The organism is Idiomarina sp. UBA3162 (genome assembly GCF_002364475.1).
Taxonomy (GTDB): Bacteria; Pseudomonadota; Gammaproteobacteria; order Enterobacterales; family Alteromonadaceae; genus Idiomarina.
On sequence record NZ_DEYI01000011.1, the window covers coordinates 1 to 57,671 of the forward strand.

At 47.9% G+C, this 57,671-nt stretch carries 56 protein-coding genes and 1 pseudogene; 29 read left to right on the top strand and 28 right to left on the bottom strand.

The window, feature by feature from the left end:
* The 6 genes and pseudogenes from glnA to B2X00_RS01475 form a co-directional block, all read left to right on the top strand.
* Nucleotides 1-341: pseudogene (glnA, locus tag B2X00_RS01450) on the top strand (glutamine synthetase); the annotation flags it as partial.
* 92 nt (nt 342-433) lie between these two features.
* A complete protein-coding gene (gene glnL / locus B2X00_RS01455) occupies nt 434-1,498 on the top strand; it encodes a nitrogen regulation protein NR(II) (RefSeq protein WP_290485815.1) in 1,065 nt (354 codons plus the stop codon).
* Nucleotides 1,495-2,889 carry a nitrogen regulation protein NR(I) gene (ntrC, locus tag B2X00_RS01460; protein ID WP_290485816.1) on the top strand — a complete coding sequence of 465 codons (1,395 nt, stop codon included), beginning with the start codon at nt 1,495-1,497 and terminating at the stop codon, nt 2,887-2,889. Before glnL ends, ntrC begins: the two co-directional genes overlap by 4 nt.
* A 78-nt stretch (nt 2,890-2,967) precedes the next feature.
* On the top strand, nt 2,968-3,645 hold the full coding sequence (locus tag B2X00_RS01465) for a response regulator transcription factor (protein ID WP_071462123.1): 678 nt from the start codon (nt 2,968-2,970) through the stop codon (nt 3,643-3,645).
* Entirely contained in the window at nt 3,645-5,000 is a 1,356-nt protein-coding gene (locus tag B2X00_RS01470; protein WP_290485817.1) for a sensor histidine kinase, read from the top strand. Before B2X00_RS01465 ends, B2X00_RS01470 begins: the two co-directional genes overlap by 1 nt.
* A 31-nt stretch (nt 5,001-5,031) precedes the next feature.
* The gene (locus B2X00_RS01475; RefSeq protein ID WP_290485818.1) at nt 5,032-6,018 is read left to right on the top strand and encodes an alpha/beta fold hydrolase; all 987 of its coding nucleotides are present in this window, start codon (nt 5,032-5,034) and stop codon (nt 6,016-6,018) included.
* On the opposite strand, the gene B2X00_RS01480 is transcribed toward B2X00_RS01475, so the two are convergent.
* A complete protein-coding gene (locus B2X00_RS01480) occupies nt 5,996-6,922 on the bottom strand; it encodes a cation diffusion facilitator family transporter (protein WP_290485819.1) in 927 nt (308 codons plus the stop codon). The genes B2X00_RS01475 and B2X00_RS01480 overlap by 23 nt on opposite strands.
* A 66-nt stretch (nt 6,923-6,988) precedes the next feature.
* Here B2X00_RS01480 and trmL point away from each other — a divergent pair, with 66 nt between their 5' ends.
* Nucleotides 6,989-7,453, top strand: coding sequence for a tRNA (uridine(34)/cytosine(34)/5-carboxymethylaminomethyluridine(34)-2'-O)-methyltransferase TrmL (trmL, locus tag B2X00_RS01485; protein ID WP_071462119.1), 465 nt, complete (start codon nt 6,989-6,991; stop codon nt 7,451-7,453).
* On the opposite strand, the gene B2X00_RS01490 is transcribed toward trmL, so the two are convergent.
* The gene (locus tag B2X00_RS01490) at nt 7,437-8,819 is read right to left on the bottom strand and encodes an ABC transporter substrate-binding protein (RefSeq protein ID WP_290485820.1); all 1,383 of its coding nucleotides are present in this window, start codon (nt 8,817-8,819) and stop codon (nt 7,437-7,439) included. The genes trmL and B2X00_RS01490 overlap by 17 nt on opposite strands.
* A 229-nt stretch (nt 8,820-9,048) precedes the next feature.
* Here B2X00_RS01490 and B2X00_RS01495 point away from each other — a divergent pair, with 229 nt between their 5' ends.
* Nucleotides 9,049-10,746: a cyanophycinase gene (locus B2X00_RS01495; RefSeq protein ID WP_290485821.1), complete on the top strand. Its 1,698-nt coding sequence runs from the start codon at nt 9,049-9,051 to the stop codon at nt 10,744-10,746.
* Nucleotides 10,747-10,828: 82 nt separating this feature from the next.
* On the opposite strand, the gene pyrE is transcribed toward B2X00_RS01495, so the two are convergent.
* A complete protein-coding gene (gene pyrE, locus B2X00_RS01500) occupies nt 10,829-11,473 on the bottom strand; it encodes an orotate phosphoribosyltransferase (RefSeq protein WP_272977443.1) in 645 nt (214 codons plus the stop codon).
* Between the two features lie 9 nt (nt 11,474-11,482).
* Nucleotides 11,483-12,196, bottom strand: coding sequence for a ribonuclease PH (gene rph / locus B2X00_RS01505; RefSeq protein WP_290485822.1), 714 nt, complete (start codon nt 12,194-12,196; stop codon nt 11,483-11,485).
* 154 nt (nt 12,197-12,350) lie between these two features.
* On the opposite strand from rph, the gene smrA reads away from it, so the two are divergent.
* A complete protein-coding gene (smrA, locus tag B2X00_RS01510; protein ID WP_006954555.1) occupies nt 12,351-12,938 on the top strand; it encodes a DNA endonuclease SmrA in 588 nt (195 codons plus the stop codon).
* 18 nt (nt 12,939-12,956) lie between these two features.
* Here smrA and B2X00_RS01515 read toward each other — a convergent pair whose 3' ends face one another.
* Together B2X00_RS01515 and B2X00_RS01520 are read right to left on the bottom strand one after the other, a co-directional pair.
* Nucleotides 12,957-14,036 (bottom strand): sigma-70 family RNA polymerase sigma factor, encoded by a 1,080-nt coding sequence (locus B2X00_RS01515; RefSeq protein ID WP_290485823.1) that lies wholly within the window; start codon nt 14,034-14,036, stop codon nt 12,957-12,959.
* Nucleotides 14,029-14,928 carry an alpha/beta fold hydrolase gene (locus B2X00_RS01520; RefSeq protein ID WP_290485824.1) on the bottom strand — a complete coding sequence of 300 codons (900 nt, stop codon included), beginning with the start codon at nt 14,926-14,928 and terminating at the stop codon, nt 14,029-14,031. The genes B2X00_RS01515 and B2X00_RS01520 overlap by 8 nt, the downstream gene beginning before the upstream one ends.
* Before the next feature lie 197 nt (nt 14,929-15,125).
* Between B2X00_RS01520 and B2X00_RS01525 the strand changes: the two genes are divergently transcribed.
* The 9 genes from B2X00_RS01525 (at nt 15,126) to B2X00_RS01565 (ending at nt 25,588) form a co-directional block, all read left to right on the top strand.
* Complete coding sequence (locus B2X00_RS01525; protein WP_290485825.1) at nt 15,126-15,989, top strand: YicC/YloC family endoribonuclease; 864 nt, start codon at nt 15,126-15,128, stop codon at nt 15,987-15,989.
* A 282-nt stretch (nt 15,990-16,271) separates the two neighbouring features.
* Nucleotides 16,272-17,339, top strand: coding sequence for a hypothetical protein (locus tag B2X00_RS01530; RefSeq protein WP_290485826.1), 1,068 nt, complete (start codon nt 16,272-16,274; stop codon nt 17,337-17,339).
* A 5-nt stretch (nt 17,340-17,344) separates the two neighbouring features.
* Complete coding sequence (locus tag B2X00_RS01535; protein ID WP_290485827.1) at nt 17,345-18,559, top strand: DUF429 domain-containing protein; 1,215 nt, start codon at nt 17,345-17,347, stop codon at nt 18,557-18,559.
* A gap of 169 nt (nt 18,560-18,728) precedes the next feature.
* Nucleotides 18,729-18,980, top strand: a complete 252-nt coding sequence (locus tag B2X00_RS01540) for a hypothetical protein (protein ID WP_290485828.1) — start codon at nt 18,729-18,731, stop codon at nt 18,978-18,980.
* A gap of 359 nt (nt 18,981-19,339) precedes the next feature.
* Entirely contained in the window at nt 19,340-20,401 is a 1,062-nt protein-coding gene (locus B2X00_RS01545; RefSeq protein ID WP_290485829.1) for a DNA cytosine methyltransferase, read from the top strand.
* Nucleotides 20,391-21,779: a protein NO VEIN domain-containing protein gene (locus B2X00_RS01550; protein WP_290485830.1), complete on the top strand. Its 1,389-nt coding sequence runs from the start codon at nt 20,391-20,393 to the stop codon at nt 21,777-21,779. Before B2X00_RS01545 ends, B2X00_RS01550 begins: the two co-directional genes overlap by 11 nt.
* Entirely contained in the window at nt 21,776-22,858 is a 1,083-nt protein-coding gene (locus B2X00_RS01555) for a DNA cytosine methyltransferase (RefSeq protein ID WP_290485831.1), read from the top strand. The genes B2X00_RS01550 and B2X00_RS01555 overlap by 4 nt, the downstream gene beginning before the upstream one ends.
* A 461-nt stretch (nt 22,859-23,319) precedes the next feature.
* Complete coding sequence (locus B2X00_RS01560; protein ID WP_290485832.1) at nt 23,320-23,616, top strand: hypothetical protein; 297 nt, start codon at nt 23,320-23,322, stop codon at nt 23,614-23,616.
* Between the two features lie 103 nt (nt 23,617-23,719).
* Nucleotides 23,720-25,588 carry a DUF885 domain-containing protein gene (locus B2X00_RS01565; protein WP_290485833.1) on the top strand — a complete coding sequence of 623 codons (1,869 nt, stop codon included), beginning with the start codon at nt 23,720-23,722 and terminating at the stop codon, nt 25,586-25,588.
* 26 nt (nt 25,589-25,614) lie between these two features.
* Here the strand turns inward: B2X00_RS01565 and B2X00_RS01570 are convergent, their stop codons facing one another.
* Nucleotides 25,615-26,511: a diguanylate cyclase domain-containing protein gene (locus B2X00_RS01570; RefSeq protein ID WP_290485834.1), complete on the bottom strand. Its 897-nt coding sequence runs from the start codon at nt 26,509-26,511 to the stop codon at nt 25,615-25,617.
* A gap of 107 nt (nt 26,512-26,618) precedes the next feature.
* On the opposite strand from B2X00_RS01570, the gene B2X00_RS01575 reads away from it, so the two are divergent.
* Nucleotides 26,619-27,068: a YaiI/YqxD family protein gene (locus tag B2X00_RS01575; RefSeq protein WP_290485835.1), complete on the top strand. Its 450-nt coding sequence runs from the start codon at nt 26,619-26,621 to the stop codon at nt 27,066-27,068.
* Between the two features lie 79 nt (nt 27,069-27,147).
* Nucleotides 27,148-28,374: an NnrS family protein gene (locus B2X00_RS01580; RefSeq protein ID WP_290485836.1), complete on the top strand. Its 1,227-nt coding sequence runs from the start codon at nt 27,148-27,150 to the stop codon at nt 28,372-28,374.
* Nucleotides 28,375-28,392: 18 nt separating this feature from the next.
* On the opposite strand, the gene ppiC is transcribed toward B2X00_RS01580, so the two are convergent.
* Genes ppiC through B2X00_RS01600 form a run of 4 tightly spaced genes read right to left on the bottom strand, consistent with a single transcriptional unit; the run spans nt 28,393 to nt 33,897 of the window.
* Nucleotides 28,393-28,671, bottom strand: a complete 279-nt coding sequence (gene ppiC / locus B2X00_RS01585) for a peptidylprolyl isomerase PpiC (RefSeq protein WP_006954514.1) — start codon at nt 28,669-28,671, stop codon at nt 28,393-28,395.
* A gap of 35 nt (nt 28,672-28,706) precedes the next feature.
* Entirely contained in the window at nt 28,707-29,882 is a 1,176-nt protein-coding gene (gene iadA / locus B2X00_RS01590) for a beta-aspartyl-peptidase (RefSeq protein WP_290485837.1), read from the bottom strand.
* 2 nt (nt 29,883-29,884) lie between these two features.
* Nucleotides 29,885-31,300 (bottom strand): putative basic amino acid antiporter YfcC, encoded by a 1,416-nt coding sequence (gene yfcC / locus B2X00_RS01595; protein WP_290485838.1) that lies wholly within the window; start codon nt 31,298-31,300, stop codon nt 29,885-29,887.
* A gap of 11 nt (nt 31,301-31,311) precedes the next feature.
* Entirely contained in the window at nt 31,312-33,897 is a 2,586-nt protein-coding gene (locus tag B2X00_RS01600; protein ID WP_290485839.1) for a TonB-dependent receptor, read from the bottom strand.
* A 399-nt stretch (nt 33,898-34,296) separates the two neighbouring features.
* On the opposite strand from B2X00_RS01600, the gene B2X00_RS01605 reads away from it, so the two are divergent.
* The gene (locus B2X00_RS01605; protein ID WP_290485840.1) at nt 34,297-35,481 is read left to right on the top strand and encodes a cyanophycinase; all 1,185 of its coding nucleotides are present in this window, start codon (nt 34,297-34,299) and stop codon (nt 35,479-35,481) included.
* A gap of 2 nt (nt 35,482-35,483) precedes the next feature.
* Here B2X00_RS01605 and B2X00_RS01610 read toward each other — a convergent pair whose 3' ends face one another.
* The 5 genes from B2X00_RS01610 to B2X00_RS01630 are packed head-to-tail and all read right to left on the bottom strand — an operon-like array spanning nt 35,484 to nt 41,427.
* Nucleotides 35,484-35,831 carry a VOC family protein gene (locus B2X00_RS01610; RefSeq protein ID WP_006954513.1) on the bottom strand — a complete coding sequence of 116 codons (348 nt, stop codon included), beginning with the start codon at nt 35,829-35,831 and terminating at the stop codon, nt 35,484-35,486.
* A gap of 53 nt (nt 35,832-35,884) precedes the next feature.
* Nucleotides 35,885-36,187, bottom strand: a complete 303-nt coding sequence (locus tag B2X00_RS01615) for a DUF3240 family protein (RefSeq protein ID WP_006954512.1) — start codon at nt 36,185-36,187, stop codon at nt 35,885-35,887.
* Nucleotides 36,177-39,245, bottom strand: coding sequence for an efflux RND transporter permease subunit (locus B2X00_RS01620; protein WP_290485841.1), 3,069 nt, complete (start codon nt 39,243-39,245; stop codon nt 36,177-36,179). Before B2X00_RS01620 ends, B2X00_RS01615 begins: the two co-directional genes overlap by 11 nt.
* Nucleotides 39,242-40,258, bottom strand: coding sequence for a membrane fusion-like protein (locus B2X00_RS01625; RefSeq protein ID WP_290485842.1), 1,017 nt, complete (start codon nt 40,256-40,258; stop codon nt 39,242-39,244). Before B2X00_RS01625 ends, B2X00_RS01620 begins: the two co-directional genes overlap by 4 nt.
* A complete protein-coding gene (locus B2X00_RS01630; protein WP_290485843.1) occupies nt 40,255-41,427 on the bottom strand; it encodes a TolC family protein in 1,173 nt (390 codons plus the stop codon). Before B2X00_RS01630 ends, B2X00_RS01625 begins: the two co-directional genes overlap by 4 nt.
* Nucleotides 41,428-41,521: 94 nt before the next feature.
* On the opposite strand from B2X00_RS01630, the gene B2X00_RS01635 reads away from it, so the two are divergent.
* The gene (locus B2X00_RS01635; RefSeq protein ID WP_006954508.1) at nt 41,522-41,995 is read left to right on the top strand and encodes a helix-turn-helix transcriptional regulator; all 474 of its coding nucleotides are present in this window, start codon (nt 41,522-41,524) and stop codon (nt 41,993-41,995) included.
* Nucleotides 41,996-42,042: 47 nt separating this feature from the next.
* Here the strand turns inward: B2X00_RS01635 and upp are convergent, their stop codons facing one another.
* Genes upp through yegQ form a run of 3 tightly spaced genes read right to left on the bottom strand, consistent with a single transcriptional unit; the run spans nt 42,043 to nt 44,194 of the window.
* Nucleotides 42,043-42,672 carry a uracil phosphoribosyltransferase gene (upp, locus tag B2X00_RS01640; protein WP_290485844.1) on the bottom strand — a complete coding sequence of 210 codons (630 nt, stop codon included), beginning with the start codon at nt 42,670-42,672 and terminating at the stop codon, nt 42,043-42,045.
* 57 nt (nt 42,673-42,729) lie between these two features.
* A complete protein-coding gene (locus B2X00_RS01645) occupies nt 42,730-42,918 on the bottom strand; it encodes a 4Fe-4S dicluster domain-containing protein (protein ID WP_006954506.1) in 189 nt (62 codons plus the stop codon).
* Nucleotides 42,905-44,194 (bottom strand): tRNA 5-hydroxyuridine modification protein YegQ, encoded by a 1,290-nt coding sequence (gene yegQ, locus B2X00_RS01650; RefSeq protein ID WP_290485889.1) that lies wholly within the window; start codon nt 44,192-44,194, stop codon nt 42,905-42,907. Before yegQ ends, B2X00_RS01645 begins: the two co-directional genes overlap by 14 nt.
* Nucleotides 44,195-44,368: 174 nt before the next feature.
* Between yegQ and B2X00_RS01655 the strand changes: the two genes are divergently transcribed.
* A complete protein-coding gene (locus tag B2X00_RS01655) occupies nt 44,369-44,983 on the top strand; it encodes a hypothetical protein (RefSeq protein ID WP_290485845.1) in 615 nt (204 codons plus the stop codon).
* Here the strand turns inward: B2X00_RS01655 and B2X00_RS01660 are convergent.
* Nucleotides 44,980-45,693, bottom strand: a complete 714-nt coding sequence (locus B2X00_RS01660; RefSeq protein ID WP_290485846.1) for an SIMPL domain-containing protein — start codon at nt 45,691-45,693, stop codon at nt 44,980-44,982. The genes B2X00_RS01655 and B2X00_RS01660 overlap by 4 nt on opposite strands.
* Entirely contained in the window at nt 45,651-46,745 is a 1,095-nt protein-coding gene (locus B2X00_RS01665; RefSeq protein WP_290485847.1) for a GGDEF domain-containing protein, read from the bottom strand. Before B2X00_RS01665 ends, B2X00_RS01660 begins: the two co-directional genes overlap by 43 nt.
* Before the next feature lie 237 nt (nt 46,746-46,982).
* Here B2X00_RS01665 and B2X00_RS01670 point away from each other — a divergent pair, with 237 nt between their 5' ends.
* Both B2X00_RS01670 and B2X00_RS01675 read left to right on the top strand, forming a co-directional pair.
* The gene (locus B2X00_RS01670) at nt 46,983-47,429 is read left to right on the top strand and encodes a GNAT family N-acetyltransferase (RefSeq protein WP_290485848.1); all 447 of its coding nucleotides are present in this window, start codon (nt 46,983-46,985) and stop codon (nt 47,427-47,429) included.
* Between the two features lie 23 nt (nt 47,430-47,452).
* On the top strand, nt 47,453-47,875 hold the full coding sequence (locus B2X00_RS01675) for a secondary thiamine-phosphate synthase enzyme YjbQ (RefSeq protein ID WP_290485849.1): 423 nt from the start codon (nt 47,453-47,455) through the stop codon (nt 47,873-47,875).
* 15 nt (nt 47,876-47,890) lie between these two features.
* Here B2X00_RS01675 and B2X00_RS01680 read toward each other — a convergent pair whose 3' ends face one another.
* Together B2X00_RS01680 and B2X00_RS01685 are read right to left on the bottom strand one after the other, a co-directional pair.
* Entirely contained in the window at nt 47,891-48,979 is a 1,089-nt protein-coding gene (locus B2X00_RS01680) for an NADH:flavin oxidoreductase/NADH oxidase (RefSeq protein WP_290485850.1), read from the bottom strand.
* A 19-nt stretch (nt 48,980-48,998) separates the two neighbouring features.
* Nucleotides 48,999-49,853 (bottom strand): type 1 glutamine amidotransferase domain-containing protein, encoded by an 855-nt coding sequence (locus tag B2X00_RS01685; protein ID WP_290485851.1) that lies wholly within the window; start codon nt 49,851-49,853, stop codon nt 48,999-49,001.
* Nucleotides 49,854-50,004: 151 nt separating this feature from the next.
* Here B2X00_RS01685 and B2X00_RS01690 point away from each other — a divergent pair, with 151 nt between their 5' ends.
* From B2X00_RS01690 to B2X00_RS01705, 4 genes are read left to right on the top strand one after another with little or no spacing between them, the layout of a single operon-like run.
* Entirely contained in the window at nt 50,005-50,313 is a 309-nt protein-coding gene (locus B2X00_RS01690; protein WP_290485852.1) for a hypothetical protein, read from the top strand.
* Nucleotides 50,314-50,329: 16 nt separating this feature from the next.
* The gene (locus B2X00_RS01695; RefSeq protein WP_290485890.1) at nt 50,330-50,833 is read left to right on the top strand and encodes a DUF1543 domain-containing protein; all 504 of its coding nucleotides are present in this window, start codon (nt 50,330-50,332) and stop codon (nt 50,831-50,833) included.
* A gap of 9 nt (nt 50,834-50,842) precedes the next feature.
* A complete protein-coding gene (locus B2X00_RS01700) occupies nt 50,843-51,733 on the top strand; it encodes a TIGR00730 family Rossman fold protein (protein ID WP_290485853.1) in 891 nt (296 codons plus the stop codon).
* Entirely contained in the window at nt 51,734-52,861 is a 1,128-nt protein-coding gene (locus tag B2X00_RS01705; RefSeq protein WP_290485854.1) for a DSD1 family PLP-dependent enzyme, read from the top strand.
* A 44-nt stretch (nt 52,862-52,905) separates the two neighbouring features.
* On the opposite strand, the gene pgsW is transcribed toward B2X00_RS01705, so the two are convergent.
* The 5 genes from pgsW to B2X00_RS01730 all read right to left on the bottom strand — a co-directional run bounded on the left by pgsW (nt 52,906) and on the right by B2X00_RS01730 (nt 57,615).
* A complete protein-coding gene (gene pgsW / locus B2X00_RS01710; RefSeq protein ID WP_272978145.1) occupies nt 52,906-54,057 on the bottom strand; it encodes a poly-gamma-glutamate system protein in 1,152 nt (383 codons plus the stop codon).
* A gap of 12 nt (nt 54,058-54,069) precedes the next feature.
* Nucleotides 54,070-54,645 (bottom strand): poly-gamma-glutamate biosynthesis protein PgsC, encoded by a 576-nt coding sequence (gene pgsC, locus B2X00_RS01715; protein WP_006954481.1) that lies wholly within the window; start codon nt 54,643-54,645, stop codon nt 54,070-54,072.
* Nucleotides 54,642-55,895 (bottom strand): poly-gamma-glutamate synthase PgsB, encoded by a 1,254-nt coding sequence (gene pgsB, locus B2X00_RS01720; protein WP_272978146.1) that lies wholly within the window; start codon nt 55,893-55,895, stop codon nt 54,642-54,644. Before pgsB ends, pgsC begins: the two co-directional genes overlap by 4 nt.
* 140 nt (nt 55,896-56,035) lie before the next feature.
* Nucleotides 56,036-57,256, bottom strand: a complete 1,221-nt coding sequence (locus B2X00_RS01725; RefSeq protein WP_290485855.1) for an ectonucleotide pyrophosphatase/phosphodiesterase — start codon at nt 57,254-57,256, stop codon at nt 56,036-56,038.
* A gap of 23 nt (nt 57,257-57,279) precedes the next feature.
* Nucleotides 57,280-57,615, bottom strand: coding sequence for a zinc ribbon domain-containing protein YjdM (locus tag B2X00_RS01730; protein ID WP_272978148.1), 336 nt, complete (start codon nt 57,613-57,615; stop codon nt 57,280-57,282).
* Nucleotides 57,616-57,671: the final 56 nt, after the last annotated feature.

Here is a 57,671-nt window from a genome sequence, read left to right on the forward strand (position 1 = left end):
TCGAAGTACGCTTCCCTGATCCAAGCGCTAACCCATACCTGTGCTTTACCGCATTATTAATGGCAGGCTTGGACGGCATCCGTAACAAGATCCACCCAGGCGATGCGATGGATAAAGACTTGTACAACCTGCCACCGGAAGAAGCGAAAGATATCCCAACCGTATGTCATTCACTTGAAATGGCATTGGACGCATTGGATAAAGACCGTGACTTCCTCAAGCAAGGTGGTGTGGTGGATGACGACATGATCGACGCATACATCGACCTTAAGTACAACGAAGTAGAAACATTGAAGAAAACAACTCATCCTGTTGAATTCGATATGTACTACAGCGTTTAAACCAAGACGGTTGCACGAAGGGAGGCCCAGCCTCCCTTTTTAAGCCGTGTATATGCACCAAATTAGTGCAGACTATTGTGGAGTGTATTTGAGTGAACCCTGCGTCTATATTGAATCAGCTATTGACCGGTGTGGTCATTGTCGACGCTCAATGGAACGTGCGTTACGTCAACGCTGCAGCTGAATCGATTTTTGACCATAGCGCTAAGCGTCTTATTGGTGAGCCCTTTGCTGAGGCCTACTACGAGAGCGACTTACCATTAAATACACTGCAGAATTGTTTGTCCGAAGATCAAACCGTGGTGAACTCCGAAGCCAGTTTCTTTCTTCACTCTGGGCAAAAGGTGACGACTGAAGTCAGTATTCAGTCACTGCATGAAAATGGAATTAAGCACTGGCTTATCGAACTCAAACAGGTTGACTTACAACGCCAGATTTCGCGTGAAACACAGCAACAACAGCAGTTATTTGCGACACAGTCATTGTTACGTGGAATGGCGCACGAGATTAAAAATCCATTAGGTGGTCTGCGCGGCGCTGCACAATTGCTGGCACTCGAACTGCCAGATGAAGAGCTGAAAGAGTACACCGATCTCATCGTCACGCAAGCCGATAGGTTACGTACTTTGATTGATCGCATGATGGGCCCGGTGCAAGCCGAGCAAAAACGAGAAACCAACCTGCATGAGCTACTCGAGCGCGTCGCCAAAACCGTGCGTTACGAATACGGCGAACGTCTTAGCATAAAACGTGATTATGATCCTTCGTTGCCAGAGCTGTGGGCAATGACTGAGTCCTGCGAACAAGTTTTTTTAAATATCGCCCAAAATGCGGCCCAAGCATTGAATGGTGAAGGACAAATTACCTTTAAAACGCGCATTGAACATCAACTCACGTTACTGGGCCGTCGTTATCGTCAATGTGCAGTGATCAGCATTACCGATAATGGCCCGGGTATTGATGATGCTATTAAGGCGAGCTTGTTTTTCCCGATGGTGAGCGGTCGAGCCGAAGGCACCGGCCTGGGATTATCCATGGCGCATAGTTTAGTCCATCAACACCAAGGCAAAATCGAGGTCTACTCTGAGCCGGGAAACACGGTGTTCAGGATATACCTCCCGTATCAACAACAAATCACTGAGGAGGCGAATCTATGAGCCAAGCACAACATCTATGGATTCTAGACGATGATCCCTCTATTCGGTGGGTACTTCATAAAGCATTTGAACGCTCGGGTTATCAAGTACACGTATTTGAACGGGCCGATGAATTAACGCGAGCGCTAGATTCGGAAGTGCCCGATACCATCATCAGTGATATTCGTATGCCGGGGACCGATGGCTTGGCTTTGTTAAAGCAAATAAAGCAGCGCGATCCTGATTTACCCATTGTGATTATGACCGCTCATTCGGATCTCGATACCGCGGTGAGCGCTTTCAAAGGCGGTGCCTTTGAGTATTTGGCTAAACCCTTTGATATCGAGGAAGCTCGCAATGTTGTCGCTAAAGCGATGGCGCATCGCAATAAGCCCGAAGTGAGTGTCAGTGCGCAGCAAGCAAATAATGACATTATTGGCGAGTCGGCCCCCATGCAAGATGTGTTTCGTGCCATTGGCCGTTTGTCGGCTTCGAGTGTGAGCGTATTGATTACGGGTGAGACGGGCACAGGTAAAGAGCGCGTTGCGCGTGCCTTGCACAAACACAGTCCACGATCAGATAAGCCGTTTATTGCATTGAACATGGCCGCTATTCCAGCCGACTTGGTTGAATCCGAGCTGTTCGGTCACGAGCGAGGCGCATTTACCGGGGCTGATAAAAAGCGCGATGGACGGTTTTTACAAGCCGATGGTGGGACGCTATTTTTAGATGAAATTGGCGATATGCCACTTTCGGTGCAAACACGGTTATTGCGCGTGTTAGCCGAAGGCCAATTTTATCCAGTCGGAGCACATCAACCTGTGCAGGTTAATGTGCGGGTCATCGCCGCCACCCACCGAGATTTAAAAGAGGCGGTTGCACACAACGAATTCCGCGAGGACTTATACCATCGGCTTAATGTCATCCAACTGCGGTTACCCGCATTGCGTGAACGCAAGCAGGATATACCTTTGCTGGCAAGGTACTTTTTAAAGCAGTCGGCCGTTGAGCTCGAAGTCAGTGAGAAGCAATTATCAGACGCAGCGTTGGCACAGCTTGAGGCATACGGTTGGCCGGGTAATGTGCGACAGTTAGAAAATGTGTGTCGGTGGCTCACCGTGATGGCGCCGGCGCAACAGGTGGGTCCTGATGAATTGCCCCATGAATTGCTGGAACAGGATAAATCGCTTCAAAACGGTCAATCGACCGGAAACTGGCGTGAGTTGTTGGCGCACGAGTTGCGTACACAAGCCCATAACCATGATAATATGACACCTATTATACAGGATGTTGAGCGCATCGCCTTGCGCATTGCACTGGAGAAGTGCGACGGACACAAGCAAAAAGCCGCACACTGGCTTGGCTGGGGGCGCAATACGCTAACGCGCAAGCTCAAGTTATTGAGCAAGTAAATCTTTGTAAAGAGAGTCGCGTTACGCTGTGCTATTTTAGAAGATGGTCTTTACACTTTAAACGGGACTCAATTGACCATGACACATTCTGTTCTACTCATTGATGACGACCATGAAATGTCAGCGATGCTAACCGAGCTCTTCAAACGAGAGGCGGTCGAGCTGACTGTAGTTGATGATGGCGTTAAAGGACTGGATGCCGCTTTAAACGGGGACTTCGAGCTGATCTTGTTAGACGTCATGCTGCCTGGTATTGATGGTATGCAGTTATTACAACGTCTACGTCAGCAACACCGTGATACCGCAGTGCTGATGTTAACAGCGCGCGGAGACGATGATGACCGTGTAATGGGGCTCGAGCTCGGCGCAGACGACTATCTGCCTAAGCCATTTAATCCGCGCGAATTAGTCGCACGAGTACGCGCTTTGTTGCGGCGTACAGCAAACACGATGATGCAAAATGAAGTGTTAACCGTCAGCGGCTTTACACTTGATCCGAGCAAAGCCGAAGTTACTTGCGATAAAGAGCCGTTGGTCATGACACCGACAGAGTTTGATATTCTGCGTTGTTTGATGCAGCAAGCGGGTCAAATGGTAAGTAAGGACCAACTTTCGGTGGCTGCGCTAGGCCGTAAAATGGGACCTTTTGACCGTAGTCTCGACGTACATATCAGCAACATTCGCAAAAAATTACCGGCTAATCCTGAGCGTATTCAAACCGTTCGTGGTCGGGGATATCGTCTCGTCAACGAATAATGAAACCGCACCGTAAACGCCCGATTCGTTGGTACCAATCGCTTACACTGCGGTTGCTCCTGTTGTTTTGGGCGTTATTGTTTTTAACCGCCAGTAGCGGTTACTTGCTTGCGGTGTGGAATAAAGTCACACCCGAAGTTAAACCTATCGCGGAGCCTATTCGGCGTACCTTAGCGCCGTTACTCGAAAATGAGTTGACCTATCTTTCCTTACAGCCTGGACGGTTATTGACGGGTGACTATCGCGTCGCAGCCCGAGTACTCGCGCAAGGTCAGCAAAAGTTGATGATGGATGAGTTCCTATCGCAACGTTATCGGCAAACCATGTTGCGCTTCTTAAACTACGATGAGCCGATGCAAATGCCGCTCGAGGATCGTTTATTGATTGGTCCTTTCGAGTTTAAAGGCAATAAGCTTCTAATCACCCGTCCACTGAAAGCGTCGGAGTGGACTGATCGTGAAGAGGCCGAGCAAGAATTGATGCGGGCGCGCAGTTGGACGTTGGTTGGCGGCAGTTTGGCGATAGCGATTTTGCTGGGTATCTGGTTGATTCGACCGATAAAACGCATGATTAGAGCTACTCGGGAAGTTGCTCAGGGTAGCGCTGAACCTGATTTAGGCCAGTTGCCTCGACGTAAAGATGAAGTCGGCGAGCTGGCGCGTGCCCTAGCGCAGACAGCGCGCGATCTGGCAATTTCTCGTGATGCGCAACGGCGCTTGTTAAGTGATGTGTCACACGAACTACGTTCGCCGATGGCACGTATGCAAGTCGCGCTCGATCTCAGCGAAGATGAGCATCAAGAGGATGCGCATTGGCAACAGCTACGTCGCGATAGTGAACGCTTAAATCAAATTATTGAACGTATTTTGTCGCTTTCGAAACTTGAGAACGGTTTAATTAGCTTAAATACGCATACCGTTGATTTACGAAAGTTGGTGCAACGCCTAGTAGACGACACTTTGTACAGTCATCCTGAGTATACCGATCGTTTAGTTGTTCGCGAGGGCGATTGGCGCGAGCTGGAGAGCGATGATGAACTCGTCCGGTTAGTGTTAGAAAATATTATGCGGAATGCCCTGCACTATACCGACAAAGCGGTCGAGTTCGGCTGCGAAAAGCATGGCAAGTGGTTGCAGCTTTATGTGCGTGACCATGGCCCTGGGGTTGATGAAGAAACGATTGAGAAGCTGTTTGAGCCATTTTATCGCGGTGATCCTTCGCGTAAGCATCAGGCAGGTGTCGGTTTAGGTTTAGCGTTAAGTCAGCGCTCAGCGTTGGTGCTAGGCGGTCAGCTGCGCGCACGCAATCATCCGCAAGGAGGACTAGAAGTTATCTTGGATTTACCGTTAGACTAGGGCTTAACCACAGCGACGGGAATCAAAGCGGATGATCCGACCGGCGGATAATGAGCCCGAGTGGCTCGAATTTTATCACCAACATATCGCCCCTTTCTGGGATGAATCAGTTGAACACATTTACTTAGACGCGGCAGACGGTTTGCGTCTTTTTTATGCCTACCATAAAGTCAGCGAATCAGCGCCACTAATGGTCATTTCAACGGGTCGGATTGAGGCGGCGATAAAATACCAAGAAGTGATTTGGGAACTGGCGCAGCAAGGTATTTCTTGTGCTGTCATCGATCATCGTGGGCAAGGTTTGTCGGGACGTATGACGGAAAATAGCCATCAAGGTCACGTCGCAAATTTCCGTGACTTTATTGATGACTTTAGCGTATTCATGAATGATATTGATACGCGATTTCCTCAGGCACCGCGCTATGCATTGGGCCACTCGATGGGCGGCGCGATTTTATCGTGGGCGTGTTGTGAGCAGGATTTTCAATTCAAGCATTTATTTCTCACCGCCCCCATGATGGGTATTCGTACGGCAGGGATACCGGCTACGATCGCGCGTGCAATTGCTGGCGCGGGGCGCTGGTTAAATGAGACGATTTCACCTGAAAAGCCCTGGTACTTTTTAGGTATGAAGGATTACATTGCGATTCCTTTTGCTGAGAATGTGCTAACCCACAGTGAGCAACGTTACCAAGTGTTTCGCGAGGCGTATGAAAGCGAGCCAAGAGTTAAACTCGGCGGGCCGACGTTTGCTTGGTTACATGAGGCATTGACGACTTGTAAACAGTTGCAAGTTATGGGGAGTCAACTCAAAGTAACAGCGACATTGTTCAATGCGGGCGCCGATGCGGTGGTGAGTAAAAAAGCGCAACAGCGTTTTGCTAACAGCGCAGGCGGCAACGTTGAGTTTCGTTCTATTAAAGGCGCGAAACATGAATTGATGATGGAGAGTGACCATTATCGGCAGCCCATCATGGATTCGATCTATGCCAGGCTCAAGTCGAGCGACGCTCAGTAATTGAACCCTCAACATAGGCAATAATTTCAGGATCCATGTGAACAATAATGTCGGCACTCGGGAACGCCTTCATCAGTGCACTTTCGACCTCATCAGAAATTGCATGGGCTTTGAGAAGAGATAAATGATTATCGAGTTCAATGTGGAGTTGAATAAAGCGTGTTGAACCCGCCTCACGAGTACGCAGGCCGTGGATCCCTAAAACACCGTCAATGGCTAGCGCTGTATCCACCACTTTCTTTTGCAAGTCCTCGGGTAGTTCGCGATCCATCAACGAGTTAAATGCCTCAGTGCCGATGCGAATCGCGCCCCAGATGAGATACAACGCAATTAGAATGGCGAATACGCCATCCGCCCAGTGCATGCCAAACTGGCTCAGTACCAGCGCAACCAAAACTGCGGCATTGAGTAAGATATCAGACTGATAATGAAGATGATCGGCTTTAACCGCTTGCGAGTCGGTGGCGCGAATAGCCATCCGCTGAATCACAAGTAATACCATGGTGATCACAATGGCCGCGATACTGACCCAAATACCACTTTGCACATCGGGTAAGTTGGTATCTTGCATCCACTGCTGCACACTGTGGAAAATCAGTAGCATTCCAGAACCAGCGACAAAAGCGCTTTGCGCTAACGCAGCAAGGGATTCCGCTTTACCATGGCCGAACCGGTGCTCATCATCGGCTGGCTGAAGTGAGTAACGAATGGCGAAAAAGCTAAAAATCGAGGCGCCACTATCGAGCAACGAGTCGGTTAACGAGGCAAGCATACTGGCAGACTCGGTATCAAACCAAGCGTAGAGCTTCATAGCTATCAGCAGTGCGGCCGCCGTGACCGATGAGGCACTGGCAAGCTTTACCCAAAAGGCGTATTGATGCTTGTAACTCGTTGGAGAATTCAATTCGATGCACACCTCGTCTTAAGATAGTGGTATTCTAGCGTTTTTTAAGTAGCTGATAAAATCACTATGTTGCATTTGGTCTTATTTGAACCGGAAATACCACCGAACACAGGTAATGTTATTCGCTTAGCGGCGAATACAGGCATGCAATTACATCTTATTGAGCCACTAGGTTTCGACTTAGATGAGAAGAAAGTACGCCGTGCTGGCTTGGACTACCACGCCCTCACTCAAGTGAAAATCCATAAAAATTGGTCGGACTTTCTAGAAAACGTGGATTATAACCGCATTTTTGCATGCACCACGAAAGGCTCAACACGATATACCGACGTAGCGTACGAGGAAAATGACGTATTGCTGTTTGGCCCAGAAACGCGCGGCTTGCCGATGGAAGTCTTGCAGACCTTTCCGCAGGAAAATTGGTTGCGGTTACCAATGGTGCCGGATAGCCGAAGCCTAAACTTATCAAATTCGGTTGCGATTTTTACTTATGAAGCGTGGCGTCAGTTGGATTTTAAGGGCGCGGTGTAGCGTTTTTAATTTCATTATCTAATAAGCTTCGCAACAGCTGACCTTGCGCGTTGTCTTTGAACGCTAAGTAGAGCGGTACCTCATCACTCAAGGCATATCGCTCGTACGGCGCCTCTGTCCAGTCGGGTAAGTTAGCGGCGTAATCAACAACGCCCTCAACGCGGCCCATGTCCAATAGCGCGAAGCAATCTAGCGATGTATTCGCGTTATAGATACTGGCGTTGGCAGGTAATAAGGTTTGCTGATAATGACCTCCGGCAACGCACAAGCTGACTTGTTGCTGTTGCTTGAAGATCTTGTCTATAGCCGTTTGTGTTTTAGTGAATAAATACACGGGCTCGCTACGAGCGAGTGCATGTTCAGTTTTTATGAAGCGCTGATCGAGTTGCTCTTCACGAATACCCACTAAAACCTGAGCTTTGCCCGAGTCGACTAATTGCTTAGCGCGCGGCCAGTTTGATGCATCCGTTTCTACTTGTTGTGGCCATTCAACCGTTAACTGTTTGAACCGCTGCCATATCGCTCCCTCACCATCTACTTCGGTTTGCCCCGGCACTAATGAGCTGGCACCGATGAGTGGATCGGGAATACGGATGGGTAAAATCGGACGGCTGATCTTTGACTGATAAGTTTCTCTTAATGCGGTAATGCGTCCCGTCGTTTGCATAAGTTCAAGAGCTTGCACTAAATCGGGGATAAGATCTGCATACTTTTTATGTAGATAGTGGTAACCCTGATAGCGTTGAATTTCATAGACGATTAAGTCATCACGATCATGTAAAGCCGAACCCCGGTACTGAAAGTCAGCCATTAACGTGGCTTCTACGCGGCCGGCGTCCATTAATTTAATCACTTGCTCGAGCTTTACCGGCTTAACAATGGGAATATCTAATTGATAGGACTCAACCACTTGGTCGGCCGATCGTAGACCACTGAGATAAGCGAGATTACTCAGTGTGTCGGGCGTGCAGGTACCACATTGTTTAGGATCGCCCACAAGCAGCAAGGAAAACTCATAGATGGGGAACTCTACCCGAACGAGGTTGGTGAGTTGTTCCGATAAGCCGGGAATGCGACCTAACTCGCCTGCGATGATACCCTCTGATGCCAACTGTTCACCGCGCAAACGCGGTAATGGCTCATAGCGCAACTCGACATTAAGCTCGGCATAGGCTTCTTCTAATATCGATTGAACGAGCTCTGGCAATGGACCGTCTTGCGGTGCTCGAAAGATTAACGTTTGGGGTGTTTGCTCATCATCTAACTTTAAGTCAGTCGACAAGTTGCTTGATGATTGCTGCGCATAAGGCTGCCCACTTACAAAACAAAGCGTAGAAAAAACGATAGCGCGAAATAAGTTAATCACCAGAACATGTAACCTTGGTCAATTTGACCTCAGAAGTATATCAATTGCAGGGTATTATGCACAGCATTTACAAAAATCCAACACCCGCAGGGTGATTGAATTTATTCTTCTTATTGAGGTCAGAGCAGAGAGGGTCGATGTTGATAAAACTGAGAGCGATTTTTATCCATTGACCCGTTATACTAGGATTCATTAACCCGCAACTTTGCAGTAATCATAAGGGTGTCTCATGAACAAAGGATGGCTCGCATCGAGTCTTAGCATCGTGCTTGCAGGACTGATGACCAGTGCGGTATCCGCACAAGAACAACCAACCATTAAAGATGATGGTTACCGCCACTTAATGCTTGCCGGCGGCGGTTTAACGCTTTGCACAAGCATGGCGTCCGATACCTGTAACGAAACCGATTGGATTGATAGCAAAACAATGCGCACTAATCGGTATATCGACCTATCGGAGAAGTCAATCAAGACGGCTGTTTCAGATGAATACTGGACCGGCTTTCGCGAAGAGGCTCGAAAGAAGGTCGACGAGGCGTTGAAGCTCATTTATGACCGTATGAACGAGGAAATCATCACAGAACGCGTGTTCATGCGTGAATTTACTCGTCGTGCCACATTAAAAACGTACAACTCATTATCTGAAGCTGAGTGGAACAAGTTGGTCGACTTACTTGAAATGCCCGTTCCTGCTGAGCTTGATGAAAAGATTAATTTAAATGAATCGCAGAACAAGCCTGTGGTCGACATCTATCGCCAGTTCGTTGACATGGCGAAGACCACACGCTTTGATGACAGCAAGAAGCCCGTGGTCTTCTTCACTACCTCTTCATCGCGCGATCCTTACAACGAGGTCGATTACTACATGGACTTGTTCAGTCAGCTAGGTGCCGAGCCTCATTGGTTCCCGGTTGATGCGGCTTTAATTAAAGCGCAACAAGAGGGCCGTTGTGACGAATTGGCTGACGTGCAAGAGGAAGTGCTCGGTGCATATGCGCGAGACCGCGTGTATCGCGATCGTTATCAGCAACAGGTTGAGTTTTGTAAAGCGCCCAAAGAAGCCTTAAAGATGGTGCGCCAAGCCAATGCGATCTTTATCAATGATGGTGATGCCAACCTTACCCGCTCAACCTTCATTAATGAAGATAACCAGCCGTCTGATTTGCTACGCGACATCGTGAGCTTCGTGCAATCCAAGCGTTTAGTGGTAGGTGGTAACGGCGCGGGTGCTGTTGCGCTGACATCTAAACCGATGATTTCTAACGGTACCACCGAATCAGCGATAAAAGATGGCGCCTTTGCTTCTGAGCCACCGCCGTTCGGTTGTGATTTGGATGCAACCTGTCCAACCAATACCAACCCAGACACGCTGACGTTCCACCCATTGGGCGGTTTAGGGCTGTTTCACTTTGGTATTTTGGATAGCGACTTCTCTGATAAAGGTCGTTATGGTCGTTTGATCCGTCTCGCGGGCGATAGTGGTACACCGCTTTCGCTAGGGATTGATGAGAATACCGCCATGAAAGTGAACCTTGAAAAAGGCCTATTTGATATTGTCGGCGAGCGAGGCGTGTTCTTTGTAGAAAACGCACAATCGGTGCCTACGGCGGTCGCGAGTACTTTCCATTATTTAGTCGCTGGCGCGTCCGGTATGATGAATCCGTATGGCTTACAAACCGCGGAATTCTCGGACCAGTCAGGTATTGTAAAAGAGAATCCAACCACCAATTTCCTAACCGACCGCGGTTTAGTTGATTCGATTCGCGTGTTGTGTGGTGAAGAACGCAACGAAGTCACGCTTCTGAATAAAGACTATCGCTTGATCGCGCGTATCAACGACGCAAGCCGTACCGCTGAAGCCGGTGGTGAATGCCAAGTGATTAACGGTAAAATTGGTATTGCTTATCAGCCCGAAGAAAAACTGTAAGCAGCACCTAGTTACTAAAAAGCTCGCCCCGTTTATACGGAGGCGAGCTTTTTTATGCGCTGCTTTTTAGTGGCGCAGTGCGTTATGCTACACCGTATTGAGCGCGATACGCTTCAACCGCAGGCAAGTGCGCTTTAAACTGCTCGTCGTCCTTAAGATATTCAATCACATCGTTCAGTGAGACAATCGCAATCACTTGCGCATTAAAGTCACGTTCAACTTCCTGAATCGCGGATAGCTCGCCTTTGCCTTTTTCTTGACGATCTAAGGCAATCAACACACCCGCCAGCTGAGCACCGTTTTGCTCAACAATATCCATGGATTCACGAATCGCCGTGCCCGCGGTGATCACATCATCGACCAACATCACGCGCCCCTCAAGAGCTGAACCGACTAAGTTGCCTCCTTCGCCGTGGTCCTTTTTCTCTTTGCGATTAAAGCAGTAAGGCGTATCGGTCTGAAAGTGATCAAACAGCGCAACCGCAGTCGCGCTGGCGATAGGAATGCCCTTGTAGGCAGGACCGAACAACACATCAAAGTCAATGCCTGAGTCTTTTAACGCCGCTGCGTAAAAGCGCCCTAACTTAGCTAAGTCAGAACCCTTGTTAAACAAGCCGGCATTAAAAAAGTAAGGACTGGTGCGACCGGATTTCAGCGTAAACTCACCAAATTTTAGTACACCGCGCTCAATCGCAAACTCGATAAACTCTTTTTGATAGGTTTTCATGCTGATCCCTTATGCCAATGCTGCTTTTTGGATATCGATCAATTCTTTAATGCTTACGCGGGCAATGTCGACCAGGCTTTGCATCTCATCATAACTAAACGCCTCACCCTCAGCGGTGCCCTGGATCTCGATGAATTTGCCCGCTTCCGTCATCACGACGTTCATGTCAGTCTCGGCTTGAGAATCTTCAATGTACTCTAAGTCGCTCACTGCATCGCCATCAACAATACCGACAGAAATCGCCGCAACCATCTCTTTTAACGGATTGACCTTAACCATTTTATTAGCGCGCATGTAGTTCAACGCATCAACCAACGCCACGCAAGCACCGGTAATTGAGGCGGTACGTGTACCACCGTCAGCCTGCAATACGTCGCAGTCGAGGGTGATGGTGTTCTCGCCGAGCGCCTTAAGGTCGATGCAAGCACGCAAAGAACGCGCGATTAACCGCTGGATCTCCATCGTGCGGCCACCTTGCTTGCCACGCGCCGCTTCGCGCTGCGAGCGAGTGTGGGTAGAGCGTGGGAGCATGCTGTATTCAGCGGTCACCCAACCTTGTCCCTGACCTTTTAAAAAGCGTGGCACACCGGTTTCAACCGTGGCATTACACAACACCTTAGTATCGCCGAATTCAATCAGAACTGAACCCTCGGCATGTTTGGTGAAGTTACGCGTGATGGTGACCGGGCGAATTTGTTGGGCAGTACGACCACTTGGACGCATGGCATCTCCTTTATTTGATAGTAAACGCGGATAAGTAAAACGAATTAGCCGTTAGTGTAGCAAATTTGACCGTTGAATGGATCGCGAATCGTTCTGTAACGTATTAAACTAACGCAAGCTGAAAATACGCGGTAATCACTGAACGGGAGGCCGTATGTCGCGTTCAAAAGACGAAGAATTTGAATTGTTCCGCCAAGAAATGAACGACGTAACACCCTTGGTGGGTGAGGAAGTTGCAGACATTCGCACTGCTTTTGAGCCGACATTGGCACAAAAGGAGCGGCGCCGTGCGGCTGAAGCCGAAGAGCAAGAAAACGTCAACTTTTTATCGACCGAATATGTTGAGTTGGTGGAGCCTGAGGAGTGCATCGAATTTCGGCGTGATGGTGTGCAAGAAGGCGTGTACAAACGGCTTAAACAAGGCCGTTACACCATGGAAGCGAGTCTCAATTTGCACCAGCATACGCTGCGCGAGGCGCGCACCGCAGTATTTAACTTTATTCAGGATTGCCATAACGCCGGTATACGTACGGCACTGATTATTCACGGACAAGGTAAACATAGCAAGCCGCATCCCGCGCTAATAAAAAGCTATGTGAATAAGTGGCTGCGTGAAATGCCGCCAGTACTCGCGTTTCATAGCGCACAGCGCCACCATGGTGGACGCGGCGCGGTGTATATCATGATGAAGAAGAACGCGGAACAAAAGCAAAAGAATCGCGAAAAACACGCAAAAAAATAACCGTAAAACGAGTGGTCGTTAGAGACGACCACTCAGTACTAATCCCGCAAAAAAGCCAGTTAGGCCGCCACCAAGCCCAAGCGCTAACCCCAAATAGCAGCTGAGTGACCGACCACCGGAGCACACCAAACGCTGCACTCGGCGTTGATAGGTTAGAATACCCAGCAATAGCACTAGATAACTGAGCGTCGGCAGTAACCAACCGGGATCAACCTCGTAACTTAGAATAAACAAGCTACCGACAACGATCATGAATACTGCAGCCTGATTACGCATTCGCACCAACTGTTGGCGGATAGCATCGGTGGCTGCCATCTTCTGCGCGCGGTGAGAGCCGATAAACAAGCCCGCCAAACCACCGAGAATAGTGACCGCCATGGCACCTAATAACGCTAACCACTTCACGCTTGTGGCAACACCAGAGGTCAGCGAAAAGCCCGCTGCAGCGGCAGGTGCACTACCCACCATCGCGCCTGTTGTCAGTAACGTCGAAATACTGATGGATGGTGCCGAAAGCAACGCCGCTTTACCCACACGGCTTAGTAATTGTTGAGCTAATTGCTTGCGAGCGCGAGACAAACGCTGGCGCACCGCCTCGGGTGTGATACCCAGCAAGTCCGCAACATGCTCAGCCGACTGCTGTTCGCGATAATACAGCAGTACGACATCGCGGCTTTGCGCTGGCAACTTATCCAACGCATGATAAATAATCGCCTGCTGCTGTTGCTCACTGAGCGACGCCTCGGGTGATTCATCGCTCAGCACCGCACCCAGCTCCTCATCGAGATTATCCTTATAGTCGGTACGACGCACATGCTCTTTGCTTAACCACTGATAAGCACAATGCCGCGTGATTTGTCGTAGCCAGGGCAAAAAGCTACGCGTCTTGCGCAGCGTATTCATTTTTTGCCAGACGATGAGATAAGCCTCTTGCGCCACCTCTTCTGAGGCTCGGATATCTTTAACAATGGTCAAGGCAATACTCGCCACCAAGTTTTGTGTATGTGTGACCACCTCGGCGAACGCCTGCGAACTCCCTTGGCGCGCTTGCTCAATCGAAGCGTTAAGCGCCGCATACTGTGCAGTTTGATTAGTCATGGCAGCGCTCCTCGATGAAGTGATTAACGGCCGACAAAAAGGCCTCGGGTTGATCCCACATAATAAAATGGCGTGACTCAGCAAACTCTAGCAAGTTGATGGCATTATCACCAGCGATCTGCTGTTGATAGGCATTAAGCGCTGTCTGCTTTTGCTCGGCCGTTGAGAAGCCGCCAGTCGCCGCCATTTGTAATGTCGGCACGTTGAGGTCGGCGACCTCAGCGCGTAAATCCGTGGTCATCAGTTCATACATCGCACGGCCCACCGTGGTAGGATCCGACGTTTTTGCCATCGCGACCACGCGCGCTTGATTCTCCTCAGATGAGGTTTGCCGTGATGCCCCCATTTGCACCTGCATCGCCATTTGTTTGGGGGTGAGCTGTTGATATACCGTCAGCATTTGCTGTGCTTGCGGTTTAACCGCTTGAGCAGTCAACGCCGAGTTACCACTGACCAGCGCCGAGAAAAACGGCACACCGTCAACCGCGATAAGACATTGCAACGCCTGAGGTTGCTGGCTTGCCAGTTGATAGCCTAAGAACGCGCCCAAACTATGCCCAATAACCACCGCATCGCCAGCACTGTTTTCCTGCAAATAACGTTCTAGCGCAGCACCTGCGTTTTCAGTAAATGCCTCACGTAATTGAGGGTTGCTTGGATGTGCCCCAAAGCCAGCAAATGCCAGCGTGTGCACCTCATAATGCTGCGCCAACGCCGCTTCCGTTTGCTGCCAAACACGCTCATCGGACATTAAACCCGGGATAAGCACTACCGGCTGACCCTGACCCGAAACCTGCGCATGTAGCACGGTGTTTTGTGAATGCGAGGGTAGGCTGAAAAGGCCCAACAACACGCCTAATAACAAGATAAAAAATTGGTTTTTCAAAGACATAATACGTTCCTATTGAGTCACTTTTAATAAAGGTTGCTCAATAAGGTCAGACTCGCACAGAAAAGTGTGACATCTTTTTTGTACTATTACTTCATATTGCCTCTTTGCACAGGTAATATTTGGCTTATACGCTTAACGCACACATTGTTTTCGGCAGGTTGAAGGAAAGACCTCCCGACAAAAAAGTAGGATACGCCATGATTCAAAGTATGACCGGTTACGCTCGTTACGAGCACAAAGCAGAATGGGGCAGCGCCGTGTGGGAAATCCGCTCGGTTAACCAACGCTATTTAGAAACCTACTTTCGACTGCCCGAGAGCGTGCGCGCCCTCGAGAGCAACCTACGAGAACTTTTGCGCAAGCAACTCCAGCGCGGCAAAGTCGAATGTCGCTTGCACCTGCACATGGATGAGAGCAAGCAAAGCGAGTTAGTGATTAACGAAGCACTCGCCGAGAGCGTGATCAACCAAGCCAAATGGGTCAACCGCCAAGTTCACAACGCACAAATTAACGCACTCGACGTGTTGAAATGGCCTGGCGTCGTCAGCAGTGACGACCAAGATATCGACGAGCTCCAAAAAGAACTGTTCGACGCCGTAAAACCCGCGCTCAACGAATTTATCGAAAACCGAGCCAGTGAAGGCGAAGCCATTAACACCATGCTTCAGCAACGCTTAGACGGCATCATCGAACACGTCGCCTTTGTACGCGAACGCCTGCCAGAAGTCGTTAAATGGCAACGTGAGCGCTTACTAACCCGCTTTGAAGAAGCCAAAGTCGAACTCGAACCACAACGCCTCGAAGCCGAAATGGTCATGCTGGCGCAAAAAGTCGACGTCGCCGAAGAACTCGACCGCCTCGACGCCCATGTCGCCGAAGCCCGCAAGATCCTGAAAAAGGGCGGCGCCTGCGGCCGACGCCTTGACTTTATGATGCAAGAGTTCAACCGCGAAGCGAACACCCTCGCCTCGAAATCCATCAACGCCGAAATCACCGCCGCCGCAGTCGAGCTAAAAGTGTTGATCGAGCAGATGCGTGAGCAAATTCAGAACATCGAGTAGGTCGCGCCTTTGGCGCGACTGTTTTGAGGTAACAAGCCAACTGTTCTCATTAATTAAGGCTCCAGAGGGGCCTTTTTCATCTCTGTGCTTATAGTTTTCAAGCCTGATTTATGATCGAAGACTTAGTAAGAGCTACTTGTTAGTCGCTTTTTAATGAGTACATTAGGTGAAAATTGAGATGTTTAATCTATAAAGAATCGTCAGTGTTAATCATTTAATGTATTTTTTGATTAGAACATCTAAGTATCATTACTTAACAAAATCGGATCGAGGTACCACAGAATGCCAATTTTTCGCCTCCAAAATGATCAATTAATTGCGCTAGATACAACCCGGTTTGATCAGCACGCCATATATGAGCGAAATCATCTACAGCAAGTACTGAAAAAGCATATAGATGTGTTGCATCCCGACATCTTGATAGTTGCAGAGGAGTTTGGTGATTGGGATGAAAGCCGCCGACGCATAGATTTATTGGCAATAGACAAAGAAGCTCGTTTAGTGGTCATTGAGTTGAAACGTACTGAAGATGGTGGGCATATGGAGCTTCAGGCGATTCGGTATGCAGCCATGGTTTCAACCCTTACGTTCGAGCGTTTGGTAGGCATATTTAGTGATTACATTGAAGCGAACGGTTTGGAGATCGAAGCGAGAGAAAAGTTGCTTGATTTCTTGCAATGGAGTGAGCCAGACGAGGATAGTTTTGCTCAAGATGTCAGGGTCATACTCGCATCTGCTGACTTTTCAAAAGAACTCACAACATCTGTACTGTGGCTGAATGATAATGGCTTGGATATTACCTGCATTCGCATGAAGCCTTATGTTTACGGCAATGAGCTGCTGATTGACATCCAAAGTGTTATTCCTGTGCCTGAAGCCAGTGATTATCAAATTAAAATAAAAGAGAAGCGCCAACGCGAACGAACGGCGCGCACAACCACTAATGACAGAACTCGTTTTGATTTGAGCGTTGATGGAATGGTATTTCCGGAATTGAGTAAGCGTTGGTTGGTCTATCGCGTTGTAAAGGCTTGTATCGATCAAGGTGTGAAGCCTAGCCAGATAAATGAGGTGATCAGTAATTTGCCCAATCACGCAAGGAACGCGTTCCAAGTTTTTAGTGGTGTATTGAATGACGACGACGTGAAGGCTAAGTTCAATGAATTGGACACAGGTGGGCAAATACATCGTAGTCGTCGATTTTTCTCGCAGCCGGGTGAATTTTTTCATGAAAACGAGAAAACATATGTACTTACGAACCAATGGGGCACAGGCGCACTCGAAACCGTTGATACGTTAATCAGTGCCTTTTGTGATGCGCGTATTAGTTACAGCAAAAGTTTGAGCTAGTAGCTATGATTTTAGCTGGCATCGATCTCGCTTGGACGGCTAAGCATCCGACAGGTATCGCATACGGTGAATTGAAGGGTGACGTCTTAACGGTCACGGATATGAGTCATGGAGTACTGTTTCCTGACTCAATTTGTGAAGAAATCGAACGCAGACGTGTCGAGGGGGTGGCGATCGATGCGCCGACGATAATCAATAATCAAACAGGAATGCGAGAATGTGAAAAAGCTATCGGTCGAGCTTTTGGTCAGAAGAAAGCATCCTGCATGCCCAGTAATCTGGAAAAGTACCCAAACCACCCTGCTGTAGAGCTCTCTCAGAAGTTAGAAACCCAAAGATTTCAGCACCTTACTACAGATAAAAAATTTCAGGTGGAATGTTATCCTCATCCGGCAATCATCAACTTGTTTGGGTTACCTGAAAGGCTGAAGTACAAGAAGAAAAAAGGGATGAAGGTTGCTGATCAAGTCCACGGGCAACGTCGACTCGGGTGGCTGCTTCGAAGTCTGGAGAACTCACCTGTGCTCTGTTTGAAAATAGCTAATTATGTACAGGTAGAGCATTTTAAATTCGACCGGGAGCACAATCTCGTTGGCTCGGAAGTAAAGGCTCACGAAGATAAGCTCGATGCGATTGTTTGCTTGTACGTCGCAGCGTTGCATAAGATCGGCCACACGACTACTTTCGGTTCACCAGGTGATGGTTACATTGTCGTGCCCAAGCAGCAGGAGTACATATCCACTAGAAATTTAGCAGAAAGCGATGAATGGGAAATGGCACCATGGGCGGTCGAAACGGCGCATAAATATTATTTAGCTGCGATACAAACTTATCCTATTTGCGGGAATGTGAGTATGACGAATGCAGCGTTAGCCGCCGAGATTATCCTTAAAAGCTACCTACTCAGGCCTTCAAAGAACCTAGGCGCCCTGAATCAACGATACAGTCGACCCAAAGTGTCGGGTGATTCGCACAATCTTTCCAATCTCTTGGATATGCTACCCGCAGAAATACAAGGTAAATTGGTGTCATCTTTCGAGCGTGAAATGCTCTACAAATACCGTAATTACTTTAAAGATGGTCGATACGTTTATGAGACAAACGCACCGTCTGGTTATAGTCAGACACTTCATTTAATTGCACAGAATATGATTCGTAGAACAGTAAAAATATATCTTGAGCTCGGGAGTGAAGATCCTTGGATCGTCAATTTTAACTAGTTCTTGCATGGATTGATGTTAGGTTGGCTCATTGTTGTCTGAGCACTCTGCACCATGCTAATTGCATTTGGAATCGTGAATTGCCCCTCATGGTGCGGCTTGCACGACCGCCTGTCTTGGATTGGGAGCACAATGGAACGAGGCGCATGGAGATGAAGCCTTTCTGATTGTGGCCAACTTTATGGACTTGGTGGCTATTCTGGACGCCCAACTACACATTGACGGTAAAATTGTAGGTCTTGAGCCAGCGGACCTGCTTACTGGTCAAGAAACTAACTCAGGCGTTCGAACTTCGACAAAAGGGTTTCGTACAACACTTGAAAACATTGAAGCAATCACCAACGCCAAGCGCGTATGGTTACGCATCGAAACGCCAACAGGAACGCGAGAAGACCGCATTATTGATGCTATCCGGCGATAGTAAGGCCTATCATGCTATGAAGCGTTTTATAAGCGCTGTGAAAAGTGTTGATTGAGGAGCCCCACCTCTACCACAAACACTGGTTCTGATAAGAAAGCACTCTTCCGTTGGGGAGGGGGCATTTTTAGTAACTAGATACCCTCCCCATCTTTTTGGGTAGTAAAAACTAAGGTTCGAAGAGGTTGGGTTAGGTGGGAGAGCAGTACTATCAAGCTAGTTTTCATATTTCTGTAGGATAAGCATACTCTCATTTTAGGCTAAATTGACATACATGCTTAAGCCAAACTCAAGGGAGGTACGGCTTGTAATTTAGTGTCGATACATGTATTTTTGTACAGTGCTTTTAGGGATTGAATTTAATGTATAAAAAATTAAAAGTTTTAGACCTGTTTTGCGGAGCTGGCGGACTATCGCTTGGGTTTTCGATGGCTGGCTTTGATGTGGTGGCGGGAATTGATAACGATAAAGAAGCCCTTGAAACTTATGGTAAAAATTTCCCAAAAGCTAAGGCGATTTATGAAGATCTGTCTTGTTTGTCTGATTCGACGATAGCATCTATTGATAAAGTTGACGTAATGCTTGGAGGCCCGCCCTGTCAAGGTTTCTCTATTGCAGGAAAAAGGGACGAAAAGGATCCGAGGAATCAGTTAACACAGTCATATTTAAAACTGGTTGCTTTAGTTAACCCAAAAGCTGTCGTAATCGAGAACGTACCGAACATATTGAGTATGGGAAATGGCGCATTCGCGAGCAGAATTGTAGATGGGCTCTCGCGTCTAGGGTATTTAGTCTCTGTAGAAAAATTGAATGCGGCTGATTTTGGCGTGCCTCAGAATAGACGGCGAGTTTTTTTTATTGCGTTTAAAAATCATGATATTAAACTTTTGGACTTTGAGCTATCCAAAGTCAGCCGACCAGTTACGACAAAGGAAGCCATTGACGATTTACCTCTACTAGATGATGAACTGGGCTCTCCAATTATGACTTACTCGGTAGAGGCTACATCTGAGTTTCAGAAGAAAATGAGGAGTGGTAGCCAAGTACTTACAAATCATGAAGCTGTAGCTCATAAACAGAGAACGAAAGAGATTATTGCCTTAGTTCCTGATGGAGGTAACTATAAAGACTTGCCAATTGAGTTACAGGGAACACGCAAGGTAAATATTGCTTGGACAAGAATGAATAGCGAAAGGCCATGTTTTACAATTGATGCAGGACACAATCATCATTTCCATTATAAAGCCAACAGAGTGCCTACAGTTCGAGAATGCGCAAGAATTCAAAGTTTTCCTGATACGTTTAGTTTTGAAGGAAAAAGAACTAGCCAATATCGCCAGGTGGGAAATGCGGTTCCTCCTATGCTAGCAAAAGTAATTGCATGTAAAATTAAGGGAATTATAGAGGTTAAAAATGGCGTATGATCATACTAAACAATATCGTGCCGTTATTGTAAGGGGTAAGGGAATATCTGATTTAGATAATTTTTTACCTACTTACGCAAATATACTTAACGAAATTTGCCCTATACCTCAGGCTGAATTTAAAGAAGCTTTCAACGAGAGAATTTTTAGACTGTTAGATACCGGTGTTGAAAAAACATTAGATAACCACCGTACAGAGATAGCAGGAAAGCTTTTTGGAATGTATTACACGGATGAAAGCGATAATGTTTGTATATCTCATAGAGCTTCTAAGTTACTTGAAGATTCGGATCAGCCCGCATTTTTCAAGGATTTATGTGCAAAATATCAATTCCCAAGTGGAATGAATAAAATCGAACAGACAGTAAAGCCTCAACTTGCTCTAGGAGTCTCATGCAGGCAATTTGCATATGTCATTGCTGTGCTGCAGTGCCTTGAAGAAAAAGATATTTTTATCACGAAAAAGCAAGTTGGCTACTACATATTGAACTCACTTGATGTTTTTACCAGAACAGCATCCCCCAGAGAAGTTTCTGAACAGATTATTGACGATATTAATCAAAGCATTGAGAGAGAAATTTACGTGCCTGATAAAGCAACTTCTTATACTTATCAGCATGTTAACGAGCAGCTAAATCTACTCGTTTTGGCAAATGCTATCCGATTCGTCGGTAATTCGGTACGCTTAAACAAGCGAGAGAAGCCTTATCTAGATGCTCTGGCGGCGGCCTGGAGTAAAGAGCCTTTGTTTGACTTTAAGCAGTACGATCTCGATTCGATTGAAGGACGAAAAGCCGCCGAATTCGCGTGGAATAAATATTTTTCCTCGATGTCAGATATCGATGACTCATTACTCTTCACCGATGTTCAAGCCTTAGAGGACGATGAGCATGAACAGGGCGTTTTTTATGCTAAGTTTACTAAGGGGCGGCAGGGTGAGAATATGGTTGCCTTAGGTGATGAAGGAGAACACTATGTTTACGAATATGAAAGAAGTAAGGTAAACGACATCAACCCTAGGCTGGCTAATCGAGTAAAAAAACTTGGCCGAATAAAAGGAATAGGATACGACATTCAGTCAGTTTTAGGCGAGCGAGAGCGTCAAGACTGGGCAAAATATATCGAGGTAAAGGCTACTAAAAGAGTTACGGCACCTGCCGGAAATTTCAATGACTCAATAAACCTCACGAGAAATGAGTGGATAGCGGCACAGCAATTTTCAGATTGTTATTTTATTTATCGTGTTTATTTCACCGAGCATGGAGTGAAGTTATTCATAATCCCAAACCCTTACCAGCAAAATGAGAACGACACCTTAACTTGTATCGCGACAAATTACAGACTGGATTTTACCGAAAATAGTGGGAGCTTTATATGACCATGAATTATAGTCCAACCATAGTTTCATTATTTTGCGGATGTGGTGGTGCTGACTTAGGGGCGCTGGGGGGATTTGAATATCTTGGAAGTGCATACCCAGCAACCGGTGCAAAGGTAATTCATGCGTCAGATATAGATGCTAAAGCAATTCATACATATAACAAAAATTTTGAACATAAAGCTATTGTCGAGGATGTCCGCAATTTGTCATTAAGAGGACTATCTGCGGATGTTGTTATTGGCGGATTTCCTTGTCAGCCATTCTCTACGGTTAATCCTACTAAGCAGCCAGAAAAGAAAGAGTCGCAGTTATTTTGGGAGATGGCGCGAATAATCGATGAGGTTAAACCAAAGGCGTTTATAGCCGAAAATGTCAAAGGGTTTTATCGGCTAAGGCAAGGGTATTACTTTAACTTAGCCTGCGAAAAGTTTCGGTCGCAAGGATACAAGATTTCGCACAAATTAATTAATTCCTCAGATTTTGGAGTTCCACAGAAGCGCGAACGAATATTCATAATAGGTGTAAGAGAAGACTTAAATCATACATTTGAATTTCCTGATGAAACTCATGGGTCAGGAGATGGACTCATACCAAAGTCAATTCTGAGCGATGTAATTGATTCGTTATGGCCACAGGATCCGAAGTATTTTTTTTCGAAACGAGCTGTCGATGGTGTAAAGCGAGCCAAGCCGAATATGAAAAGGGCTCTAGCACAGGACTTGAATTCTCAATGCTTAACGATAACAAGTCATTTAGCTAAAGTTAGCCTCAACTCACGAGATCCCGTTCTTCTAGTTGACCAAGAGAAGGAATTGTATCGACGTTTTTCTCCAAGAGAAGCGGCAAGAATTCAGTCTTTCCCAGATGAGTTTCAGCTCACAGGAAGTCAGGGTGACGCATACAGACAAATTGGAAATGCTATACCGCCCATAGTTATGTGGCATTTGGCCACGGCGTTATTTAACCAGCTTAACAATCCTAGCGATAGGACCTTAAATTACCCCAAAGAGTTTCAGTTTGAACAACAAACGTTATTCGAAAAGTCAGTTAAAGACGATAGATTGGTTAGTCTTTAGAATATAGAGTTTGTATGCATTAAGGATCCAAAAATGGATCCTTAATGCAAAGAACGCCATCCGTAAAATCAGCAAACATTTGTTTTATAAGTAAATAATATCTACATCATCCATTCAGATCCAAAACATCGGGTAGGTAGCGCCTTTGGCGCGACTTAGCTACTTCCAACCACGACAAACCAGTCGACGCCGGCGATACGGCTGGATTGTAGGCAAGGCTCTCCTTTCATCCAATAGTGTCCGATGAATAATGGTTTTTGGTTGTCGTAACCAGACATTGATGAATCCAACTAAGTCCGTATAGTTAAACGTAACTCAAATGTGCTTATCGATCAGCAACTCATGACTAACTACAACAAAAAAATCATTATCACGGCCGCGAAATCTTCTTTTAGCAAACTATGTGAGTTGAACGACATTGCGGCACGCTTTTTCATAAACCATCTCAAGGCCTTTAAACCATGCCCCCAAAACACAAACAAACCGAACGTGACATTATTCGTGCGCTGACCGAGGTCTGCGAGGATGCCAAAGTTGAGCATGAGGGTTTCGTATGGCTCACACACGAGGTGAACTATCAGCGCTTTCCACAGAGCTTAGTGGTGACCTTGGTGTTTGATGAGTATGTCAGTGAGCCGGCGATGTTGTCGGCTTTGGCCGCGTTAGTGCCCGAGGTGCAGCGTGCGTTGAAGCCGATCGTGGGTGGTGAGTTGCCTGCACGTCAGATAGAGGCGCGCTACGAACACACAATGCATTAAAAGCGACTATACTCATCCCGGTTGGTGCCGCCTCCAGCGCAGTTGCGTTGACACCCTTCACTGTAAAGGTTATTAAGTTGTACAAACTTAAAGGAGAAAAACGATGTTCGAATATAAAAAAATCGCCTTAGCGGTGTCGGTGGTATTGATGACCACTGCGTGTTCTGACAACGCAAATACCAGCGCTCAGTCGGCTTCGGCTGAGCAGAAAACAGCGTCGGCTGAATCGACTCAACAAGAAACACAACAAACCGAGTCTGAAAAGGCGAATCAGCTGTTTGAAGATATCTTTATGGCGAATGTCATGCGCAGCCCAATGTATCAGTCTTACTTGGGTATTAAAGATGACCAAGATAAGTGGGACGACATCTCAGAGGAGCAGGCGCAAGAGGACTTGGCGCTCAACAAAAAGCATTTAGAACAAGTCAAAGCGATTGATGAGTCGAAGCTCGATGAACAGACTAAAATCAGCTGGATGCTCATGAAGCAGCAGCTTGAAAATGATATTGCTGATTTTAAATGGCGCCATCATAACTATCCGGTTAACCAGATGTTTGGTTTGCACTCGAGCGTAGCTTCGTTGCTGATCAACCAGCATGGTATTAGCTCAGTGGACGACGCTGAGGATTACATCGCGCGGCTAAATGGTCTGCCGGCGCTGTTTGAACAGTTGGCTGAGAACCTCCAATTACGTGCAGACAAAGGCATCATTGCGCCTAAGTTTGTGTACCCTTATGTGATCAGCGACAGCAAAAATATCATTACAGGTGCGCCGTTTGATGACGGTGAGGCGAGTGCGCTTTGGGCTGACTTTAATAAGAAGGTTGAAGGCTTAGAGATTTCGGATGAAGAACGCGACCAGTTAATTGCTTCGGCGAAAACAGCGTTTTTAGAATCGGTAAAACCGGCTTACGAAAACCTCATTGTTAAGCTCAAGGATATTGAAGCGCAAGCGACCACGAAGGCGGGCGCATGGAAGTTTCCTGATGGTGAGGCGTTCTTTAATAACGCGCTACAGCGTACTACCACGACCGATCTCACTGCTGACGAAATTCATGAGATTGGTTTGAGCGAAGTTGAGCGTATTCATGACGAGATGCGCGGTATTATGGAAGAGGTCGGCTTTGACGGTACCTTGCAAGAGTTTTTCGTTTACATGCGGAACAATGACGACTTCATCTACCCCGATACGGAAGAAGGTCGTCAACGTTACTTAAGCGAAGCGAAAGCCATTATCGATGATATGCGCGGTCGCTTAGATGAGCTCTTTATTACTAAGCCAAAAGCCGATCTCATTGTTAAAGCGGTTGAACCTTTCCGCGAGAAATCGGCGGGTAAAGCGTTTTATCAGCAGCCTTCGATGGACGGCTCGCGTCCGGGTACTTACTACGCGAACTTGTACGACATGGGCTCAATGCCAACGTACCAAATGGAGGCTTTGGCGTATCACGAGGGCATCCCAGGACACCACATGCAAATCGCGATTCAGCAAGAGCTTCAGGGGATTCCTAAGTTCCGTCGTTTTGGTCGCTATACCTCGTACAGCGAGGGCTGGGGCTTATACACTGAGAAACTACCGAAGGAAATCGGCCTGTATAAAGACCCATACTCTGACTTTGGTCGTTTAGCGATGGAGTTATGGCGTGCAGTGCGTTTGGTCGTAGATACAGGTATTCATGCGAAGCAATGGACGCGTGAAGAGGGTATCGATTTTTACGTAAATAACACGCCAAACGCGAAAGCGGATGCGGTGAAGATGGTCGAGCGTCATATTGTGATGCCAGGTCAGGCGACAGCGTACAAAATTGGTATGAACAAAATCTTAGAGCTGCGTGAAAAAGCGAAGGCTGAACTGGGTGACAAGTTCGATATTCGCGAGTTTCACGATCGCGTACTTGGCAATGGTCCGGTGCCATTGAACGTGCTTGAGCAGTTCATCAATGATTATATTGAAGAGAAGAAAAACGCTTAATTAAGCTCAATCAGCAGCGTTGCTGGCTATACAGCAACGCTGTTTCCTCCCCGCCGTTTGGCGTTATACATGGCTTGATCGGCGTGATGTAGCAGTTGCTCAATGCTGTGACCGTGCTCGGGCCACATGGCAACACCAATGCTGGCAGTAATGGCTAACGACCCATGTTTCATGATGTGGGGTGGCTTTAACGCAGCCTGGATCTTATTCACCACCTTATCAATCGCACTATCGAGTCGCCGGGTATGTGAAGCATCCACCAACACCACAAACTCGTCTCCACCCAAGCGTGCTGCGGTATCGGTATTACGGATCGCGGATTGAATCCGAGTGGCGACTGCTTTTAATAATTCATCGCCCGTGGCGTGACCGTAATGGTCGTTAACCTCTTTGAACTTATCGAGATCGAGATAGAGTATCGCGAGCCCACCGGCATCGCGCTCTGCCCGCGCTTGTGCGGTACGCACGCGATCATAAAACAACGCCCGGTTAGGGAGTTGAGTCAGGGAGTCGGTGAGTGCCATGTGCTCTAACCGTTCGATCAGTGCTTCGCGTTCTTGTTCCAACGCTCGCTGTGCAGTGATATCGCGTGCCACACCAATACGCATTTGGTCTTTTTCGGACCAGCGTGCTGTCCAGTGCAAATAAATTACAGAGCCATCTTTGTGTATGTAGCGATTTTCAAAATGTAGCACGTCCCGTCCATTATTGACCTGCTCGGCACGCAACAGCGTCTCGGCATGATGATCCGGGTGCATAAAGTCAAACATTGAACGGCCAATCATTTCTTCGGGTTCATAACCAAATACGCGTTGGGCACCTGGGCTGAGGTAACTAAAGCGGTGTTCTGGATCCACAACACAAATGGCATCAAGGAGCAGATCCATATATTCGGCAAGGGCTGCAAATGCAGGTTTATTCATAAGCCGCCTTAGATTTTGTTAGTATGATTGTTCTAAAACCTTATGTTTGCTTAGATTAGCCCGTCTGTCTATGCTTTCCATCTTTTATTAGTGAGTGATGAACGGATATGAATATTTGGGTGGACGCCGATGCGTGTCCTACGGCCATAAAAGAGATTTTGTATCGCGCCGCTGAGCGCAAGCAGGTGCCGCTTATTTTGGTTGCTAACCAAACGTTGCGCGTGCCGCCTTCTAAGTTCATTCGCTCAGTGCGCGTGGAGTCGGGGTTTGATGTGGCGGATAACGAAATTGCTGAACGCTGCGAGGCCGGCGATTTAGTGATCACCGCAGACATCCCGTTGGCGGCGGATGTGATCAAAAAAGGTGGGCAAGCGCTGAGCCCAAGAGGCGAGCTGTACACCAAAGAAAATATCGGTGGGCGCCTTAATATGCGTGATTTTATGGATACCATGCGTAGCAGTGGCGAGCATACCGGAGGTCCTCCTCCTTTGCATGCTCGCGATAAAATGGCATTTGCCAATCAACTCGACCGAATATTGACGCAGCTCACTCGATAATTGAGTTTCGCTGGTATTAAAGTGCATTTTAAATGTATGATTAATTCGTAAGGCATAATGAGCCCATACGGAGTTATTCATGCAAGTGACACAAATGGAACAGGAAATGCGCCTGACGCCGCTACTGCGCCAGGCATTTCGACCTTTCTTTTTATTCGGTGCTAGCTTTAGCATTATTGCGGTTGGTCTATGGATAGCGACGCTTGGCGGCTGGGTGTCACTACCTGTCTACGGCAACATACTGTTTTGGCACGCTCACGAAATGCTATTTGGATTTGTTACTGCAATTATTCTCGGTTTTTTGCTAACCGCAGTACAAAACTGGACGGGGCAGCGCGCTACTCATGGTAAGACATTGTTTGTCCTCGTCATGCTTTGGAGCTTAGCTAGGTTGGCGTTACTGTTTGGTGCCTATCTGCCTGCGCTCGCGGTCATCCTTATTGATTTAAGTGTATTGCCAGTAGCCGCACTGTTGTTTGCGCGTCTGCTGCTTAATGTGAATCAAACCCGTAACTTATTCTTTGTGCCTATTTTACTGTTACTCACCGCGACAAATGCGATGATGCACGCGGGGCTTTGGTTTGATCAGTATGCGTGGCAGGTGCAGGGCGCTTATGCTGCGGTCTTTTTAATTACCCTGTTGATGAGTGTGATCGGTGGGCGTGTCATACCCATGTTTACTGCAAATGGCACCGGTACTGCTCGGGTAAGCGCTTGGCCTTGGTTAGAACGTGCTGCTTTGGGTTGCTCGTGGCTTATCGCGGTGGTGTTTTTGTTCAGTCTAGATGGAGTGTTAACGGGCGCTGTGCTTGCCTTATTGTTTGCAGTCGCCGGTGCATTGCACGCTATTCGTTGGTTGCGCTGGCGCCCATGGATAACTTGGCACGTGCCGTTAGTATGGTCTCTACACGGGGCTTATGCGTTTATTCCGATTGGATTGGGCTTGCTTGCTATCTACTACGCGCAAAGTGCAGGTTTGCTGGCGACTCATATTCAGCTTGCCAAAAGTACAGCACTGCATGCGTTAACCGTCGGTGCAATGGGTAGCCTAATTTTGGCGATGATGGCACGTATCTCACTTGGTCATAGCGGACGCCCTTTAAAATCTAAACCCGTGATGACTGTTGCGTTCTTAGCGATCTTACTCGCTGCATTAGTGCGTGTTGTGGGGATTGTGGTGATGCCAGAGGCTACGTTCAGTTGGTTACTGGTTGCGGCAATGGGGTGGATGTTGAGCTATGGTCTTTTTGTCGGTGTGTACCAGAGTATCTTGCGAAGCCCCAGAGCGGATGGCCGCCCTGGGTAATCACTCATATAATGCAGTTTAGCCGCGCGAGAGTGTTTTAATCAGGTGGTAACCAAATGCGGTTTTAACGGGACCATGTACTTCCAGCGTCGGTTGACCGAATACCACCTTGTCAAAGGCAGGTACCATTTCACCGCGGCGGAATTCGCCTAAGTCGCCACCCTGTTTACCCGATGGACATAGTGAGTGTTTACGGGCTAAGTCGGCAAATTTTGCGCCGTTGGCGAGCTGCTTTTTTAGCTCTTCGGCTTCGGGTTTGGTTTTAACCAAAATGTGTAATGCATGCGCACGTGCCATGAGATTTCTCCTTTACTGATACGTTGATCAGTTTATCACAACTCATCAAAGTAGCCGCGGATCTTCACCTGACCCTCTTGCATGGCCAATTGTCCCTGATACCAAACATGGCTTAAGGCGAGGCTATCGGGACACATCAAGTTTAAATCGGCATCCTTGCCCACCGCGATGGCCCCTTTAGTACCAAGTTTTAGACGCTGCGCCGCGTTTTGGCTAGCAGCCATCAATACCTGCTCGACGTCAACACCGTCACGAATCGCCTCTTGCACTGACTCAAGTAAACTGACCGCTCTGCCCACCTTTAGGCCGCGTAGTTTTCCGTGGCTATCAAAATCAGGCAAACTGGCATTGGCGTCGGTGCTGAGACTAATTTGTGTGGCTTGTACACCTTCACTCAGTAATTGAGCTAAGCATTTAGCTGCGGGAATCTCGCCCTCGGCAACCAATTCGGGGGTTGTCGAGCAGGTGAGATCGAGCATTAAACCATGGTTGGCGAGTTCAGCACCTTGTTCCATTAGTGATTGATGTCGGTTCATGTGGGTAGGGTAAAACTGGTTGAGGTCGACATCGTGATCATGGCAGCATTGCTCGATGATATTGAGTTGGCTTGCTTCATCACCCACGTGTAAAAAGGTGATGCCCGCTTTGCCGCTAATCAGTCCACCCACTTTGGCCTCACTTGCGACACGAGCGAGTTCTGCGGCATTGAGCTGTGAGCCTCGCTTATCAGCAATCGCGAGCTCTCCGATGCCGATAAATTTATCGATCAGAATAAGGTCATCTCGCACGGTGCCCGTAACGGTACGCACCGGGTATTCGTAGGAGCCTGTGTAGCAATAGGTACTAAGACCGAGGTTAGCTAAGCCTCGGGCATTGGCAAGCATATCGCTGAGAGAACGCGTAGAGGCGTCTGTCCCAAGTCCGGACACCATGGTAGAGATACCTGCTTGAATGGCATCGGTTATCGGCATCACCGGTGTGCGGGTGTGAAAGCCGCCTTCTCCGCCACCACCATTGAAATGCGCGAGTGGGTCGACAAAGCCAGGTACCAACCAGCGTCCTTGAGCATCTATTTGGGTGACAGATAGCGAACCGAATGAACACTCTATTTGAGGTTCAATAGCAGCGATGCGTTTATCTGCAATTAGCACATCACAAATGCCTAATTCCGTTGGACTCCAAACATGAGCGTTCTTTATCAGCGTGAGCATGGTTAGTTAAATCCTATTGATACAGCGGTAATAACGGTGATGAGCGCCATCGCCATAATAACGAGTTGAAAGCGCCAAATGATTTTAATCCACTCACTCCAGTCGAGTTTGACGGCACCTAAACAACCGATTAATGAGGCAGACGTGGGAATAATGATGTTAGTTAATCCATCGCCCAACTGAAAGGCGAGTACGGCGACCTGCCGGCTTACCTCGACTAAATCCGATAGTGGCGCCATCAGTGGCATGGTGAGTGCTGCTTGCCCCGATCCAGACGCGATGAAGAAATTGAATACCGACTGAAACACCAGCATCAAGCTGGCACTGGTCGCGGAAGAGGCATCGCCAATCAGTTCACTGGCGTGGTATAGCAAGGTATTGAGTGTAGATGCTTGGCTTGGATCGTCACCACCCAACAAGAGTACTAATCCCTTAGCAAACCCCACGATAAGCGCCGCGGGCAATAGATCTTGGGCACCTTGATTAAAGGCACGCGCCACATCATTAGCACTGAGGCGACGCGCGATAATCGCGATGATACCCACGCTAACACCCATAACGAAAAATTGTGCAGCGATTTCGGGGATATAGTAAGCACGAGTGGTTACGCCCCAAATGACCCAAACTAAACCGATAAAAAAGACTGTCAAAATGGCACTATCGGTTTTACCAAACTGGGACTCGATTAGACCCGCCTCGGCGCGTGCTTGATTATCTTTCGTGCGCTCAGCGTAACGCAGAGTAAATAGGAGTCCTACCAGTGTGAAGGCGAGCCATGTCACCATCCGAAACCCGGCACCGGACATTAATGGTACTTCGGCGATGCCCTGTGCGATGGCAACACTGAATGGATTCATCCATGACGTGGCAAAGCCAATTTGTGTGGCGACATAGGTGATCAACACGGTTGTCGCGGCGTTATACCCGAGTGAGCGCATCACCGGATAGAGCACGAGGCAAAACGCGATGGCTTCTTCGCCCATACCAAAGATAGCCCCCGCGAGGGAAAACATTAGAAACATCGTCACTAAAAACACGCGGTCAAAGCGCTGAGTTTTTTGTATAAGGTTCAGCACGCCATGTTCTATGGCTGATGTCTTTAACACGATGCCAAATGACCCGCCGACGATGAGAATAAAAGCTATGACGCCAATGGCGGAGCCCCATTTGGTGCCCGAAACGAGCCCCTCAAAAGCTACGTTTGCGAGACCGATTTTGCCCTGTTCAGCAAACAACGGAAGGTCTGTTTTCTCGCTTGTTTCATAACTAAAACTGCCCGGTTCGATCGCTTGATTTTCGGGGTTTACCTGAAAGGCACCGGCAGGCACTAACCATGCGGCTAGTGCTGCCAGTAAAGCGACGAAAAATAAGATGACCAAGGCATCGGGCATGGCCATCTTGTTACGACGTTTAGACATAATTTCGCCTACTAAAAGCTAACGGTATAGCGTAGGCCAATTTCGCGTCCCATCCAGTCATGGATGGACGAAGCATAGCCGTTGGTGGGTGATGAAGCATAGGGTGGCTCTTCATCCAACAGATTACTGACCGTTAATAATAGCTTATGATTCTCCATGATTTGGTAACCAAAACTGGCGTTCCATGTGAGCCATGAATCGACGGTATCGTTGCCGCCCCATTGAAAATCTCCGTCACCCATGCTGCTGACGTAGTGACCAATGAGACTGGCATCGATAGCACCTTGATACCACTGCAAGCCAAAGTCAGCGACAAAGTCAGGACGTGCAATTTCAGCGGCACCGCTTAATCGGCCCAAAAGATCTTCAGGTTCAGAGTCGGCGGTTGCTTTACGCTCATAGCTGAAGGTCTTGGTGGCGCTGGCAAATAATTTGTATTGGCCCCAGCGCTCTGTTTTCAGGTCATAATCGGTACTAATATCAACGCCATCGGTGGTTTGTTCACCAACGTTGAAGTAACCGGTTCGCATGTAGAAGATGTCGCCATCCGCATCAACAACACAGCCAAATGCACCATTCAGCGCTTCGATGCTATTGACGACTGGCGCACTGCCATTCACACAGGCGTCGAGCGTTGTATTCGCGTCGATATCAACAATATCCTCGTGGTCATAGCGCCAATAGTCGGCCGTAAACTGCCAGTTGTCCGTGATATTCCACGATACGCCCGTGTTATACGCAGTGGAGTTTTCGGCTTTGAGATTTGGGTTACCAATGGTTTCTTGATCGAGTTCAAGTTCACCCAAGGCTGCGCCGTTATCGCCGCACAAACTGGCGTATTGCGAACCCGGTTCGCAGTCAACATAAGCTGCTGACAGTGATGTACCTGCACCGAGCTGATTAAGTGATGGCGCTCTGAAACCGGTGCTTGCCGATGCTCTAAACACGAGGTCATCGGTGGCACGCCACCGTACCGAGAGTTTCGGATTCACGTCACCACCAAAATCCGAGTAATGGTCATAGCGCAAAGCAACAATAGTGTCTATTGAGCTTGTGATAGGTACATGAAACTCACCATACACCGCATACTGATTGCGATCGGCTTCAGCTTGGCTGGCACCCAGCGCAAAAACACCGTTATTAGCGGCGATATCAGCAGGATTGTCGCTAATTTCTTCGGTACGGTACTCTCCACCGAATACGGACTTCACATAGCCAGCAGGCATTTCGAACAAGTCACCGCTGAGGTTAAAATCGATAGATGCTAAAGTCGACTCACCGCGGCGAGGTGCTAATGTGCGCAAGGCAGCAAGCTGCTCTTCGCTATTATCGCGTCCGAGATTAAACGGGTTGAATTGCCCTGCGTTGGTCGCTGCTTCAACCGCGGCTACCGAATAAAACCCTGAAGTGTGTAGGATTTCATTTTCTGTTTTGCCATAAGCTAAGGCGGTTTCCCACTGCCAATAGCCGAGTTCACCACGCAAGCCTGCTAATACTCGATAGGATTTATCGGTGTAACTTTGCGTGCGTCTATCTGGGAAGCGAGAATCTACGTAGATCGGGTCAGCGCTGCCGTCCTGTTGATCAATTTGCCGTGCCCAATCCGGCACGATCGGTGAGTCGGCCGGTACAGTAACACCAAAGGCAGCACCTGAGTCATAAGCATGGCCTTCATTGTGCTGATACATCGCTTCTGCAAAAAACTCGGTCATATCCCCTAAACGATAGGTATGACTTAGGGTGGCACCCATATTGTCGTAGTCGGGCTGAATCGCGCGTTGGATAACATAATCGTAGTCACAGCGCTCGCCTGCTAAGGCTTCACCGCCGTTGCAATAAGGTTCTGCGTATTCGGTGCCGTCGATATCTACAAAAGTGTTGGACTCGTAAGTGACATCAATCGGTCTATCTGAATTGAATAGCGCGTTTTGCTTTACCACATCGAGAATGACGGTGGTGTTTGAGTTTTTGGTATTAAAGCCGCCGACATAGGTGGCGTTCACACGGCTGGCATCTGAGCTTGCGGTGTCATCACCGTACATTAACGAGATTTCATGACCTTCAAAATCGTCACGTAAGATGAAGTTGATCACTCCGGCAATGGCATCAGAGCCGTAGATGCTTGATGCGCCGTCGGTAAGCACATCAACGCGTTCAATAGCAGCCATTGGAATATTGTTCACGTTAACGAATGAGTCTGAGCCATTGGCAAACGAACTGACGTTAACGCGACGACCGTTGACCAAGACCAGCGTCGAACTGCTACCTAAGCCACGTAAACTCACGCCGGCTGAACCGGCCGGGGCGCCATCGGCACCGCCGACGTTGCCATTTGTCGTGAATGTGCCTGCGGTGGCTGCCTGAGGCAGATCACGTAGGAATGAGCCTATGGTCAAATGACCGCGGTCAATGATGTCTTCTTGACTGAACATTTGGACAGGGTTTGCACCCTCCATATCAACGCCCTTCAAACGCGAGCCAGTCACTTCGATGGTTTCTAAATCTTGTTGTTCTGATTGCTGTGCCTGCTGCACAGCCATAGCGACGGGTGACAGGCAGAGTCCTGCACCGGCTACAAGTAAGCTCCACTTGGACATAAGAATCTCATTTGTGGTTTTAATTATTTTTTTAGCCTGCCTGCTAGGCAGAAGAAATTTATGTCACGAGACCTGTCGATTGGACAGACTGCGGCTCATGAACAAGTTTGCAAGGACCTTTAAGAAAAGGTCAGATACGGAGGAGGTGATTTGACACACGCTCGCCGCAGTAACCGCTGGGGCTACCGTGGCCTACTCGTCAAACCATTCTGATAGGTAGAAACTATCGTAATGATAGCTTGCTAGTTGATATGCTTTCTTTAACATAGTATTTATTATTTAGTCTTCTTGTCGCAGTTGACGTTTATAGGGATAGCACTCGCAATCAGCGCTGTCAATTTTGCTAATTGTCATAGTGACTGTTCCAGAACAAGCTCATTATCTTATCGAGGCTGTGACATGAAGTTATCTAAGGCTTGCTTAAACTATCTTATAATCACTACGCTGACTGCGCTTTCTCTAAGTGGTTATGCAAGTGAAAAAAACGACGATTATCGCCATCTTCTACTGGCGGGTGGGGCGTTAAAAATTTGCTCCAATTATAGCCCTTCCAACTGCAAAGAAACCGACTGGATCGATACTCTTAGCAACAATAAACTGAAAGATGACCGCGAGTTTGTGCGTGTTGGTTTATCTAAAAGCGCGCAGTCGGTGGCAATATTCCAGCGTTTTATTACGATGGCGAAACAAACACAAAATGCAGGTGAACAACCACTTATTTTATTTTCAACGTCGGCTTCTGTTAATCCTTACGATGCCGTTATTTTTTACCAATCGGTCTTCCAACAACTTGGCGCAAAAAGTATGTGGTTGCCGTTAGATGTTGCTGTGGTAAAAGCGCGTTCGGAGGGGCGCTGCGAAGATTTAAGTCAGGTGCAGTCAGAACTACTGAACAACAACGATCTTGATGAACGCTACCCCGAGTTATATCAGCAACAGGTCAATTTCTGTAAAAGTCCCCAACAAACCACTGATTTATTAGCGCAAGCTAATGGCCTATTTTTTAATGGCGGTGATCAAAATTTGACGCGCCAAGCGTGGGTTCGAGCTGATAATAGTCCTTCACATGCCTTAACTTTATTATCCGAACGCGTAGCGAACCGACAAACCGTTGTTGGTGGTACGAGTGCAGGAACCGCGGTACAAAGTGCAGGGCCTATGATCTCGAATGGCAGTAGTAAAGCAGCCATGCAGCAAGGGAGTTTTGCAGTAGAGCCTCCCCCGCGCGATTGTGATTTACATAACAGTTGTCCCGCGGGTTTAAGTGTCGACTCACTGACTTACAATCCGGCCGGAGGCACCGGGTTATTTCGTTTTGGTACGCTCGATACGCATTTTTCTGAGCGCGGTCGACAAGCGCGCTTGATGCGTTTAGCTGCGGATACATCGACTGCTTTAGCGGTGGGTGTCGATGAAACGACCGCGTTGGTCGTTAATTTGGACAATGGGGCGTTTGATGTCATCGGCGAACATGGTGTGTTTATTGTGCGTGACGCAACAGTACAAGACGATGGCGTCGCCGCGCAGGTGTCTTATCTTTGGTCGGGCTCACAGGGACGCTTACTCACGCAAGGCACGCCGTAACGTTACTCTGACCAAACCGCATATTCATTGCCGCTGGGGCAGGTGAAGTGAAATCGATGACCGCCTGGAAAGCTGAAAATGGGCTTAATGATTTCACCACCTGCCTGTTCGACGGCATGCAGACTCTTTTGTAAGTCGGGACTGTAAAGTACCACCAATACGCTGCCTTGTGCCGTCTGCGCTTTTAGCGGCGCACTGTAAAAGCCACCATCAATACCGGCATTTTTGATAGCCGCGTAATCGGGACCATAGTCGATATACTCCCAACCGAAGGCGTCATTGAAAAACTGCTTAGTTGCGGCGATATCGCTTGCAGGCATTTCAATATAATTAATTTTAGTGGTACTCATTCTTGGCTCCTAAGCAACCATGGCATCTAAGTGTAGCCCATAATTGTGAGTGCTCAAATTAAGTGCCCCATTGCCTCAATAGGGTGCAGGGTGAACCGAATGGGCTCTTTAAAGTTGAGTCTTTGCAAGGCGGCTCTTATTTCGGTGAGGTCGTGTTCGTTACACACGACCTCGGCCGCTAACATGCGTCGGGCGCCGCGGATTTGTTCGGCAATATCGTAGCGTTCGTGGCGACGACTGAAGCCATCAATCTCATACAGGCTAAAGCCCGAAAGAGCGTCTATTTGTAATAGGCAGTCGACCACATCTGCTTTTTGCTCACGACTAAAATACAACTTTAGCAGTTTACTGTTCATGGTAGTGCTTCCTATTTGTGATTTGATAGAGCGCCGGTAATAACAACAAGGTCGCCAGCGTCGCGGTTACCAGTCCACCGATGACCACGGCGGCGAGCGGACGTTGAATCTCGGAACCTGGACCGGTAGAGACCAACAGGGGAATGAGTCCAAATATCGCCGTGATGGCTGTAATTAATACCGGCCTTAAACGGTCGGTTGCGCCAGCGATCACGAGCGAGGGCAGGTGCGAGAAGTGTATTTTGGTTTGCTCAAAGTGGCTGACCATAACGATCCCGTTAAGAATCGCCACACCCATTAATGCGATGAAACCTACGGATGCAGGCACAGACATATATTGACCGCTAATCCACAGTGAAATAGCACCGCCACTTAATGCGAACGGTATATTCGTGAGTACGATCGCGGTTAACCCAAGTGAGCCCATCGAAGTAAACAAAAGTATGACAATCAGCAACAGTGCAACAGGTATTACCATCAGTAGATTGGCGCTGGCACGCGCTTGGTTCTCAAACTCACCGCCATATTCGACAAAATAACCGGCAGGTAGCTCAACCTGCTTCTCAATTTGGCTTTGTAGTTCATTTACAAACCCAACGACGTCACGATTTTCAACGTTCGTTGTAATGAGTGCATAACGGTGACTATTTTCGCGCTCGATAATGGCTGGACCTTGCTCGAAACTGATAGTAGCGACTTCGCTAAGTGGCACGGCTTTACCTTGTTCGGCAATAATTGTGAGCGAGTTGAGTCGTGTCACAGCTTGGTATCCGGAACGTTCACTCTGTGAGCCGAACACAATAGGTGTGCGAATTCTTCCATTCACCGCCTCGCTGACCGAGTAGCCACTTAATTGTGAGTGGATAAATTCGCTAAAGGCACGCTTTGAAATGCCATAGTAATTCAGCTTTTGCATATCAGGAACGATACTTAGAAACTGCGCACCGGTTATCACGCTTGCCTGCACATCGACGGCACCCTCAACATCGCGTGCCGACGCAACAATTTCATCGGTCAAACCTGCCAATGTGTCCATCTCATCGCCGAACACTTTAATTGAAACTGCACCGGTGCTGCCCGTTAGCATTTCCGAAATACGCATTTGAATCGGCTGCGTCACGTTCACATTCATGCCAGGGTAACCTGATACAACTTCACGGATGGCATCAATTAAGGCTTGTTTATTGTCAAAACGCCACTCATCTCGTGGTTTCAGCTCCATAAACACATCGGTCTCATTTAATCCCATGGGATCAAGACCCAGTTCATCAGACCCTGTACGTGCGACAATTTGCTTAATTTCAGGGACTTGTTCTAGTAGTGCGTTTTCGACTTGCGTATCAATGGCTATTGACTCGCTGAGTGACAAGGTGGGCGCTTTTTCAAACTGTACGATAATGTCGCCTTCATCCATGGTCGGCATAAATGTCTTACCGACCATGATGAAACTTAAGGCGCTCAGACCAAACAGGACTACAAAACCCGTGATTAACAAAGGTTTGTGCGTTAATGCGCTATTGAGTATTACGCGGTAGCTTGCCTGCAAGCGTTCTAACATCTTATTGCGGCGTTTATTAGGACGCATCATCAATGAGGCGAGTGCGGGTATCAAGGTCAATGCGGTAACAAGTGATGCTGCAATAGCGATGACAATTGTGAGCGCAACTGGCGAAAACAATTTGCCTTCAAGGCCTGTCAGCGTCAATAGGGGTAGAAACACGAGTACGATAATAATGGTTCCACTGACTACTGAGGGCGCAACCGATAAGCTTGCGCGATAAATTTTATGCAGGATCGGCAAGTTTTTCTCTGAATTGAGTTCGGTTTCAACTTTCTCGGTAATGACGACGGATGAATCGACAATCATACCGATGGCAATAACTAACCCGCCCAAGCTCATCAAGTTGGCTGATAAGCCAATCTGACGCAAGCAGATGAATGTAATGAGCGCTGCGATAGGAATGGACAGCGAGACTAAGATAGACGCGCGGATATTTCGTAAAAAGAACACCAATACCGCGATGACCAATACAATAGATTCCATCAACGCATCAGAAATTCCGGCAATCGCTGTATCGATCAGGCCTTTACGGTTATAGAAAACATTGATGTCAGTGTGTTGCGGCAAGCTGCTTTGTAGTTGTGTGAGCTTATCTTTAACAGACGCGACTACAGCCGCTGCATTAGCGCCTTTTAAGCCAACCACTAAGCCTTCTACCGCCTCTTGACCGTCTTTGGTGATAGCGCCAAATCGCGGTAAGTAACTCAATGAGACTTCGCCAAGCTGCTCGAGTCGGTAGATATCACCATTGGCATTTTCCACGCTCAGTGCGGCTAAATCGTTTAATTCAACGATACGGCCCGAGACGCGAGCACTAAAGGTTTCGGTGCCCAGTGTGACGCGTCCTAAGTTACCGACTTGATTGGCTTCCTCCAAACGTGTCTTGATGGTATCTAATGACACCTTAGCTTCGCTCAGTTTGATGGGATCGGGACTGAACTGAAAAGTCCTTACCTTGCCGCCTAAATTAGTCACATCGGCTACGCCCTCTACTGTACGCAACGCAGGACGAATGACCCAGTCGAGTAAGTGTCGCTTTTCACTGAGCGTGAGGTCGGGGTTTTCAACAGTGAACATAAACATTTCACTTAATGGTGTACTCATGGGCGCAAGTCCACCTTGTATACCCGCGGGCAGCGCATCGCGCACGGCGGCAAGCTTCTCTGCCACTTGTTGGCGCGCCCAATAAATGTCAGTGCCTTCCTCAAAATCTAATGTAATCGAGGTGATACCGTATTTAGTTGTCGAACGTAAGATGGTCTGGTTAGGAATCCCCAGCAATTCGGTTTCGATGGGGTGCGTGACTTGATTTTCTACCCGTTCTGCGGCCATTCCGGGAGCTCGCAAGATAATTTTAACTTGCGTCGGTGATATCTCTGGAAAGGCATCCACCGGGAGTTGCCGAAATGATTGTATTCCCGCTGCTATGATGAGCAAAAAGGTGATAAAAACGAATAGTCGGTTTTTTAATGAGAAACTGAGCAATTTGGCAATCATTGCTGCGCCTCCTCGCGACTATCGATTATACCTTTAAGCGCAGCGACAGAATGAGTCACGATGGGATTATCGAGCGATGTGGAAGCGGCTACATAGTAATCTTCACCTTCAACAGCGCTTACGCTAACTGGAATCGGATGAATGGTTTGTTTATCAACACTAAAAACGACAGGTTCGCCGTTTAATGATGACACCGCTGAGCCAGGTACTTTGAATGCGTTTGCGATGTTTCGGAGCGGAATTACACTCATTCGTTGGTAAAGTGTAAATTTGCTCTCTGTTAGCGGCGATGACCACAGTGTGGTAAAGCCATTTCGTGTCGATTGCTCGCGATAGTCAATAGTGAATCGTTCGCCTTGAACGCTGATGTGGTGCACCGACGATGCAAGTTCATTGGGCGCTTGAACGGCAAGGCGTATTTCAGACCTATCAATGACGTAGCCAATTCGCATGTCATCGGAGTCTGATTGCCATACGCCGTCGATGGGGGCCTTTAGTTCTGCGCTATCATCGGCGAGTTGATGAAAGCGCGATAAAAGAATTTTAATTTCATGCATTTGATCCGACAGACGGAGGTATTGGTCTAAAAAGTTTTGCCAATCATCAGCTGACAAGGCATTGCGTTGGTATAAATTGTACTTACTTTTATGCTGTTGTTGAGCAACGTCATATTGTGCTTTTACCGTCTCGAGACGGTGAAAAAAGTGTTCGACAGACGGGCCCGTGATGGTTGCAATGCGTTGACCTAAATTAACGCGAGTACCATCCGTCACTGCAAATTGGACATGTGCGTTCTCGAACGGATTCGCAATCACTAAATGCTTCTGGGTCATCGGTTGGTAAGTCGCCAATAGCGGTGCTCCTGGTACCATATCAGCAACTTCCGGCTGCTGTAGCCCAAGCTCATAGTTCTTAAGTTCTGCGATAGAGACTGCTGTTTGTGCAGATACTTGCGTTGAACTCAACGCCACTAGTATTAAAAGAAATGAATAACCAAGGGTACGACGGTTCATAAAGAGACTCCCTGAGCTTGATTGAGTTGTGCTTTGGCCATCTGAAGCTGTACTTGCGTGAGTTGGAAGAACTTCTGATAGTTGAGTTGTTCTATCAGCCGCTCGATGTACATTTTTGTATCAATTTGGTGTTGTCGATATAGCGCGTCGAGCTCATCGAGTGCTTGCGAACTGATAGAAGCATTTTGTTTCGCCAGCTCAACTTGTTGTTGTAATTGTTGATACTGACTTCGGCGCTGGGCGATTCGGGTTTGAATGTCGATCACGGTCGTTTTTAAGCGGGTATTGATATCAGATTGCTCGCGCTGCAACGCATCAAGGTCGAGCGACGAAAGTGTCCGAGAAAATGTTAAGGGTATCGCGAGTCCGACCCCGAGCTGTGTTTCTGTTCCCGCGACTGAACGAATATCTTTGACACCGGCCGTTGCGCGCCAGTTACTTTGACTCGCGGCATTATTTTCGGCGTTTAATAGCGCAAGTTGCCATTGTAATTCAATCGCTTGAACGCTCGGGTGCGTCAGATTCGACGAGTCCGAATTAGGTTCTTCTAGGGTGTCGGGCAACTGAGCTTGACCCGTGTATTGCTGCCATAGCCGATAGAAATGCTGTAACTCGACCTGCTTTTTATTGAGCTCAACGTTATAGCTATTAAGGCGCTGCTCAATAATGAGTTGCGCATACTTAGGCGATTGCTTTTGCTGAACTTGAAGCTCGACAGTCGCCAGCATTTTATTGAGTGCATCGATAGTGTGCTTTATAAAGCGTTGCTCGACCTCAGCTTGTTGAGTTTCCCAAAACAGTTGACGAATTGTGCCAGATATCCACAAGTCGATTTGTTGCTGTTGAACAACATGGTATTGATGACTCAATTGTTTTGATGACTGAAGAAGTTCATGTTGCTTGGGTGTGAGAAACGCAAATTCAAATAATAGTTCAGTTTCATCACTACCTATCGCATTATCTTGGGTCTGCCAGCGCATAATAGAGGCGGTGATGGGTTCTGCTAACCAACTCCGTGTGTTGAAGGTTTGTAAGGTCGTAGGATCATGTTCGAGAATATTCGACCGAGCGTAATCTACGAGGTCATTCGCAAAAGCATTGTTCAGAAAAAATAACGCACTCAGCGAAACAAAAATTTTCGGTGCTTTGATGCGGGTAAAAGACATCATCAACTCCATCGGTTAATATCAACACATAATCTAGGGTTTTTATGATGAAAAGACATCGGACACATGTCCTATAACAGCTATAGCAGGGGGATTTATGACAATTGACCGATTGTTGATGGTCGTTTTTTTGTTGATTGCAGGGGCCAATGTGTCGGATGTTGTAGCTGACTATAAAATGGAAGTGGCAGTTTGGCATTTGATCGTTGAGGGGATTACCGTCGTCATTTCTATTATCGCTTTCATCGTGCTCTGGCGTCGTGTTATTCGCAGAAACAATGAACTGGCGCATTTACGCACTGCGTTGATAAAGCATCAAGAAAGTGCAGATGCGAGAGAGGAGGCCTCCTACTCAACGGTAAAAACTTGGTTTAATGAATGGAAGCTTTCGCCGAGTGAGCAAGAGGTCGCTGTATTGATGATCAAAGGGCTGACATTTAACGAAATTGCGGAAGTCAGGAGTACGAAGGAAAAAACCGTGCGACAACAGGCATCCGCCATCTATGCGAAGTCTGGTTTGAGTGGTCGCAATAATTTATCAGCGTGGCTGATCGATGCATTACTTAATTGATGACTGCTAAAGTGTCAGTGCTTTAGCAGTCTCTTTGTTTAGCTCGGTTAACGGGTACCAAAAATTTTATCCCCGGCATCGCCCAGCCCCGGGATGATATATCCCTGTTCATTGAGCTTCTCATCGAGTGATGCAGTAAAAATTCGTACATCGGGATGCTTGGCTAATACGGCTTCAACGCCTTCCGGTGCCGCCACCAACACGAGTACGCGAATGTCCTTACAGCCTTGTTGCTTGAGCATGTCGAGGGTGGCAATCATACTGCCGCCGGTAGCGAGCATCGGGTCGATAACGAGAGCGATGCGCTGGTCGATGTCGTTAACGAATTTATCGAAATAGCTGACGGGCTCTAACGTTTCCTCGTTACGGTATAAGCCGACAACACTGACTTTTGCGCTGGGGATGAGTGTGGTGACGCCATCCAGCATGCCCATACCGGCGCGTAGAATGGGGACTACCGTGACTTTTTTACCTTTAAGTTGCTCGACCTCAATAGGTGTTTCGTTCCAGCCCTTGATGGTATGTGGCTCCAGCATAAAGTCACTGGTGGCCTCGTAGGTAAGTAACGTACTGATTTCATTGGCAAGTTCGCGGAAGCTCTTGGTCGAGATTCCGTGTTTACGCATTAACCCAAGCTTATGCTGTACAAGCGGATGCTTAATGACCTGTAATCCCATGGCGATGCCCCTTTATTCGTGTTCTTGGCGGCAAAGCATAGCAAATTTCGCTGTTTTTTACTTGCCGATGTCCACTGCATCGACCGGACATACTGCATAACAGCTGGGCTCAGGATAGAAACCTTCGCATTCGACACATAACGACTGCTTAATTTCGTAATGCTCGTCACCCATCTCGATCGCTTCGACCGGGCACTCAGGTACACACATATCGCAGTTGATGCAGTCTTCGTTAATGGTGATCATGCTCGCTCCTTTTTATCAGAAAACACATGGGTCTATCTCCTGATTCGATAGCGACTTCAGCAGGAACATAGACTTGATAACCCGAGCCTGGTGCGCGTAAAAGTGGCATTCCCTTGTTATCCACAAGCTCAGTGACTTTAAGTGGATAGTTACCTTTGGGCGTGATGAGTAAAAGTTCATCGCCCACCGAGAATGCATTTTTTACATCAATAAGGTAGGCATCTTGGTTGTCGCTTGCGAGTAGCTGACCGACAAGTTGCTCTTTTCCTTCACTATGAGCGCGTTCGTAGTTCTGCAGTGACTGTGCGCTGTGGCGTTGCAAGAAGCCATGAGTAAAACCTCGGTTCGCCATACCATCGAGTGCATTGAGCAGTTGCGGGTTGAACGGCCTGCCCGCTACCGCATCATCAATGGCACGTCGGTAGACTTGGGTTGTACGTGCGACGTAATAGTCGGACTTGGTTCGACCTTCAATCTTCAGTGAGTGAACACCCATTTGCGTCAGCGGTTCGACTAAATCAACGGCACGGAGGTCTTTGGAGTTCATCAGATAACTGCCATGAATATCTTCATCCAGTAGCATGGGCTCATCGGGACGTTGAGGATCGGCGACTAAGATGGGGTCCGGTATATATTGGCCGACTTCGTCTTGCTGTGCAGGTTGCGTGTGGTACTTCCAACGACATGCGTTGGTGCATGCGCCTTGGTTGGGATCACGTTTATTGGTGTAACCGGAGAGTAAACAGCGACCCGAATAAGCCATACACAGAGCGCCGTGGACGAACACCTCAAGCTCCATATCAGGCACGTGTTCGCGCATTTCTTTGATCTCTTGCAAAGACAGTTCGCGTGAGAGGATCACCCGCTCGATGCCCTGTTGTTGCCAGAACTTGAGTGCCGCCCAGTTCACGGTGTTAGCTTGCACAGATAAGTGCAGTGCTTGTTCAGGGAAGTGCTGGCGCAGCAACATCACGATACCCGGATCTGAGACGATTAATGCATCCGGTGTTAGGGCTACCACTTGCGCCATATGTTCAACAAACTGCGTAAGTTTTGCGTTATGCGGTGCGATGTTGACCACGACGTAGAAGCGTTTACCCAGTTTGTGAGCGTAGTCGATCGACTCACCTAAATTTGCCAACGTAAAGCTGTTATTTCTTACCCGTAAGCTGTAGCGTGGCTCGCCGGCATAAATCGCATCTGCACCGTAGGCAAAGGCGATTTTCATGGCGGTCGGATTCCCGGCAGGGGCGAGTAGTTCGGGGCTTTTATACATCGACATAGTTTAAGATGCTGATCCAGTTACGTGCGGAGCTAAATGCTCGCAGGTTACTGCTAAACGCCTTATGACGTGTTGATGTGAATCAATAAACTGCCGATGTGAGGCGCTTGAGATGGGGACGAAAGAGTGCTAATGATAAATAAAATAAATAAACTTTGGTTATTTGTAATGAGTCGTTTCGTTCAGTTCTTATTGGTTAGTGTTATGTTGGCATCTAGTGGTGCGAAAGCGGCGCAAGCCACATGCATTGAAGACAAGGCAGCGCTGCTTGAGTTAGATTTTATGAGTTTTGACCAAGACTTTGAAGGGGGCTGGCGCGCCGTTGCTGATACACCCGGTTGTAAGCCCGAAGCGGTTAAACTGATTGAGGCGTATCAACAACAACGAACTGACTTATCGGACGGTATGAAGCACACGCTCCGTCTACATCAAGCGCAGCTGCATGCGGAGTTAGGTCACAATGAGGCGGCGATTGCTTTATTTAGACAGAGTTATAAACCGGACGAGCAGGACCGTAGCGGGTGGAACCCCTACATGGATGCGACCGTTGCATTTATTAAAAAGGACAAACCGAAACTGGTTGATGCTATAGCGCGTTTAAAAGCCGTTCCGCGCCCCGAGGGATTTGATCCGCGCGATGCTGAAGGTAATCCGATTGAAGTGCCGTGGCCACCTAACTTAACTATTGTTGAATCTTATCTGCGATGCTTCGATATGAATTATGTTGAAGTGAATGTCGAGGGACAATGCCCTCGACCTAAAAATGATGAAACGGCTGACTAGTCGGATAAGTAATATTCAACCGTTGAGACGACACGTACTTTTTTAAGGTGTGGGTTATGACGGTCACGTTCTTGAATACTGAATAGGCCTTGGCGGGCATCTTTTATTTTGCCGAGTTCGCTATTACTATCTTCGGCGAACTTCTCTGCCACTTCGCGTGCATTCTTAGTGGCTTCTTCTATCATTTCGGGTTTCACATCGTTTAATCGGGTGAATAGGTACTCGGGTTGCGCTTGGTAATCGTCGGTAGATAGCACCATACCTTGTTTACCTAATTCCGATAGCGAACTCATCATGTCGCGTATTGTTTCGACGCGCGTTGAATACACGGTAATGGTTTGGGTGGCGGTATAGCGAAACTCAGCCGGTTGACCTGAGCCATAACGTTGTGCCGACTTATCGGTGATCGAGGGAGCTGCGACCGAAATCTCATCGGCTTTAACCTCTTTACCCTTTAGAAATTCGGTGACTTGCTGCTTGCCTTGTTCAATAGTTTGATAAATATCCGAAAGCTGATTGCTGGCAGCGGTAAATTGAATCGGCCAAATGACGGTGTCGGCAACATACTCGCGTTCAGAGAGCCCTTTCACAGTGACACTGCGATCCATTGATCGAAAGTCGGTTAAGCCTTTTGAAAAAAATGTACCAAGTACCCCACAACTGACGATCAGTCCGATGGCGATGATGATGCTGTTTTTGGTTTGCGACATGAAGCCTCCGATTCGAGTTCGACCCAATTTCTACCAGCTTCCTTGCCGCGATATAGCGCGTCATCCGCACGCTTTACTAATGTATTGACCGAGTCATCGGGTTTGAGTTCACTTACTCCGATGCTAGTAGTCAATTGAATGTTCTCATTTATAACTGTGTACCAGGGATATTTTGCAATTGCTTTGCGAATGCGCTCAGCAACTTGCGCGGCGTGATTTAAGTTAGTTCGTGGTAAAAACACCAAAAACTCCTCACCCCCCCAACGCGAAACCTTGTCATGGTCGCGTACGGTGTCGCGAAGAATATCCGCTGCTACTTTGAGTACCGCATCGCCTGCATCATGCCCATAAGTATCGTTAATTGTCTTAAAGTGGTCGAGATCGAGTAATAATACCGAGACAAGCCGTTGTTCTTTTTGATAGCTCTCCACCGCACGTTTCAGTAATTCAGACATGTGTCGACGGTTGCGTAACCGCGTCAACGGATCGGTGGTGGCAAAAAAACGTAGCTTGTCGTGTGTGATGTTGACCTTGTTGAGATAATAGAGTGCAAGGTAGGCAAACATCGCAAAAACAACGGTTAAGTTGAATAGGTGCACCAAAACCAATGCATCACCGCGAATTGGCTGAAGTGGCGGATAGTACCAACCGAATAAGTCGAGTGCGACATAATAAACCCACAACCCACACAGTGATAGGATAGCGGGGGTCAAACTCATACTGACAAAAATCGCGGGTACAAACATCAGTAGAAAATAATGAAATCCGCTATCCCAGCCGATCAACAGCGTGCCGAAAGCAGAGTGATATAACACCTCTGCCCAGATTAGCAGAGTTGCGAGTGTATTTTTACGCGTTGTGTACGCCCAATATGCGGTCAGATACATGGTAATGCTCAATAGATTAATCCATGCAAGCAAGGGCGAATCGAGCAGCATAAAGATGACGAAGAACGCCACATCGATGAACGCCGCTATAATACAACACCGCTTGGCGACCTGCCAAAACTGTGGGCGCTTGGGTGAAAGCGCACTGAGTGACGACAGCTCCATATGTCGATCAACATCCTTTTATACTTATAATAATATATTAATGTTATATTATCTTGTTTGTAACAGAATGTTTCAATGCATTTTTTACTCGTTTGGTTGCTGTTTAGCGCCTTTGATCGTCGGTTTATCGTATATATCTGGGTAATTAGGCGGTTACGGTATGAATCTGACAATCCGCTTATTGGCTTAACAGGCTTATCCTTTATAGTTCTGCTAAAGCCCTCAAATAGAATAACTATGCTAAAACCGATTTCACCACAGCAATTTCAGGAAGTTTTTTCATGGGTTCAAACGGCACGCGACCGCTTATTTTGGCTTGGCCCGAATGTGCACGCCGATAGTCCCATCAATGATGTTTGGACGCGCCTAAAATGTGACGAACGGCCCTCTCTTGGGTTTTGGCACGACAATAAGTTAGTTGGCTTTGCACAATGTTATGAGAAACATGAAGGTGCAAGACACATTGCATGTTTGATTGTAAATCCGCAGGAGCGTGGCAAAGGGTTAGGACGATTATTTGTGCAAGCGTTGCTTGATTACGCTTTACAACATTCTGAAGTTGAGCATGTTACATTAAACGTGTTGCCAGAGAATCTTCGCGCTCTGAACCTATATCGCAGTCTAGGATTTGTGGAACAAACCAACAGCGATCCACAGATGGTGCCGATGCGTTTAATGCGCTAGCACACGTTATTTTTGAGAGTTCTATGCACGTACAACAATTTGAGCTAACGCTGCCCGCTTTTAACCGAGGCTTTCACTTAATCACTGATCGGGTAGAACGGTTATTAACTGAAAAGTGTCAGTTATCCACTGGGCTCGTGCATGTGTTCATTCAACATACCTCGGCCTCACTCACGATCAATGAAAATGCCGACCCAACAGTGCGGGGTGACTTTGAACGCCACTTTAATGAAATGGTGCCTGAGAATGCGCCCTACTATGAGCATACCTACGAGGGACCTGACGATATGCCAGCTCACTTGAAGTCGAGTATCTTAGGTGCTTCTGTGACTATTCCGCTGACGCAAGGACGTTTAAATATGGGTACATGGCAGGGTCTTTATGTATGTGAGCACCGCGACCACGCGGGCAGTCGAAAACTGGTGCTCACTGTACAAGGTGTTTGAGCCTTAATAGTTAGCTTAATACCGCTCGAGCCAATGCGCATAAGGGGCGGGTAAAACCCATGAGGGTTTTTCAACACGCAACGCTTTGGCGGTTTCATAGGGCCAGTGCGGATTCGATAGATGTGCACGTCCAACCATGACTAAGTCTAATTGACCTTGCGCGACGGTATGTTCTGCCAGCTGCGGCAAATCGATTCCCCACGCCGATGCAACGGGAATATCCGCGGCGTTGCGAATGCGCTCAGCGATAGGTGCCATAAAGCCCGGTCCCCATGGGATATTGGCGTGTGGCGTTGAGAAACTGATACTGACGTTTAGAAAATCCAATCCTTCTGCTTTGAGCAACTCAGTTAACCTAATCGACTCTTGCAACTGCTCCTCGTCATTGCCATCAAATTCGATAACGCCAAAACGTGCAGTTAGCGGGAGGTTATCGGGCCATACGGCTTTTACCGCGCGCACCGTTTCGACTAAAAAGCGTGCGCGGTTCTCGAATGACCCGCCATATTCGTCAGTACGTTGGTTAGCGTGTGGCGAGAAAAAGCTTTGACCAAGGTACCCATGTGCAAAGTGTAACTCCAGCCATTCAAAGCCCAGGTCGCGAGCACGTTCAGCCGCGGCAACAAAGTCAGTTTGTACACGCTTTATATCTTCTAACGTCATCTCTTTGGGCTGACGCGGCAGATTAGCGCCAAACGCAATAGAAGATGGGGAAAGCGTTTCCCAGCCTCGGAGGTCATCTTCAGCAATATGGTCGTCGCCGTCCCATGGACGGTTGGCACTCGCCTTCCGTCCCGCGTGACCAATTTGAATACCCGCTACCGCACCGGCGGCTTTGATATTGTTGACAATCGGCTGCATCGCTTGTGCTTGATCGTCATTCCACAACCCAGTGCAGTTTGGGGTGATACGTCCCTCCGGAGAAACTGCGGTCGCCTCAACAATAACTAAGCCTGCACCACCGCGCGCTAAGCTGGTGTAATGACTGAGGTGCCAATCGTTGACCACGCCTTCTTCTGCCATGTACTGGCACATCGGAGGTACGGCAATACGGTTACGCAAACGAACATCTTTTAACTCAAATGGTTGAAATAAAGCTGACACGCTTAGTACTCCTTGTTGATTACTGCGCTTGTTCTAGTTGCTTAATTAACGCTTCTGCTAGGACCTTGTCGGAAAAAGGGTTTTGACCGGTAATCAGTTCGCGGTCGATAACGACGTTGGGCTGCCACGCTTCGGCTTGTTCGAGATTCGCGCCTGCGGCTTGCATCGCAGCGGCTGGGTAATAACGAATTTGTTTGCCATTAAGTGAGCGCTCGAAAACTTGTTCTTCTGGGGTCGAGAAGATAGTCATGTTATAGCCCTCGTAGATCCAATCTTGCGCTTGTGATTGACCTTGTTGTGCAAACTGATCAATAAACTGTGCGGGCATTTGCTGAGGTGACAGCAGCGCAATAGGGCCGTGGCAAATTGCAGCGGTAGGCTTTTGTTGGTTGTGGAAATAAGTCAGTAGCTTACCGACTTCAGGATTACCGACCAAGTCGATCAGAGGTGCATGACCGCCAGGAATGAATAGCCCATCAAACTGGCTCAAATCACCTTTGAGTACGTCGGCGAGTCTGTGGGTATCGTTGATGCCATCAAGGTTAGCGATGACTTTTTGAATGCGCTGCATTTCCTGCTCATCGCCGCCAAAATATTGTGTATCCACAGAACGTTGATCGACCCGCGGTGCGTTGCCTTTTGGGGTCACCAAAATGAGCTCGTAGCCCGCTTGCTGAAGCGCATCAGCCGGTACACCAAATTCGTTTAAGTAGTAACCTGTGGAGTACTGGCTGCCATCAGCAAGTTCCAGTTGTGTTTCACTGGAAAGTAAAACGAGCACCTTGCCTTTGCTCGCAACCGCTGTTTGACCAAACAGCAAGGCTGCGCCCAAGGTAGCAGTGACGAAGAGTGACTTGATAAAACCCATTGCCATGAAGCCTCCAATTAAGGCGTAAATTTTGATGCGCTTATAGTAGCGTGTGTACTATCATTCGATAATAAGAAAAAATCTATTTGACCCATCGAAAAAATGAATAGCGAATGAATTTATACATCTCCCACGCCAAGAGTTGGAAACCGGCGATTTGAAAGGGTTGGTCGATCAAAAGCTGGCAGAGTTGGGGCGTGAGCGCAGTATTGTTGCAGGTTTATCCAGTTTTATTGTACCGACTCGGTTGTTAACCGCGACGCGGTGGTTGCTGACTTGTTTGCGTTCAATTGCTGAGCAGGCGACCGCATTGGATGATAATTTAGTCATACTCGAACCGCCCCTTGACCTTCCGAATGTGCAGGTAATGCAGATTTGGCACGAACGGACGGATGCTGATCCGATGCGTCGATGGTTAAGAAACACAATACAAGAGGTACTCCAACGTGTCTGCAGAGAGCACTGAAGTTAACCAACTTTTTATGATTTATATCGGCGGTAGCGCGCCGGGTGCGCATATTGAGCTCCACGATGTACGGTTTGTCGTCGCGCCAGTGATTGAAGCCACTTTTCCGGCATTACGACAGCAGTGGTTCGGTTCGCAGAAGGGTCTCCATATGGACAGCTATGTTGCCTTACATCATGTCGATGGCTATCGCATTTCGCTGACTAAAGAAGTCGTCGATAATCAGGGCTTATCCTTATACTTTGTGAATTTTGGCGGGTATTTCGCAGGTCGTTTGGCGGAGTTTCACGATTTTACTTTAGTCGTGGCTAAGTCAGCCGCGGATGCTAAACAACGGGCGCGAATGCAGGTTTCCACCACGGGGCTTGCGGGTGCCGAACAACTGCATAAAGACGACTTGCTTGAAGTCGATGACTGCCTCAAGATTGATTTACTCGATGGCTATGCCATTAAACTTGAATACGATGGCGTGCAACAGCCGTTAAAGCCCGACTGGATGGGCTACCACCCTTTACCCTAGGATTCTCGAATGGCGGACAAACACCCCCTGCATCAACGACACCACGCTTCGGCTAAGCAGTCGGAAGAAGCCATCGCGCGACTGCAGAATAATGACAGTTATAAACTGGCATTTGCTGATAACGACTTTCTACTGGAAGACGATCTTCGTCATGTTCGATTGCAATTAGAGTACTTAAAGCCTGAGCGCGTGCTCGATAAGCATCAGATTGATGCGACGGTAGTCGTGTTTGGTAGCGCGCGTTTTTTATCACCGGAACAGGCGCAATACAACCTCGATATTGCGCAAGCTGAGCTTGATAAAACCCCCAACGATGCGACGACTAAAGCTCACTGGATTAAAGCAAAGCGGGATTTAAAGAACAGCCGCTATTACTCGGAGTCGCAGAAATTTGCGCATTTAGTTACTGAGCACAGCCAGAATTACCCTGAGCATCGCGTTGTGGTAATTTCAGGCGGTGGTCCAGGTGTGATGGAGGCGGCAAATCGCGGTGCGACTGAGGCCGGTGGTGAGAGTATCGGCCTTAATATTGTGTTACCCAAGGAGCAATATCCGAACCCTTACATCACGCCCGAGTTTTGCTTCCAATTTCACTATTTTGCCATTCGAAAGATGCATTTCTTGATGCGGGCACGCGCTCTCGTTGCTCTCCCAGGCGGCTACGGCACGTTAGATGAGTTGTTCGAGACGCTCACCCTAATTCAAACAAAGAAAATCGATCCGGTGCCTATTGTACTGATAGGCAAAGGCTTTTGGTCGAAGTTAATTAATTTCGACTTATTAATTGAAGAAGGTTTAATAGCACCCGATGACGTGAAGTTGTTTACGTTAGTTAATACGGCGGAAGAAGCGTGGGCGCATATCTGCCGATGCTATGAACTCAATGAGGGGAATAAATAAATGACATGGGATGCTCTGGAAACGCCTTATTTACGTGTTGATCGTCCGAGGTTTGATGCCAACATCAAGCGTTTGAATTGCCATCTTAGTATATTAAAGACGCCCTTACGGCCCCACGTAAAAACGCTCAAATCGCTGCCTGCGGTTAAGGCTATCTTTAATGGTGGCACGGGACCGATTACCGTATCGACGCTAAAAGAAGCTGACTTTTTTGCAGAACACGGCTTTCTGGACCAAATTTATGCAGTGGGAATTGCGCAGAACAAACTGCCTCACGTTAAACGATTGATCGAACAAGGCGTTGATTTAAAAATCATCTTAGAAAGTGAGACACAGGCGCTTCAGGTGGTCGAGTTTTGCCGTTTGCATGACATCGTTATTCCCGTGCTTATTGAAATTGATTGCGATGGCAGCCGCGCAGGCTTAACTGCTGAGAGCCCTGCGCTGATGGATGTCAGCCAGATCTTGGCGCAAGCTCAACTTTTTAAAGGTGTTCTGTTGCATGCAGGTGGCTCATACGGTTGTACGACGCGTTCAGAAAAAGTCGCGGCGGCTGAGAACGAACGCGCGACTGCTGTTCATGTGAAGGAGCGGCTTGAATTGGCAGGAATTGACTGTCCGATGGTCAGTATCGGTTCTACGCCTACCGCACACTTTGCTCAAGATCTGACAGGCGTGACGGAAGTGCGTGCCGGTGTTTATACATTTTTTGATTTAGTGATGGCGAATATCAATGTGTGCTCACTTGATGATATTGCGTTGTCTGTGGTGACTACTGTCATAGGGGTGAAGCCGGAGAAAGGTTGGATCCTCATTGATGCGGGCTGGATGGCGTTATCGCGCGACCGCGGTACAGCATCGCAAGCGGTCGATTATGGTTACGGTATGGTGCTAGATGCTGTAGGACGACCGCTTCCCGACTGGATTGTAGAGAGCGCTAGCCAAGAGCATGGGGTTATTAAACATCGTTCAGAATCGAGTGCGATACCCACCACTGTTCAGGTCGGCGATAAATTACGCATCCTTCCGAATCATGCTTGTGCCACAGCGTCTCAGTTCGATAAGTACTATGTCGCTGATGCAGAGGGGCAATTGAGCGAACAATGGTCACGGTTTAATTTCTGGTAACAAAAAAGGAGCCAGTTGGCTCCTTTTTTATGAGACCGAGGTGTTTATACCATCGGTTTAGTACCTTTACCGCTGCTACTATCGCGACGCCAGAGGCTGGTGATCCGCGCTGAGCGTACGATGAGCCAAGTGAGTCCAAACAATGCCACAGCAAGTCCGAAAGCGAGCAACCGGCTGTAGGTGCTTGAAGAATAGATACCACCATTACCGACGGGTACCGGCTCGGGCGGCATCAGTGGAAGTCCGTAGCGTTCCGCCATTTTCTTAATGCCGATAAAATGAATGCCTGGGATATTCTCTTGTAAGAAGTAGCCCATCACTGTATCCACCGCGTATGCACGAGCAGGTGCGTCATACTGTAGTCCTGACTTAAACATATCATCGATACCTGGAGGACCTACGATAGTTGCACCACCACCGACGTTGACGAACGCTTTGTAGTTACGATCGGATGAGTATTCACGGAAAATCGCGATACGGTCGGCCACCGCTTCTTGGTAGTTCGCGGGTTCAATAATCGGCAAGCCAGCGCGCTCAATCGTTTGACGAATCGATTGAATACCGACTTGTGGAATACCAATGCCGCGGTCCTCGATACCGCCAATCGAGGCATACTTAGGTTCGAACGAAATCACGCCGGCTTTGTTGAGTTCACGTGCCATGTCCAACCATAAGAAACCGGGTACGTTAGCCCCCCACTGCGATGAAGAGGCCGAAGCGATAATAATCGGCTCCGCTTCCATGGCTTCTAATGCAGAATACACGGCAAGATTAAGAGCAGGGAAAGAGCCAGAGACCGTTACCGCGACTAAGTCACCTTTTTCAACGCCTGCTTTAGCTAATAGTTTAACCGCCACGGCTGCCCAGTTGGGGTTCACTGTGGTCTGTTTAGACTCGCGTCCACCGTGGTTGGTCGTGACGATGCTGTTATCGAGACCGACAAAGCCCGAGCGTTGAGGATCGAACTCTGGGTTAATCGGCTCCTTTTCAGCGCGCAAGGGACGGATAACTTCCATTCCTTGGCGCATAATTTTTGCAGCCGTTACCATGGTGGCATAGTTTTCGTCCACGATTGGATCGGTTTCTTTAACGTTTTCGACGGCGAGTAAAGCAATTAATGCCGCGATCATTAATACGATGAGTCCCCAGGCTGGCACACCTGAAGAACGCCAATAAATCTTAGTAAAACTACTCATTTGGGATTCTCCTTACCAGCCAGGCATGTGGAAGGCGCTGCTTGCTTCATACATCTGCAACGCTTCAGGCATGATGACAATCAGTGCGAGGCGCACCAATACGGCGGTGACGGCCAGGCCGCAAAGCGTCTGCAGAACACCTTGGCGTTCAAACCAGATCGCTATCAGACCGGGAATAATATAGCCGATAATATTGCTCGACATGACGGCCATCATAAAGGATGACTCCAGTGTCGCGACTTGTGCTTGCGCATCGTCACCACCCGCGACCATTTGTAAGTCGACCCAGTTCACTAAGCTGCCGAGGAACAAATCCATCAAGCCTGCGATGAGATAGCCGGTCAGGATCATAATGATCGTTTGTCGACGGCCGTAGATAATGGCAAAACTAGATATTACGCGCACGATCAAGAACGTGAGCAAGGCCGCTACGAGCGTAATCACCAGACTCATGGGTTCGGTCAGTTGCAGGGCAACATAACCAGGAACAACGAGGCCCCCGGCGGCGAGTCCGAGCGTTTGTGTGAGCAATAAGGTAAAGAATAATCCGATGCCGATGGCAACGGCTAAAATATTTAATGCGATCACAGGTCTTCCTCCTTCAAGGAACGGTTTTGGAAGAACCGAGCGACTTCTTCGCCGCCACCATGAATGTTACACATGCCGACAACGAGTGCACTGTTGCCAGCTTCTTCCAGCAAGGTTTCGGTAATATCAGTAATGGCTGCATTCTCCATTACGAGAATTTTTTCTGGGTCGAGTCCGTATTTCACTGCGGCGCGAACAAAAATAAAGGTGCCCGATCCCATTAGGATGTAGCGGTCAGCTTGGGTCCACTCAACAGCCGCTTCAGCCATTTGCTGAGAACGGTGCGGACGGTCGGCACGACAGTTGATTAATACGATACGTCTGCGCTCATTACCGTGCTTTTCCAACATGTTTTCCCAAATTTTACCGGTCGACTCGGGATCATTTGCTGCAAATGCATTAACGAAAACAATTTCGCGGCGGAAATAATTTACGTGAAGTACTTGCATAGCACCGGCTTCGGGTTCGAGTCCAATCATGCCTTGCAACGCCTGCTCTCGCTCAACACCTAAGTGCTCGCAAACTTTTAATGCTAACGCCACATTCTCAGCGTGTTCAGAATATTTAAATTGCTTGAGAATATCGTCGCTGATGGCCTCGACCTCTTGTTCAGTGACGCCGTGTAACTGGCTGTTGCGGTCTTTGGTCGAGTGCTCGAAAACACCCAGTAAATCGCGTTCCGCGGTAAAGAGGTTACCCTTGACAGGCGTGCTACCTGCTAATGCGAGAGCCACATCCTCTTCGCCCGGACCCATGACATCCAGGTGGTCAGCGCGGGCATTGGTGATGACGCCTACGTTGGAGCGCACCATACGCAGTTCGCTGAGCGATTGGTAATGTGGCTGCAATGCCATACATTCCATCACTACAATTTCGGGTTTAAGTGAGGCCATGCGTTTGAGCGTACGCATTTGCTCGATAATGTTGGCACCGCTGATGCGGTAGATTGGAAACTCTCTTCCTTGAGGGTCAGTGATAGCGGCTGCAGAGCCGGTGGTTTTAGCGCAAATACGCTTGCCACCTGATCTTAAGCCCGCTGCGATAAGCCGGGTGACACTGGTTTTGCCGCGGGTCCCATTAACATGCACTCGCACTGGAATTTTATCGACCAGTAATTTGTGCCGGAACGCTTCAAACGCCGCAGCGATAACCAGTAAAAGCCAGATCGCAGCGACAATTCCGAGCAGGATGGGAATATCGTTCATCCAATATCCCTCGGCCCAATACTGTGACGAGAGTGTCTCTGCCATAATTTAATTAGCCTTTTAGGTTATGAATATACATACGAACGTGCATGTATATATTTAGCGAACTGCAAAGAAAAATACCAAGTATTTTAGTAATCTTTACAATTCGCTCGGCTATATAAAACAGATCACTCGAAGGCGAATTAATTATTTAAAATAGGTTTTAAAACAGCTATTTCGCCATCAATTTTGGTCATTAATTTTAGGTCTAAAATATCTGCCATTAATGGATATATGTGAATATTTTCAAACCGATCGATAGTCATCCCGTTTTTAAACGCTGGACCCACTGCAACAAATAAACCATCCATGTCACGATTGTTGTAATAACCGTGCCTGCCACCGTTGGAGCGCTCTTCGACAGGTCGAGTTGCGAAACTCACCGGTGCATCAGTTGAAAGCACGATGGCGGGCTTACGTGGGCCATCACTGACATGTAATTGTTTAAGCTTGTCATCGGTTTCAACGCGATAGCCAAGGTCGCTATTGTTCTCTAGTTGTGTTCGAAGTGCCGCAATATCATCAGCGCTGGTGTCTTCGTTAGCATAAATGAGATAGCGTGTTTGCGAATTTACGGTGGTAAACTTCTCTTCGTCAATAGCTAGGTCATCTTCCTCGATCATGGCATCCACTTTAATCGGTGCCATACCGTGGTCTGAAACCACGATTAAGTTGACTGAGCCTTCGGTTTCGTCCTGAATACGTTGCCAGAGCTGGCCTATCAGCTTATCGACGGCTTGAACCGCGCCTCTTGTCTGCTTCGAGTCAGGACCAAACTTATGACCCATTGAGTCAACGATAGAAAAGTAGCCGGTGATCATTCGAGGGCGACTTTGCTCAGGCAACTGCAACCATTGAATAATTTGGTCAACCCGCTGCTGGTTAGGCGTGAAATTGCTGTAGGGATAGTAATAAGTGGGCGTGCGTCCATTGATGCGCGCGCTGGATTCTGGCCAAAAGAAAGTCGCTGACTTAACGCCTTGAAACTCCGCTAAATTCCAAATCGGTAACGTATGCAGCCACGTACTGTCCTCAGTACCGTCAGCCATTTTGTAATGTTCTTTGCGTTCCGTATCGTAAAAATTATTATCAACAATACCGTGGTGTGATGGATATTGACCGGTAACTATCGAAAGGTGGTTTGGAAAGGTCTTGGATGGATAAACAGGCATGAGCCCTTCAGCGCGAACACCTTGCTCAGCTAGATGATTCAGGTGCTCGGCGTGATGTTGCTCGATGTAGTTGTAACGAAAGCCATCAATAGAAATGAGCACAATAGTCTGTTGTTCAGTTTTTGCGCTGGCTGACGTTGCAGCCAATAAACTACTACAAACCAACAGTAGTGAGGCAAGAAAACGTTGCATGACAGATTCCCTTATTCGGTTTATTAGACCTTTTTAACAAACTCAGATTTCAGTTTCATTGCGCCTACACCGTCAATTTTACAATCAATATCATGATCGCCATCGACTAAACGAATGTTTTTAACCTTGGTGCCGACCTTAACAACTAATGATGAACCTTTGACTTTAAGGTCTTTAATAACGGTGACGGTGTCGCCATCATTAAGTTCATTGCCATTGGCATCACGAATCACTTTATTGTCTTCATTGCTCTCGTCATGCGGTGACCATTCGTGTCCGCACTCAGGGCAGACTAATACGTTACCGTCTTCGTATGCGTATTCAGAAGCGCATTGTGGGCAAGCAGGCAATTGATCCATCGAGAGACTCCATCTTTAAAAAGCGCTCAGTTTACCTGAGTTTGCTTAACAGAACA

Bases quoted from the DNA above. Each gene is read 5' to 3' on its own strand.
- upp (WP_290485844.1), bottom strand. From the start codon at position 42,672: ATGGGATTACAGGTCATTAAGCATCCGCTTGTACAGCATAAGCTTGGG.
- B2X00_RS01600 (WP_290485839.1), bottom strand. From the start codon at position 33,897: ATGTCCAAGTGGAGCTTACTTGTAGCCGGTGCAGGACTCTGCCTGTCA.
- B2X00_RS01560 (WP_290485832.1), top strand. From the start codon at position 23,320: ATGCCCCCAAAACACAAACAAACCGAACGTGACATTATTCGTGCGCTG.
- B2X00_RS01730 (WP_272978148.1), bottom strand. From the start codon at position 57,615: ATGGATCAATTGCCTGCTTGCCCACAATGCGCTTCTGAATACGCATAC.
- yfcC (WP_290485838.1), bottom strand. From the start codon at position 31,300: ATGTCTAAACGTCGTAACAAGATGGCCATGCCCGATGCCTTGGTCATC.
- B2X00_RS01565 (WP_290485833.1), top strand. From the start codon at position 23,720: ATGTTCGAATATAAAAAAATCGCCTTAGCGGTGTCGGTGGTATTGATG.
- pyrE (WP_272977443.1), bottom strand. From the start codon at position 11,473: ATGAAAACCTATCAAAAAGAGTTTATCGAGTTTGCGATTGAGCGCGGT.
- pgsW (WP_272978145.1), bottom strand. From the start codon at position 54,057: ATGAGTAGTTTTACTAAGATTTATTGGCGTTCTTCAGGTGTGCCAGCC.
- trmL (WP_071462119.1), top strand. From the start codon at position 6,989: ATGTTGCATTTGGTCTTATTTGAACCGGAAATACCACCGAACACAGGT.
- B2X00_RS01695 (WP_290485890.1), top strand. From the start codon at position 50,330: ATGATTTATATCGGCGGTAGCGCGCCGGGTGCGCATATTGAGCTCCAC.
- B2X00_RS01550 (WP_290485830.1), top strand. From the start codon at position 20,391: ATGGCGTATGATCATACTAAACAATATCGTGCCGTTATTGTAAGGGGT.
- B2X00_RS01605 (WP_290485840.1), top strand. From the start codon at position 34,297: ATGAAGTTATCTAAGGCTTGCTTAAACTATCTTATAATCACTACGCTG.
- B2X00_RS01705 (WP_290485854.1), top strand. From the start codon at position 51,734: ATGACATGGGATGCTCTGGAAACGCCTTATTTACGTGTTGATCGTCCG.
- pgsB (WP_272978146.1), bottom strand. From the start codon at position 55,895: ATGGCAGAGACACTCTCGTCACAGTATTGGGCCGAGGGATATTGGATG.
- B2X00_RS01700 (WP_290485853.1), top strand. From the start codon at position 50,843: ATGGCGGACAAACACCCCCTGCATCAACGACACCACGCTTCGGCTAAG.
- B2X00_RS01470 (WP_290485817.1), top strand. From the start codon at position 3,645: ATGAAACCGCACCGTAAACGCCCGATTCGTTGGTACCAATCGCTTACA.
- B2X00_RS01520 (WP_290485824.1), bottom strand. From the start codon at position 14,928: ATGTCTTTGAAAAACCAATTTTTTATCTTGTTATTAGGCGTGTTGTTG.
- B2X00_RS01675 (WP_290485849.1), top strand. From the start codon at position 47,453: ATGCACGTACAACAATTTGAGCTAACGCTGCCCGCTTTTAACCGAGGC.
- B2X00_RS01530 (WP_290485826.1), top strand. From the start codon at position 16,272: ATGCCAATTTTTCGCCTCCAAAATGATCAATTAATTGCGCTAGATACA.
- B2X00_RS01655 (WP_290485845.1), top strand. From the start codon at position 44,369: ATGAGTCGTTTCGTTCAGTTCTTATTGGTTAGTGTTATGTTGGCATCT.
- B2X00_RS01615 (WP_006954512.1), bottom strand. From the start codon at position 36,187: ATGAACAGTAAACTGCTAAAGTTGTATTTTAGTCGTGAGCAAAAAGCA.
- ntrC (WP_290485816.1), top strand. From the start codon at position 1,495: ATGAGCCAAGCACAACATCTATGGATTCTAGACGATGATCCCTCTATT.
- B2X00_RS01555 (WP_290485831.1), top strand. From the start codon at position 21,776: ATGACCATGAATTATAGTCCAACCATAGTTTCATTATTTTGCGGATGT.
- B2X00_RS01575 (WP_290485835.1), top strand. From the start codon at position 26,619: ATGAATATTTGGGTGGACGCCGATGCGTGTCCTACGGCCATAAAAGAG.
- yegQ (WP_290485889.1), bottom strand. From the start codon at position 44,194: ATGTATAAAAGCCCCGAACTACTCGCCCCTGCCGGGAATCCGACCGCC.
- B2X00_RS01670 (WP_290485848.1), top strand. From the start codon at position 46,983: ATGCTAAAACCGATTTCACCACAGCAATTTCAGGAAGTTTTTTCATGG.
- B2X00_RS01535 (WP_290485827.1), top strand. From the start codon at position 17,345: ATGATTTTAGCTGGCATCGATCTCGCTTGGACGGCTAAGCATCCGACA.
- B2X00_RS01635 (WP_006954508.1), top strand. From the start codon at position 41,522: ATGACAATTGACCGATTGTTGATGGTCGTTTTTTTGTTGATTGCAGGG.
- B2X00_RS01660 (WP_290485846.1), bottom strand. From the start codon at position 45,693: ATGTCGCAAACCAAAAACAGCATCATCATCGCCATCGGACTGATCGTC.
- ppiC (WP_006954514.1), bottom strand. From the start codon at position 28,671: ATGGCACGTGCGCATGCATTACACATTTTGGTTAAAACCAAACCCGAA.
- B2X00_RS01475 (WP_290485818.1), top strand. From the start codon at position 5,032: ATGATCCGACCGGCGGATAATGAGCCCGAGTGGCTCGAATTTTATCAC.
- smrA (WP_006954555.1), top strand. From the start codon at position 12,351: ATGTCGCGTTCAAAAGACGAAGAATTTGAATTGTTCCGCCAAGAAATG.
- B2X00_RS01620 (WP_290485841.1), bottom strand. From the start codon at position 39,245: ATGATTGCCAAATTGCTCAGTTTCTCATTAAAAAACCGACTATTCGTT.
- B2X00_RS01525 (WP_290485825.1), top strand. From the start codon at position 15,126: ATGATTCAAAGTATGACCGGTTACGCTCGTTACGAGCACAAAGCAGAA.
- B2X00_RS01665 (WP_290485847.1), bottom strand. From the start codon at position 46,745: ATGGAGCTGTCGTCACTCAGTGCGCTTTCACCCAAGCGCCCACAGTTT.
- B2X00_RS01630 (WP_290485843.1), bottom strand. From the start codon at position 41,427: ATGATGTCTTTTACCCGCATCAAAGCACCGAAAATTTTTGTTTCGCTG.
- rph (WP_290485822.1), bottom strand. From the start codon at position 12,196: ATGCGTCCAAGTGGTCGTACTGCCCAACAAATTCGCCCGGTCACCATC.
- B2X00_RS01625 (WP_290485842.1), bottom strand. From the start codon at position 40,258: ATGAACCGTCGTACCCTTGGTTATTCATTTCTTTTAATACTAGTGGCG.
- B2X00_RS01570 (WP_290485834.1), bottom strand. From the start codon at position 26,511: ATGAATAAACCTGCATTTGCAGCCCTTGCCGAATATATGGATCTGCTC.
- B2X00_RS01465 (WP_071462123.1), top strand. From the start codon at position 2,968: ATGACACATTCTGTTCTACTCATTGATGACGACCATGAAATGTCAGCG.
- B2X00_RS01610 (WP_006954513.1), bottom strand. From the start codon at position 35,831: ATGAGTACCACTAAAATTAATTATATTGAAATGCCTGCAAGCGATATC.
- B2X00_RS01580 (WP_290485836.1), top strand. From the start codon at position 27,148: ATGCAAGTGACACAAATGGAACAGGAAATGCGCCTGACGCCGCTACTG.
- iadA (WP_290485837.1), bottom strand. From the start codon at position 29,882: ATGCTCACGCTGATAAAGAACGCTCATGTTTGGAGTCCAACGGAATTA.
- B2X00_RS01515 (WP_290485823.1), bottom strand. From the start codon at position 14,036: ATGACTAATCAAACTGCACAGTATGCGGCGCTTAACGCTTCGATTGAG.
- B2X00_RS01495 (WP_290485821.1), top strand. From the start codon at position 9,049: ATGAACAAAGGATGGCTCGCATCGAGTCTTAGCATCGTGCTTGCAGGA.
- B2X00_RS01545 (WP_290485829.1), top strand. From the start codon at position 19,340: ATGTATAAAAAATTAAAAGTTTTAGACCTGTTTTGCGGAGCTGGCGGA.
- B2X00_RS01645 (WP_006954506.1), bottom strand. From the start codon at position 42,918: ATGATCACCATTAACGAAGACTGCATCAACTGCGATATGTGTGTACCT.
- B2X00_RS01685 (WP_290485851.1), bottom strand. From the start codon at position 49,853: ATGGCAATGGGTTTTATCAAGTCACTCTTCGTCACTGCTACCTTGGGC.
- B2X00_RS01725 (WP_290485855.1), bottom strand. From the start codon at position 57,256: ATGCAACGTTTTCTTGCCTCACTACTGTTGGTTTGTAGTAGTTTATTG.